Source organism: Streptomyces sp. SAS_270, from assembly GCF_052543295.1.
Genome location: NZ_JBMNDS010000030.1, coordinates 1 through 54,559, shown reverse-complemented (window position 1 = coordinate 54,559; position 54,559 = coordinate 1). Strand labels below are relative to the sequence as shown.

Here is a 54,559-nt window from a genome sequence, read left to right as displayed (position 1 = left end):
GACGGGAACTCGATCACCACCACGTAGTGGTTGGGGTTGCCGCGGTCGTGCAGGACCATGCGGTGGGTGGGGCCGCCGCTGCCACCCGCGGAGCGCTGGTCCGCCTCCTCGACGAGCTGCCGCATCTCGTCGATGCGCTCGGTCTCGAAGTCGATGATCTGTACGAACTTCATGGCTGCCTCCGCTCGGTCGGCGTTCCCCGGCCGAAGAACGCTCAAGACCAAGCAAGCACCGGGAGCGGAACCCGGCAATTCGCCGCGCACCGCTCCCGGGGATGGTTGTTCCTACGTCTGACGTGGTCAGACGTCGATGCTGTCCTTCGGGGCGCTCTTGGCCACTTCGCGCGCCGCCTCCTTCTTGGAGGCCATCAGGCTGGTGATCGTGGTGACCACCAGGACCGCGCAGATCACGCCGAGCGAGACCGGGATGGAGATCTCGGGAACGTGGACGCCGGACTCGTGCAGCGCGTGCAGCACGAGCTTGACGCCGATGAAGCCGAGGATGACCGACAGGCCGTAGCTGAGGTGGACCAGCTTCCTGAGCAGGCCGCCGATGAGGAAGTACAGCTGGCGCAGCCCCATCAGCGCGAACGCGTTGGCCGTGAAGACGATGTACGGGTCCTGGGTCAGGCCGAAGATCGCGGGGATGGAGTCGAGTGCGAACAGGACGTCCGTGGTGCCGATCGCGAGCATCACGACCAGCATGGGCGTCATGACGCGCTTGCCGTTCTGCTGGATCCACAGCTTGGTGCCGTGGTAGCGGTCGGCCACACCGAAGCGTCGCTCGGCGGCCTTGAGCAGCCGGTTCTCCTCGAACTCCTCGTCCTCCTCGTCGGCCCGGGCTTCCTGGATGAGCTTCCAGGCGGTGTAGATGAGGAACGCGCCGAAGATGTAGAAGACCCAGGCGAAGCTCGCGAGGATGGCGGCGCCCGCGGCGATGAAGATCGCGCGCAGGACGAGCGCTATGAGGACGCCGACGAGGAGCACTCGCTGCTGGTACTGCGTGGGAACCGAGAACTTCGCCATGATCAGGACGAAGACGAAGAGGTTGTCGACGCTCAGGGACTTCTCGGTGATGAAGCCGGCGAAGAACTCCCCGGCAGGCTCTCCCCCGGAGAAGATGAGCAGACCGAGCCCGAACAGTGCGGCCAGGGCGATCCAGACGACCGTCCAGATTCCGGCTTCCTTGATGGATACGTCATGGGGTTTGCGGCCGATGAAGAAGTCGACCGCGATGAGGGCGGCAAGGCCCACGATGGTCAGGACCCACAGGGTCACGGAAACATTCACTGCGCCTCCGGCAGTACGTAACGGCAGATGTCAGCGTCGTCGCTGCCGGAGGTCTCTTCCACCCGAGGCGCCGGGGCGCGTGATGCGTCCGGTGCCTGCGGGCCGACGCCCCGGGATCTGGCCTGATCCGTATTGACGGGTACGCCGCAGTAGATAGGGAGTACTCCCCTCCGTGTGGAAAAGAGTACCTGAATTACCAAGGAAAGGTAAAGTGAAGAGTAAATGAACAACCGAAGTCCCTGGTCAGGGCGCTTTACCGATCCTTGACGCAGGCTGGCTTGGCGTCAGCGGCCCCATGAACGACGGGCTGTCGACACCTGGGTGAGCACGTGCTGGAGCACCTGGCTGCCGGGCGGGACGAGGGAGGGCTCGTACGTCCACGCGTGCCCGACCCACGGGTCGGCCAGGTGATCGTCGGGCACCGGCGTGAGGCGCATCAGCGCACGCCACAGCGGGTCGAGCAGCGGCCCGTAGGCAGCGGCGTCCTCCCGGTCGGCGACCATCATCAGGTGGACGCCGACGGCCGGTCCCTCGTCCGCGAGGTAGCGCAGCTGGGTCACCGCCCGGTCGTCGAAGCCGTGCGGGAAGTCGTTGACGATCAGCAGTTGCTCGGCGGTGTCGAAGCCGGGCGGCAGCGAGTCGGCCGCGCCGCCGCGCACCGCCATCTGCACCAGGTCGACGCGCTGGGTGAGCCGGGCAAGGACGTCGGCCACACCCGCGGCACCGGCGGCCGGCGGACCGGCGAGCACACCGGAGCGCACCAGCGGCGCGAGGGAGGACGCTCCGGAACCGGCCGGGTCGATCACATGCACCGTGAAGTCGCCGGCCGGATAGACGGCGAGCAGCCGCGCGGCCTGCGCCACCGCCGTGTCCATGGCCAGGCGGCGCAACTGGTCGGAGTCGGCGAGCGAATCGTCGCGGGAGGTGCGGCCGCTGTCGATCCACAGGCCGCGCTCCAGCGGGAGCCGGACCAGCATCGGGATGCTCAGCCGCTCGCTCTCGGGCAGGCTGAGGCCGCCGAGGCGCACGGCCATGGGGACCTCCATCGGCACCCGATAGCCCTGCCAGACCGGGTTGTCCCAGCCCGCGTACGCCGCGGGCAGCGCGGGCTCGACCACCTCGGACTCGGCGGTGAGCTGGGCGAGGTCCCGGTCGAGGGCCGCCCTGGCCTGGTCGACCAGGTCGGCGTGCTTGGCCCGGGCCGCCTCGCGCGCGGCGTCCCCCTGTCCGCCGATACGGCTGCGCGGGTCGGACAGCACCCTGTCGAGCTCCTGCTCCAGGCGCGAGTCGGCGAAGTCCACGGCGCTGCGGTACGCGGCGGTGGCGCGGGCCAGGTCCTCGAACATGCCCCACACCTGGTTGTAGAGCCGCTCCTCCATGGACCAGCCGGTCGCGTCGCCCGCGACGGGCTGTGCGGGCTGCCCGGGCTGCGCCGGGGGTGCCGTCGGCGGGGGCGGAGGCGGCGCCACGTTCTGTCGGCGGGGGTGGCTGTAGTCGACGGGGCCGCCGGCGGTCGGCGCGGACGGCTGGGTGACCGCGGACGGGTCCGGTTGCGGGTGCCCGCCGGAGTGGCTCGGCTGCGCGGGCGTGCCGTTCCCGGAGGTGTTCTGGGGAGCGGCGTACGGCTGGTCCGGGCCCGCCGCGGAGGCGGCCGCCGTGCGTGAGCGGTCCCCGTCGGACGTGCGGGGCGGGGGCGCCGCGACGCTGCGCGCCAGGCCCTGGGCCACGGCTTCGTTGATGGTGCCCGCGAGCCGGCGGGCCTCGGGCAGGCCCTGGTCGGTGAGGAGTTCGGCGAGGCCGCCCGCGTATCCCTGGCCGACCGCGCGGACCTTCCAGGCGCCCTGGCGGCGGTAGAGCTCCAGGGCGACGACCGCCGACTCGGCGTCCAGCCCGGTGATGGTGTAACTGGCGACCTCGGAACCGTCGAGGCCGGTGACCGCGACGAAGGGGGCGGCGACGGCACCGAACCGGACCGGGCCGCCGACGCCGGACGGCAGTGCGAGCAGCACCGTGACACGGTGCACGCTCGCGGGCATGGCGTCCAGATCGAAGGCGAGGCGATGGTCGGCCGCCGCCTGCTTGGACACCTCCAGTCCGGGCAGCGTGGGCGCGCCCGGATGGGCGACCCATTCGACGCCGCGGACCTTGCCCTGCTCGTCGCTGAGCGTGGCCCCGGCCACGATCGGCTTCCCCGCCGACACGCGGACCTCAAGTCGGGCCTGGGAGAGCGGATGGTTCTGCCCCCGGACCAGCTCGGCCGTCATCGCCTTGTCCCCCTACGTCGCTTCGTGTGCTGCGTGCCCGCTGCCTACAGGTGCGGCAGGATCGCCGGCATCAGGTCCTGGAAGGTGCGGCCGTTGGCCGGGGTGCCGAGGGCCGTCATCTGCCAGCCCGTGCCCGCCCGGTGGACCTTCGCCATGATCTGTGCCGTGTACTGGCCGCCACCCGCCAGCGTGTAGCGGGCGAGTTCCTGGCCGTTGGTCTCGTCGACCAGGCGGCAGAACGCGTTCTGCACCTCCTGGAACGTCTGCCCCGTGAAGGAGTTCACGGTGAAGACGATCTGGTCGATGTGGACCGGGATGCGCTGCAGGTCGACGAGGATCGCCTCGTCGTCGCCGCCCTGGCCGACCCCGCCGACGAGGTTGTCACCGGTGTGCCGCACCGAGCCGTCGTCGCTGACGAGGTGGCGGAAGAACACGACGTCGATGGGCTGCTTGTCCGCGAAGAGCACGGCGGAGGCGTCGAGGTCGATCTCCCGGGTGCGCGAGCCGAACAGCCCTCGCCGGGGGGCCGCCTGCCAGCCGAGCCCCATCCGCACCGCGGTCAGGGTGCCCCCGTCGTTCTTCTGCAGACTGATGGCCTGACCCTTGGTCATGTTGACCGTCACGCGCTGTTCCCCTCTCGAACTGTCCCCTGTTGCCGCGGAATCCGCGGATGACGAGAACCCTACGCAGCGGCACTGACAGTGCCGCACCCCGGGCCGTACTTTGTGTCGGTCTTGCAACACAGCGCGCAGACGCCGGGGATTCGGCGCGTGACCGAATCCCCGGGGGCAGGTCAGGCCTGTCCCGCCTCCTTCATCTGACGAAGTTCCTTCTTCATCTCGGAGACCTCGTCGCGCAGCCGGGCGGCGATCTCGAACTGCAGGTCCGCGGCAGCGGCGCGCATCCGCTCGGTCAGCTCCTCGATCTGCTCGGCGAGTTCGGCGGCGGGACGGTCGGTCGGCACCGTCTGCTTGCCCTTGCCCTTGGCGGACTTGGCCGCCTTGCCGCCGAGCGCGGGGACCGGGGCCTTGGCACCCTTGCCGTCCTTGGTCCTGCGGTAGCCCGAGCCGAGCAGCTGCTCCGTGTCCACGTCCTCGCGGGCGATCTGCGCCACGATGTCGTTGATCTTCTTGCGGAGGGGCTGCGGATCGATGCCCCGTTCCGTGTTGTACGCGACCTGCTTCTCCCGGCGGCGGTTCGTCTCCTCGATGGCCTTCTCCATCGCCGGGGTGATCCTGTCGGCGTACATGTGGACCTGGCCGGACACGTTGCGCGCCGCGCGGCCGATGGTCTGGATCAGGGAGGTGCCCGAGCGCAGGAAGCCCTCCTTGTCGGCGTCGAGGATCGACACCAGGGAGACCTCGGGCAGGTCGAGGCCCTCCCGGAGGAGGTTGATGCCGACGAGGACGTCGAACTCGCCCGCACGCAGCTCGCGCAGCAGCTCGACTCGGCGCAGCGTGTCGACGTCGCTGTGGAGGTAGCGCACCTGGATGCCGAGTTCCAGGAAGTAGTCGGTGAGGTCCTCGGCCATCTTCTTGGTGAGCGTGGTGACAAGGACGCGCTCGTCCTTCTCGGTGCGCTTACGGATCTCGTGCACCAGGTCGTCGATCTGACCCTCGGTGGGCTTGACGACGACCTCGGGGTCGATGAGGCCGGTGGGGCGGATGATCTGCTCGACGAAGCCGTCCGCGCGGGAGAGTTCGTACTTGCCCGGGGTCGCCGACAGATAGACGGTCTGGCCGATGCGCTTTTGGAACTCCTCCCACTTCAGGGGGCGGTTGTCCAGCGCGGAGGGCAGGCGGAAGCCGTGGTCCACCAGGGTGCGCTTGCGGGAGGCGTCACCCTCGTACATGGCGCCGATCTGCGGGACCGTGTTGTGCGACTCGTCGATGACGAGCAGGAAGTCGTCCGGAAAGTAGTCGATCAGCGTGTTCGGCGGGGAGCCGGGCTCGCGGCCGTCGAAGTGCATCGAGTAGTTCTCCACGCCGGAGCAGGAGCCGATCTGGCGGAGCATCTCGATGTCGTACGTCGTGCGCATCCGCAACCGCTGGGCCTCCAGCAGTTTGCTCTGCTTCTCCAGCTCGGCGAGGCGCTCGCCGAGCTCCTTCTCGATGTCGTTGACCGCCCGCTCCATGCGCTCGGGGCCCGCCACGTAGTGGGAGGCCGGGAACACATAGACCTGCTGGTCGTCGCTGATGACCTCACCGGTGAGCGGGTGGAGCGTGGAGAGGGCCTCGATCTCGTCGCCGAACATCTCGATGCGGACGGCCAGCTCCTCGTAGACCGGGAAGATCTCGATGGTGTCGCCGCGCACCCGGAAAGTGCCACGTGCGAAGGCCACGTCGTTGCGCGTGTACTGGATGTCGACGAAGCGGCGCAGCAGATCGTCGCGGTCGATCTCGTCGCCGACCTTCAGCGCGACCATCCGGTCCACGTACTCCTGCGGAGTACCGAGGCCGTAGATGCAGGAGACCGAGGCGACCACGACGACGTCGCGGCGGGTGAGCAGCGAGTTGGTCGCGGAGTGGCGCAGCCGCTCGACCTCCTCGTTGATCGAGGAGTCCTTCTCGATGTAGGTGTCCGACTGCGGGACGTATGCCTCGGGCTGGTAGTAGTCGTAGTACGAGACGAAGTACTCGACGGCGTTGTTCGGCAGCAGCTCGCGGAACTCGTTGGCCAGCTGGGCGGCCAGGGTCTTGTTCGGTGCCATCACGAGGGTGGGGCGCTGGAGCTTCTCGATCATCCACGCCGTGGTGGCGGACTTGCCGGTGCCGGTCGCGCCCAGCAGGACGACATCCCTCTCACCTGCGCGGATGCGCTTCTCCAGGTCAGCGATGGCCGCCGGCTGGTCACCGCTCGGCTGGTAGGGGCTGACGACCTCGAAAGGCGCCACCGAACGTTCGATCTTGGATACGGGCCGCATGGAATCCACCGTACGACCCCGCACTGACAACGGGGTCGGATCACCGGCTCTGAGGAGTGCGGGAACTGCGGTGTCCGGTGCGCCGGCCGGCCCCCGGAAGGGGACGGCGGCCGGGGCGGTGGGCGGTGGAGTGGGCCGGGATACCGGGCCTGATCTCCGTGGGGGTCCAGTCGGGCTTGCCCATGACCATCAGCGGGTCGAACATCACGACGACGCCCGCCAGGCACAGGAAGGCCAGCGGGCCGATCATCATGGGCGCGAGCAGGGCGGCGGGCGAGTCGCCGGACGGGGTGGTGCCGGCGCCGTGCAGATGGACGCTGAGCGCGGCCATGCCCGTGTAGTGCATGCCGGTGACCGCGAGCCCCATGACAAGACTGGCGCCCACGCTCCACAGGAACCCGCGTACCTGACCCGCGGCCCACAGCGCGGCGGTGGCGGCGACCACGGCTATCACCACGGAGGCCGAGACGGTGAAGGTGTTGTATTCGAGCTTCCCGTTGAGACGCATGCCCGCCATGCCCAGGTAGTGCATGGAGGCAACGCCCAGACCGGTGATGGTGCCCCCGGTGAAGAGCGCTGTTCCGGTGGCGCCCCGGTAGCCGACGATGAAGATCCCGATGCCGACCATCACGATCGCCACGCCCAGACTCGCGAACGTCGTCGGTTTGTCGTAGTGGACCGGCGTCTCCTGGACCGTGAACCCCATCATCGCGATGAAGTGCATGGTCCATATGCCGGAGCCGATCGCCGCCGAGCCGAGGGCGAGCCAGCCGGCCCGCCAGGAGCGGGCCACGAGCATCGATCTGGTGGTGCAGCGCAGGCCCAGCGCTCCGCCCAGGCAGGCCATGAGGTACGCCACAAGCGGCGTGACGAGTCCGTAACTGAATCCGTCGACCGTGCCCTGCATGCGCGGCTGCCCTTCCCGCCCTGTTACTCCTGGAAATCCCTGAAATGTCCCCCACCCTCAGGGCCGCGTGAGCGCCCAGGGTTGAGGCAGAGAGTATGACCCGCACCGGAATGGTCGAACGATTTTCCGGCAAAGAATCACGGCCTCGCCGCAGTTGTGCGCTACCCGTGAGCGGACTTGGGCAAGTCCATGCAATCCGTGGCCATTCTGCACCCCTCCTTCGTCGACTCCGTGCTGTCACTCTGGTGCTGTCGGTGATCTCTCGACGTGAGGAGTACCTATGCACGCGCGCGTTGCCGCCGCTACCACCGCCGCGCTTCTTGGCGGGACTCTCCTGGTCCTCCCCGCCTCCGGCGCCCGGGCCAAAACCGAGGGCGGCACCCCGGTGATCGTCTCCCACCGGGGTGCCTCCGCGTACGCGCCCGAGAACACGCTGGCCGCCGTCGACAAGGCGGCGGCCATGGGGTTCGGCTGGGTCGAGAACGACGTCCAGCGCACCAAGGACGGCAAGCTCGTCGTCCTGCACGACGCCACGCTGGCGCGCACGACCGACGTCGAGCAGGTCTATCCCGGCCGGGCCCCCTGGAACGTCAAGGACTTCACGTCCGCGGAGATCGCACGGCTGGACGCGGGGAGCTGGTTCGCCTCCCGGTACGCGGGCACGCGCGTGCCGACACTGGAGCAGTACATGAACCGGGTGTCGCACAACCACCAGAAGCTCGTCCTGGAGATCAAGAACCCCGAGCTGTATCCGGGCATCGAGCGCCAGACCCTGAAGCTGCTGAGCAATGACGGCTGGCTCGACCCCCCGCACCTCAAGAAGAGGCTGGTCGTCCAGAGCTTCAGCGCGGACAGCGTACGGACGGTCCACAACCTGCGCCCCGGCATCAAGACGGCCTTCCTGGGCACACCCGCGATGGCACAGCTGCCTGAGTACGCACAGTTCACCGACCAGATCAACTCGTCCTACACCACCATCTCGGCCGGCTACGTCGCCGCGCTCCAGGCCTTCGACGGCCCGCACGGCAAGCCGCTGGAGATCTTCACATGGACGGTGAACGACGCGGACAGCGCGCGGCGCGTCGCCCGCTACGGCGTCGACGGTGTCATCACGAACAAGCCCGACGTGGTCCGCGAGGCGCTGCGAGGCCGGTGAAGAGGCGCCGGGCCGCACCTACGGCGTGGAGCTCGTGCAACGGCCGTGGCGCGCACGGGGTGCGGTGTGCGCGCCCCGGGCGTTGTCAGTGGCGCGCCGTACGGTGGTTCGCATGAGCAGCCATGCGCAGAACGAGCAGCAGGTCGTGTGGGCCGTCGTCGGCACGGACATCGGTCCACTCCTGCTTGCGGCGACGCACGAGGGCCTGGTGAACGTCGTGTTCCACGCCACCGACTCCGTGCGCGACAAGGCACTGGACCGGCTCGCCTCCCGCCTCGGCACCGAGCCCGTCGAGGCCCCCGGCTCTCCGCTGCTGGCCGAGGCGATACGGCAGGTCACGGCGTACTTCGCCGGCGAGCGGCGCGGCTTCGAGCTGCCGCTTGACTGGTCGCTGATCTCCGGGTTCAACCGCCAGGTGCTGCGTGAGCTGGCCGCCGGCGTCCCGTTCGGCGCGGTCGTGGGCTACGGGGAGCTGGCCGGGCGGGTGGGCCAGCCGGGTGCGGCGCAGGCGGTGGGCGTGGCCATGGGCTCGAACCCGCTGCCGGTCGTCGTGCCGTGCCACCGGGTCGTCGAGAGCGACGGTGGCATCGGCGGGTTCGGGGGCGGACTGGAGACCAAGCGGAAGCTGCTCGCTCTGGAGGGGGTGCTTCCGGAGCCGTTGTTCTGAGCTCCTGCGGCCCTTTTCCGTCTTGTTCTGGCTTGTTCCGGCTTGTTCCGGAGTCCTGCGGTCGTAGCGGGTTGATCGAGGCCCGCGGGTGATCCGATCCTGTTCCGTTCGCGTCGCCTCTGCGGGGAGCGCCTGTGCCTGACTGTTGGCTCGTGTCCGAGTGTCCAGCTCCGTACGTTCCCGGATCCTCGGCGTGACCGCCGTCGAGCGGCAGACCGGCATGCCTGTCGACGCGGAGGGGATACCCGCGCTGCGCCGCCGTATCACCGCCGTGCTGATCGCCGGCCAGATCCTCGGCGGGCTCGGTGTCGCCACCGGGATCGCGCTCGCCACCGTCCTGGCCAAGCAGGTCAGCGGCACCGAGTCGCTGTCCGGGCTCGCGCCCACGGCGACCGTCACCGGTACGGCGGTGCTCTCGGTACCGCTGGCCGCGCTGATGACGGCGCGGGGCCGTCGGCCCGGGCTCGTGCTGGCGTATCTCATCGGCGCGGCGGGGGCGGGTGTCGTCGTGCTCGCCGCGAGCATCGGGAACTTTCCGCTGATGCTGCTCGGCCTGGCCGGATTCGGCGCGGCCTCCTCGGCGAACCTGCAGTCGCGCTTCGCGGCCGCCGATCTGGCCGAGCCGGAGCGGCGGGCCCGGGCCATCTCGAACGTGGTGTGGGCCACCACCATCGGGGCGGTGCTGGGACCCAACATCGCCGCGCCCGCGGGGCGCAGCGTCTCCGGCCTCGGCATACCCGAGGCGGCGGGCCCGTTCCTGTGGGCGGCCGGGGTCTTCCTCCTCTCGGCGCTCCTGGTCGCCGTACTGCTGCGCCCCGATCCCCTGCTGACCGCCCGCGCCCTCGCGCCGGCCGAGGAGCAGTCCGCCGAGGCGCGCTCCATCCGGGCCGGTTTCGCCGCCGTCGCCGCCTCGCCGCGGGCCCGGCTGGCGCTGGTGACGGTGGCCGTCTCGCACACGGCCATGGTCTCGATCATGTCGATGACGCCGGTCGATCTCGGGCACCACGGGGCGAGCATCGACCTGATCGGACTGGTCATCAGCGTGCACATCGCGGGCATGTACGCGTTCTCGCCGCTCATGGGCCGCCTCTCGGACCGGCTCGGCCGGCTTTCCGGGATCGGCCTGGCGGTGGGGCTGCTGGCCTGCGCCGCGCTGCTCGCCGGCACGGCGCAGGGCAGCCACGGGCAGACCGCTGCGGGGCTCTTCGTCCTCGGCCTGGGCTGGTCGTCCGGGCTGGTGTCGGGCTCCGCGCTGCTCACGGACTCCGTGCCCCGGCCCGCGCGGGCCGCCGCGCAAGGGCTGTCCGACCTGACGATGAACACGGCGGCCGGTCTCGGTGGAGCGACCGCCGGTCTCGTCGTCGCGCAGGCGAGCTACGGCTGGCTGAACCTCGTCGCCGCGTGCCTGCTGGTGCCGCTGGGCGGCCTGGCGCTGTTCACTCGGCTCACGAAGGCTTGAGCAGCCGCAGAGGCCGGCAGGACCCAAGAAGCCGACAAGACCCAAGAAGGCGACGAGTCCTCAGAGGCTGATGTGGTACGCCTTGCGGAGCGTCTCGTGCACGGTCCAGGTCGTACGGTCGCCCTCACGCAGGATCGCCACGTCGCCGGGGCCCAGCTCCAGCGTGTCACCGTCCACGACGTCGACCGTGGCGCGGCCGCTGACGACCACGAAGAGCTCGTTGGCCTCCGTGTCGGTCACCACGCCCGGCGTGATCTGCCAGATGCCGCGCAGCTGCTTTCCGTCGGCGGACTCCCACAGCACCTTGCCCGTCACGACCGGGTCGCCGGAGACGATCTGGGCCGGGTCCAGCGGCTCCGGTTCCAGCTCGGCATCCGGGATGTGCACGGCGAAGGACGGGGTGGCCTGGGTGTTCGTCGTCATGGGCGGTCACCTTAGCCGGGCGTGGGCAGCCTGCCGGGGCCGGGGCGCCGGGCCTGCCCGGCAGCGGGGGGCAGCGGCGCCGGCAACGCGTCCTCGCGCGGAGGGTGGCCGGAAACCACGGGCGGCAGCAGACTCCGCCCTGCGCACAGTCACTGGCATCCGCGACACGGAGCCACGCCGAGTTCGACCAAGTCGCCGGCCGCGAGTACGTCCTCGACCCGCACGGGCGCTGAACGGCGCACGGCCGGTCTGACGGCCTGAGGAGGAGGGAAAAGGGTGTCCCGCGCGCGGGACACCCTTTTCTCATACCGAAGAGTCATTCATAGTGCCGGGCTTCGAAGACGTTCCCGTCCGGGTCTCGGAAGTAGAAGCTGCGCTTGGCCTTTCCGCGGGCGCCGAAGGAGTCGTAGGTGAGGTCCGAGACGGGGATGTCCCGTTCCTCCAGGCGGGCGCGCAGGGCGTCGAAGTCGTCTTCCCGCAGGGACAGGCACACGTGGTTGACCGGGTGGCCCGCGCTGTCGGCGGCCCCTGGAACCATGGTCATGCGCTCCGCCATCGATAGGGGCGCGAGGTCGAAGATGGTCTCCTCGTTGAGGCGCACGGAAGGGAACGACGCCTTCCCCGCGGCGAATTCGGTCACCCGCATGGGCTCCAGGCCGACCGCCTTCTCATAGAAGTCGGCTGCGGCGACCGGGTCGCGCACCCAGAGGACGACGTGGTCGAGACGTGCGCTGTTGTCCGTCATGTCCCCAGGCTGGTGTCGTACGTCGCGGGCCGCAAGGGTTTGACGGGGCGCGCCGCCCGCCAGAGATGAGGGAAGACCCGGCGACAGGAGGCAGGCGCGTGTTCGTGGTGTCCGAAGAGGTGCGGGAGGCGCTCGACGCGCGTCGACCCGTGGTGGCCCTGGAGTCGACGATCATCGCGCACGGCCTGCCGCGCCCGCGCAATCTCCAGGTCGCGCTGGAGCTGGAGGATGCCGTACGGCAGGAGGGCGCCGTACCGGCGACGATCGCCGTGCTCGACGGGCACCCCCATGTCGGGCTGGACAAGGAGCAGTTGGAGAGGGTCGCGAACGAGGACGGGATCCGCAAGCTCGGGCACCGCGATCTGCCGCTCGCGGTGGCGGCGGGCGCGAGCGGGGCGACGACCGTGTCCGCGACGGCACTGCTGGCAGCCCACGCGGGCGTACGCGTGTTCGCGACGGGCGGGCTCGGCGGGGTGCACCGGGAGTGGACGGCGACCCAGGACGAGTCGGCCGACCTGGGCCTGCTCGCACGCACCCGGATCACGGTGGTGTGCGCGGGCGTCAAGTCGATCCTGGACGTGCCCGCGACCCTGCAGCGCCTGGAGACGCTGGGCGTGGCGGTCGCCGGATACGGCACGGGGCGCTTCCCCGGCTTCTATCTGTCCGACTCGGGCCATCCCGTGGACTGGACGCTGGACTCCCCCGGGCAGGTGGCGGAGGTCATGCGCGCCCAGGACGCACTGCGCGGACCGGAGTCGGCGCTCATCGTCGCCAACCCCGTGCCCGAGGAGGAACAGCTCGACCCCGATCTCCACGCGCGCGTGCTCGCCGACGCGCTGCAGGCGTGCGAGGCGGAGGGGGTGACCGGGCAGGCCGTGACGCCGTTCCTGCTCGACTACCTGGTGCGGCACACCGACGGGGCCTCACTGAGCGCCAATCTGGCGGCCGTACGCGGCAACGTTCGGCTGGCGGGGCGGATCGCGGCGGCCTGGGCCGGGGCGTGACCGGGCCGGATCCCGGGACCGCGGTCCCTGGTGCGAGCGCGCCCGGCGGGGCACTGCTCGTCGTCGGTGACGTGGTCACGGACATCGTCGCCCGGCACCACGGCCCGCTCGCAACGGGCACCGACACGGTTGCCGCTGTCCGGACCCTGCCGGGCGGGGCGGGCGCCAACGTCGCGTGCTGGGCGGCGTACGGGGGCTGCGCGGACGTGCGGATGCTCGGGCGGGTGGGCGCGGACGCGGTCGCCTGGCACGAGGGGGAGCTGACGGACTGCGGTGTACGACCGATCCTCGTCGTCGATCCCGAGGCGCCGACGGGGACGGTGATCTGTCTGGTGGACACGGGCGCCTTTGCCGAGCGCACGTTCCTCACGGACAGCGGCGCCTCGCTTCGGCTGGACCCCGGTGACTGGTCGCCGGCGCTGCTCGACGGCGTGGCACGGCTGCATCTGTCGGGCTACCTGTTCTTCTCCGATCCGGGCAGGGCGCTGGTGACGGTGGCTCTGGAGGCGGCACGCGCGCGTGGCATCCCGGTGAGTCTGGATCCGGCGTCCGCGGGGTTCCTCGCCGAGTTGGGCGTGGACCGTTTCCTGGAGCTCGCGGAGGGCGTCGACGTCCTGCTGCCCAGCTGCGACGAGGCCATCCTGCTGACCGGGCTGCCCGACCCGGCGGACGCGGCGGCCAAGTTGAGCCGCCAGGTCCCGCTGGTCGTCACCAAGCTGGGCGGCGAGGGAGCCCTGGTGGCACGCGGCGGGTCCGTGCGGGCCCACGTGCCGGCGGCGCCCGCGACACCGCACGACACCACCGGCGCCGGCGACGCCTTCACCGGAGCGTTCCTCGCGGCCCTCCTCGCAGGCGCGGAGCCGGAACGGGCGGCCGCGGAGGGGTGCCGGGCCGGGGCGCGGGCGGTGGAGAAGGTGGGCGGGCGGCCTCCGGCGCGTGACCGGCCCGGGGCGGGCTGACCTCGGCCCCCTTCACAGACCCCACGCCTACCGCTTGCGACCCCACACCGAGATCATCGGGGCGGTTGCCAGGTCCATGGAGCCGGAGGCCACGTTGGCCAGGTGGCGGTCGATGTCCTGGTTCGTGGCGAGGCCCGCGCTGACGAGCTGGTCGCGGATCTGACGGATCGTCGCGGATTCCAGGGCGGTGCAGGCGGGCGAGGCGACGGGGAAGTACGCGTCGGCCTCCACTCCGCTCAGACCGGCCTCACGCAGCAGACGCGGGAGTTTGCGCCCGTAGGAGAGGTCGGCACCGCGCTCCGCGAGCAGGCTGCGGAAGCCCTGGCGCAGCCGGTTCGCGAGCTGTTGCTCGGGACCGTACTCGTCGGGGCAGAGCAGCGGTTGCAGGGCGGGGTCGGCGTCCTCGACGAGCAGTCGTCCGCCGGGCCGCAGGGCCTTGATCATCGACCGCAACGCCCGCTCCCGGTCCGGCACGTGCACCAGGACGAGCCGGGCATGGACGAGGTCGAAGCCCTCCCCCGGCGGTTCCTCGGCGCCCACGTCGTGGACGCGCACCTCGACCGGTGGCCGCGCCGCGGAGGCCGCCCACGAGGTGTCGATGTCGGTGGCGATGACCCGTCCGGTCGGGCCGACCTTCTTGGCGAGCCAGGACACCACGGACGTCCCGCCTGCGCCGACCTCCCAGCAGCGCCAGCCGGACCCGATACCGAAGCGCTCCAGGTGACGGAACGTCGTGGGGTCGAAGAGAGTGGCGAAGGCGTCGAAACGCCTTCCCGCCTCGGTCTGTCGGTTGTCGAGGAGATACCCGTCGCTTCGCGTCATGCCGAGATCATCCCAGTTGACCGCCTTGTCGTGAATCGTCGACGCTCCGTGGCTCCCCTCACAACCCGCCGGGTGGCCCGCTCCCGCGGACGGAAGGAAACGACAACCAAGAACCGGACCGGAACGCTCCGTTCCCACAGGCTTTTCCGGGGATCGTTTCGGACTGGCAGACTGGCTCGCCAAGGCGCAACGTGCGGCGCAAGGAGATCCACGCGAGGAGATCCAGATGTCCATGGCAGGGAATCTGCGGAAGGTCACCAGTCTCGGGAGGGTCGGTGGCCTGCGCAAGGTGGCACGGCTGACCCGGCGGCGCGACCGCGTGGACCTCAGCCACCCCGCCCGCTCCCCGCTGGGCTCCGCGGTGGTCAACTGCGTGGCGTACCAGGACGGGGCCAGAGTCCCCGGCGGCCGCGATCTCGTGGACACCGTGGAGCGGATCCGCAAGCACGACGAGGGGTTCGTCTGGCTCGGGCTGCACGAACCGACGCAGAAGGAGTTCGCCGGCATCGCCGAGCTCTTCGATCTGCATCCGCTCGCCGTCGAGGACTCCGTGGACGCCCATCAGCGCCCGAAGGTGGAGCGGTACGGCGACACGCTGTTCGCGGTGTTCAAAACGGTCTGCTACGTAGAGCACAAGGAACTGACGGCGACCAGCGAGGTGGTCAACACCGGCGAGATCATGGTCTTCGTCGGCCGCGACTTCGTCATCACGGTGCGGCACGGAATGCACGGTTCGCTGGGGCCGCTGCGCGAGGAGCTGGAAGCCGACGCCAACCAGCTCGCCAAGGGGCCGGCCGCGGTGCTGCACGCGATCGCGGACCATGTCGTCGACGACTACCTGACCGTCACGGACGCGGTGCAGGAGGACATCGACCAGGTCGAGACCGATGTGTTCGCGGAGAACGGCGCACGCGCCGACCCGGGCCGGATCTACCAGCTCAAGCGTGAACTCCTGGAACTCAAGCGGGCCGTGGTCCCGCTCGGCCGCCCGGTCCTGGATCTCGCCACCCGACCGATCCGGGTGGTCGACCCGGAGATACAGGCGTACTTCCGGGACGTCTCCGACCATCTGCTGCGGGTCACCGAGCAGATCGCCGCCTTCGACGAACTGCTCAACTCGATCCTGCAGGCGCACCTCGCGCAGGTGACGGTGTCGCAGAACGAGGACATGCGGAAGATCACGGCATGGGCCGCCGTCATCGCCGTACCGACGATGGTCTGCGGGGTGTACGGCATGAACTTCGACAACATGCCGGAACTGCACTGGCGGTTCGGCTACCCCATAGTCATCGGCGTGATCAGCATCGCCTGTCTCGTCCTGTACCGGGGGTTCCGGCGCAACGGCTGGCTGTGAGGGGTACGACGCGACCCCTCGCCCGGCACGGTCGGTGAAGCCGGCAGGGCAAGGGCCCGCGGTCTGCTGTCGGGGTCCGGATCTGGGTCAGCGTGTCGCGCTCTTCGCGTAGACGCTCTCGACCCAGGCGGCGAGCTGGTCGTCCGTCAGGTGCTGGGCGAGGTCGGCCTCGCTGATCATGCCGACCAGACGCTTGTTCTCGATCACCGGAAGCCGGCGGATCTGGTGCCCCTTCATCTCCTGGAGCACCTCGCCGACATCGGCGTTCGACTCGATCCAGCGCGGTGTGCCCTGAGCCATCTCGCCGGCGGTGATACGCGCCGGGTCATGGCCCATGGCCACGCAGCCGACGACGATGTCGCGGTCCGTGAGGATGCCGCAGAGCCGTTCGTTCTCGTCGCTGATGGGCAGGGCGCCCACGTTCAGCTCGCGCATCAGCTGCGCTGCGCGGTCCAGGGTCTCGCTGGCGGGGATCCACTGGGCGCCGCGGTGCATGATGTCTCCGGCGGTGGTCATGAAGTACCTCCCGATGCCGGACGGCCGGCGCGGTGCGGAACGCTCCGCTAGTCCCGGCGCCCTACATTCTCGGCGCGCATCCGGGGATGCGCACCCGGAAGTCGACGGTTTCGGACGATTGCCCAGCACCTTCCGAGCCCGCAGGCCGGGCGCCGCCCGGGCCCGGGCACCCGGCACCACCCGAGCCCGGACACCCCGCACCGCCGGGCTCAGACCGCGAAACCGACGATCTTCTGCGGGACCACGCGGATGATCACGCGGACCTCGTCGTCGTTCTCCGCCGGGGGGTCGATACCGAGGTACTTGTGCGAGAGCTCGTGGGGCAGACGCTTGGCGTCGTCGGGGAGGATCTCGGCGGTGCCACGGATCTCCACCGAGGTGTAGGGGTTGGCGAGGTCGAAGACGGAGACGCTGATGCGGGGGTCGCGCTGGAGGTTGCGCACTTTTTGACGGCCGGCGGTCGAGGAGAAGAGGACGGTGTCGCCCTCGCGTTTGATCCAGACCACCGAGTTCTGGGGAGAGCCGGTGGGGCCGAGAGTGGCGACGCTGGCGAAGTTCTTGGCATCGAGGAGGGAACGGACCGATTCGTCAAAGGAGATGGTCATGCCTCGCAGCATAACTATATGCGCGTGCATATAAAAGGGGTTCAGGTGGAGAGGGGCTTCCACGCGGGATGGCGGGGGTCGTCGGCCCGCACCAGGACGTCGGCCGCGGCGGCCGGGTCCGCCTCCGTCACGTAGCGCTCGAAGGCGGGGAGGGTCCAGTGCTCGGCCTCGGGGGTGCGGCGACGAAGGGCGCCCGGGGACAGGAGGAGGTGGACGCTCAGATCGAAGGGAAACCAGTGACGCAGGAGGAGGGGGCCGTGCATCAACAGGATACCGCTGGGCGGGAGTTGGGCGTAGGGACTGCGGGTGGCGCGGTCGGTCGACGGGTCCCACAGGTCGGGCAGGACGCGGCCGTCGCCACCTGGTTCGAGGGGGCCGAAGACCTCGCGCCAGAGGGCACCGGTGTCGAGCCAACCGTCGTAATACGCCTCCACGTCCCGATGCCCGTACTCGAACCGCAGCGAAGCCGGGCGCAGGAAGCCCTCCGCGCCGACGACGAGCGAGGACCGGCCGCGTATGCGCAGCGCCTCGGACACCCGGTGCGCGAGGTCGCCGGGGCGGGCGGCCGGGGCGCCGTCGAAGGCGACGCGCGGCCAGGGGCTGCCGTCGTCCGGTTTCAGGTCGAGCAGCCGGTCGGCGAGCTGGTCGCCGAGCCGTTCCCAGGTGATCGCTTCGAGTCGCACAGGACCCATGATGCCGCGATCAGTACGCGTTCCCTTGAGCCTGGCGAGGAGCGGCGAGAGCTGCGGGGCGCTCCAGGCGTCCTGAAGAAGGCGAGTGGCGTCACGCCGGGCGTCGACGTGGACCCAGGGGCGGACCGGGGAATGAACCTGTCATGGCACGACTTCCAACTCCCCCGCCCATCAGCGGGCTTCTCGTCTTCCAGCCCCTCAAGCGGCGGCACTGTCTGGAGTGCCGTGGTGGGCCGCTGGCACTGCTGGTGCTGGAGAGCGGGTCGCCGCGCTGCCTCGACTGTGCCGACCTCGGGCATCTGGTGTTCCTGCCGCGGGGCGACACCGCCCTGACGCGGAGGTCGCGGGAGGGCAGTGCGCTGTCGGCGGTGGTGGTGCGGTTCAACCGGCGGCGGAGTCGGTACGAGCGGCAGGGCGTGCTCGTCGAGGAGGCGGCGCTCGCCCGGGCCGAGGAGCGGTGCCTGGCGGACGCGGAGGCGCGGCGCCGACGTCGGGCGCGGGACGCGCGGCGGCGGGCCGATGAGGACGTGCGGTTCACGGACGCGTTCGCGCGGGAGATCCGGCGGCTGTTTCCCGGCTGTCCGGCCGACCGCGCGCAGGTGATCGCCGCTCATGCCTCGCTGCGCGGCAGCGGACGTGTCGGGCGCAGTGCCGCCGGCCGCGCCCTGTCCGCTTCGGCGGTGACCTCGGCGGTGCGGGCATCCGTACGGCACACGGACACGCCGTACGACCAGCTGCTGATGAGCGGTGTGCCGCGGTACGAGGCCCGGCGCCGGATCGCGGCCATGGTGGAGGACCGGCTGCGGGAGTGGGGAGAGGGGTACCGGTGGGGCGACGGGATCACGGCGCTCGCGTGACGGCGGCAGACGCTCGCGTATGCCCCGGCGCATCTCGGCCATGGTCACTGTCCTCGTACGGGATTTCACTTGTGGTGACGGTGTGTGCCGTGCAGGATCTTTGACTTCGGGGGATCGAAGCGGGAGTGGACATGATCGGTGGACCGTACTTCGTGCTGACGGTGTTGGGGGTGCTCGGCTGCGGGGTGGTGGCCGGGGTCTTCTGCGGGTTCTCGACGTTCGTGATGAGAGGACTCGCCGACCTGCCGCCCGCGCAGGGCGTCGCCGCCATGAACTCGATCAACACCGCCGCCGTACGTCCGGCTTTCATGCTCGTGTTCGTCGGGTCCGCCGGGCTGTGCGCGGTTCTCGGCGTGGTCACGTTCGTGCTGCTGCCGGACGAGGGAACGGTGGAACTGCTGCTGGGCAGTGTGCTGTACCTGGTCGGGTCGTTCGGGGTGACCGTCGTCGCGAACGTCCCGCGCAACGACGCGCTGCTCAAGTTGGATCCGGGCACCCCGGAAGCCGCCACGTACTGGCGCTCGTACGTGCGCGAGTGGACGATGTGGAACCACATCCGCACGATCGCGGCGGCCGCCGCGGCACTGTCCTACCTGCTCGCCCTCACCTGAGCGGCATGCCCGCCCTCACCTGAGCGGCGGGGCGCGCGGGGGCGTCGTATCGTGGCGTGAAAGGAGTGCCGCAAAAAGGCCGTGGGCCGATGCCGTCCCCCGGTGGTGCGGCCCGCACGCGCATGTTCGCAAGGGAGACGGCGATGGCCGATCCCAAGGGTTTTCTCACCACACCGCGCGAGGAGCACCCGCGTCGGCCCGTCGAGGAACGGGTGCGGGACTGGAACGAGGTGTACGTCCCCGGGGCTCTGCTGCCGATCATCAGCAAGCAGGCCGATCGCTGCATGGACTGCGGGATCCCGTTCTGCCACGATGCCTGCCCGCTGGGCAATCTGATCCCCGAGTGGAACGACCTCGTCTCGCGGGAGGACTGGCGGGCGGCGAGCGACCGGCTGCACGCAACCAACAACTTCCCCGAGTTCACGGGTCGGTTGTGTCCCGCGCCGTGCGAGGCGGGCTGTGTGCTCGCGATCAACCAGCCCGCGGTCACCATCAAGAACGTCGAGGTGGCCATCGCCGACCGCGCCTGGGCGGACGGGTTCACCCCGCCCCGCCCGCCGGACCGGCTCACCGGGCGGACCGTCGCCGTGATCGGATCGGGCCCCACCGGCCTTGCCGCGGCGCAGCAGTTGACCCGGGCCGGGCACACCGTCGCCGTGTACGAGCGGGCCGACCGGATCGGCGGGCTGCTGCGCTACGGCATCCCCGCGTTCAAGATGGAGAAACGGCACCTCGACCGGCGACTTGAGCAGATGCGGGCGGAGGGCACGAAGTTCAGGACGTCGACGGCGGTCGGCCGGGACATCGGGGCCGGCGAGCTCCGAGCACGTTACGACGCTGTCGTACTCGCCGTGGGAGCCACCGCCTGGCGTGAACTCCCCTTGGAGGGACGGGAACTGACGGGCATTCACCAGGCGATGGAGTATCTGCCGCTCGCCGACCGGGTCTGTCAGGGGGATCTTGCGGAGTCCCCGCTCTCGGCCGCAGGAAAGCACGTCGTCATCGTCGGCGGCGGCGACACCGGGGCGGACTGTCTGGGCACGGCGGTGCGCGAGGGCGCCAAGTCGGTGACACAGCTGGACATCTATCCGCTCCCGGCGGCTGAGCGCGACGAGGACACCGAGCCGTGGCCGACGTACCCGAAGGTCTACCGGCTCTCCGCCGCGCACGAGGAGGCCCGCGATCTGGAGACGGCCCCCGCGGCGGACGCGGACGCGCGGCTCTTCGCGGCGTCCACGCTCCGTTTCACCGGGGACGGGACAGGCCGTGTGAACGCACTGCACCTCGTCGAGGTGGACGACCGGCGCCGCCCGCTGCCCGGCTCGGAGCGGACGCTCCCGGCCGACCTGGTGCTGCTCGCCCTCGGCTTCTCCGGACCCGACCGCCACGACGGCCTGATCGACCAGCTCGGCCTCACCCTCGACGCTCGCGGCATGATCGCCCGCGACGCGGACTTCGCGACCAACGTCCCCGGCGTGTACGTCGCCGGGGACGCGGCCCGCGGCGCGTCCCTCGTCGTCTGGGCCATCGCCGAGGGTCGCGCGGTGGCGGCAGCGGTGGACCGCCGCCTCACGGGTGACGCCCGGCTGCCGGCGCCGATCGGACCGTACGACGGGCCGATGACGGCGTAGCCGGGCCGAAGGCCCCATGGAACTCAGCCCCTGGGCCGGCGGTCACCTGCGCTGATCCGTGCCCGCGACCTTCGCCGTGGACAGGGCGATCCGGTTCCAGGTGTTGATCGCGAACACGAGGGCCAGCACCTGGGCCAGTTCCTCGTCGTCGAAGTGGGCGGCGGCCTGCGCGTAGACGTCGTCCGGGACACCGCCGTCCGCGACCAGGGTGACCGCCTCGGTGAGGGCGAGCGCGGCGCACTCCTTCTCCGTGAAGAAGTGGCGGGCCTCGCGCCACACCGCGATCATGTGCAGTCGGTCCTCGCTCTCGCCCGCCTTGCGCGCGTCGTTGGTGTGCATGTGGAGGCAGTACGCGCAGTGGTTGAGGTGCGAGGCGCGGATCTGGATCAGTTCGACGAGGGCCGGGTCCAGGCCCTGGCGGGCCGCGGCGTCGAAGCCGATGAGGGCCCGGAAGGCCTTCGGGGCGGACTTCGCGAAGTCGAGGCGCGGTCGGCTCTCGTCGATCCTGTGCGCCGGGTGCGTTGCGTGCGCCGTGTGCGTGGTCGTTGCCTGCGCAGTAGTTGTCGTGTTCGTCGTGTTCGTCGTCATGACCATGAATCTACGGGCCGCAAAGACCACCGGTATGGTTCATTTCCATGGCTGAATCATGGGTCAATTCCGCGGAGCGGATCGGTGCCGATCTGCACCTGGAGATGGAGACGTCCGGGGCGGGCGGGCGGCGGGCCGCGCTGATCCGCGCGCTGCGCGAAGCCGTGCGCTCGGGGCGGCTCGCGCCGGGCACCCGTCTCCCGCCCTACCGCTCGCTCGCCGCCGACCTCGGCGTCGCCCGCAACACGGTCGCCGACGCGTACGCCGAGCTGGTCGCCGAGGGATGGCTGAACGCCCGGCAGGGTTCGGGTACCCGGGTCGCGGAGCGGGCGGAGCCGCCGGGCGCCGCCGCGCGCGTACGCCCCAAAGCACCTCCACGCGCGCGTGGCCCTCGGCACGACCTACGGCAGGGCACCCCGGACGCGGGGTCGTTCCCGCGTGCCGCCTGGGCGGCGTCGTACCGGCGGGCGCTTCAGCAGGCGCCCAACGAGGCCTTCGGGCCCGGCGATCCGGCCGGCCGCGCGGAGCTGCGCCATGCACTGGCCGCCTACCTGGCACGCGCGCGTGGCGTGCGCGCGAGCCCGGAGCGGATCGTGATCTGCTCGGGCTTCGCGCACGCCCTGCGCCTGCTGTTCACCAGCCCCGGCGGGGTGTTGCGCGGCCCGCTGGCCGTCGAGTCGTACGGCCTCGACTTCCACCGGGCGCTGCTGGCCGCCGCGGCCGTGACAACCGTTGCGCTACCGCTCGACGAAGACGGCGCCCAGGTGGGCGCGTTGGGCCGCGAGCGGGCCGTACTGCTCACGCCGGCACACCAGTTCCCCACCGGCGGCCCCCTGCACTCCGCACGACGCGCCGCCGTGATCGACTGGGCACGCGCGCGTGGCGGCGTGATCGTCGAGGACGACTACGACGGGGAGTTCCGCTACGACCGCAAGCCCGTCGGGGCGTTGCAAGGACTGGACCCGGAGCACGTCATCCACGTCGGGTCGGTCAGCAAGAGCCTGTCACCCGCGCTGCGGCTCGGCTGGATGGTTCTTCCGGAGCGGTACGTCGACGGGGTCCTGGCGGCCAAGGGGGAACGGGAGGCGTGGGCGAGCGCCCTCGATCAGCTGGCGTTCGCGGACTTCATCACCTCCGGGGCGTACGACCGTCATGTGCGGCGTATGCGGCAGCGGTACCGGGGCCGTCGTGACCGTCTTGTCGCCGCCCTCGCCGCGCACGCGCCGCACATCGAGGTGACAGGTATCGCGGCCGGGCTGCACGCGGTGCTGCGGCTGCCTCCGGGGACCGAGCAGTCCACGGTCAAGGCGGCGACCTGGCAGGGGATCGCGCTCGACGGGCTCGCCGAGTTCCGGCACCCGGAGGCGGTGACGTCCGCACCGGACGGGCTGGTCGTGGGCTATGCGACGCCTGCAGAGCATGCGTACGGGGCTGCGCTCGAGGCGCTGTGCGGGGTGTTGCCGCCCGGGTGAGGGCCCGGCCCGCGGCCGGCCGGGCCTGCCCGGTTCAGGGCTTGCGTCCCACCGCCCCGTACCCCGGTACGGGCCCCTCTCCCCCGTACTCGACGATCTCGCCGAGCTCCGGCTTCCAGTCGACGGCCAACACGACGCCGGGGTCGACGAGTTCAAGGCCCTTGAAGAAGCGGCCTATCCGCTCGCCGTCACGCAGCGCCAGGGTCATGCCGCGCTTGCGGTAGATCTCGGTTGCCTCCGCCCCCTTCTCGGGGTCGGTCTCGTCCGAGGCGTGCGAGAGCATCAGGTAGCTGCCGGAGGGCAGTTCGGCCAGCAGCTTCTCCACGAGTTCGTACGCGCCGTCCTCGTCCGCGATGAAGTGCAGCAGCGCGACGAGCGAGAGCGCGACGGGCTCGGTGAAGTCCAGGACCTTCTTGGCCTGTTCGATGATCGTGCCGGGTTCCCGCACGTCGGCCTGCAGGTACTCGGTGAGGCCCTCGCCCGTGCTGCGCAGCAGGGCCTCCGCGTGGGCCAGCACGATCGGGTCGTTGTCGCAGTACACGACGCGGGCGTCCGGCGCGATCTCCTGGGCGATCTGGTGGAGGTTGGGCTCGGTCGGGATGCCGGTGCCGATGTCCAGGAACTGCCGTACGCCGTTCATGGCCAGCCAGCGGGTGGCGCGGTGCATGAACGCGCGGTTGATCTGCGCCATCGCCGGGATGCGCGGTTCGAGGGCGACCAGTTGTCTGCCCATCTCCTCGTCGACGGGGTAGTTGTCCTTGCCGCCCAGGAACCAGTCGTACATCCGCGCGGGATGGGGCTTGCTCGTATCGATCTCGATGGGCGCCTGCCCGGTCATGACAGTCTCCGTAGGCTCGTGAAGTTCATGGGTTCGGGAAACCCATGAACTTCAAGAAGGCGATCAACTCACAGCAAGATTAGGCAACTTGAACAAGTTTGAACGGATCATGGAGAGAGCAGCGGCTCACAAGGGTGTGGTTCAGGACAGCAGGAAGTCCGCTTCTCCGGCCTTCGCCCCCTGGATGAACGCGGTCATCTCGCCCGGTGTGTAGATCAGTGCCGGGCCGTCGGGGTCCGCGGACTGCCGGACCGCGATGCGTCCGTCGGCGAGCTTCATCGCCTCCAGGCAGTTGCCTCCGTTGCCACCGCTCCACGGCTTGTGCCAACCCTCGCTGCCCAGCTCACGGGCAGGCATCCCGTTGTAGATCCGCACGTCGCGTCCGTTGCGTCCGTCGAGTCCGTTGACTCCGCCGGCTCCGGTGCGCCCGTTGCGTATCCGCGCCTTGATGCGTTCCATTCACAGCTCCTTGCGGAGATCCAGCAGGATCTCCTTCGTGCGATGTGCCGTGGCGGCCTGCGCCGCCATGCGGTCCATGACCTCGAGGTGGGTCGCCACCTCTGAGCGCGAGTCCAGATAGACCGCGCCGGTCAGGTACTCGCTGTAGACCATGTCCGGGAGTTCCGGCATGGCAAAGCGGAACAGCACGAAGGGCCCGTACGTACCCGGGTGCGGCCCCGCGGCGAACGGGGCGACCTGCAGGGTCACGTTGGGCAGCTTCGCGGTTTCGAGCAGTTTGTCGATCTGGGCGCGCATCACCGCCGGGCCGCCGACGGGGCGGCGCAGGGCCGTCTCGTCCATGACGACCCAGAACCGGGGTGCGCCCTCCCGAGTGAGCAGATCCTGGCGTTGCATGCGCAGCGCCACATGACGTTCGATGTCCTCGGGTCTGGTCTGGCCGATGGCACCCGACTTCAGGACACCGAGCGCGTAGTCCTCGGTCTGCAGCAGCCCGGGCACGAAGTGGGGTTCGTACGAGCGGATGAGGGCGGCCGCACCCTCCAGACTGACGTGCATCGAGAACCAGCCCGGCAGGATGTCGTGAAACCGCTGCCACCAGCCCGGCTTGTTGGCCTCCTCGGCCAGTTGGACGAAGGCCTCGGCCTCGTCGTCGGAGATGCCGTACGACCTCAGCAGGAGCTGTAGGTACGGAATTTTGAGGGAGACCTCGGCCATCTCCATGCGGCGGACCGTGGCGGGCGCGACACGCAGGATGCGGGCGGCCTCCTCCCGCTTGAGACCCGCGCGTTCCCGCAGGTCCAGCAGGCGCCGGCCGAGGACGACCTGACCGACCGTCGGCGCTGACCGCGGTTCGCTCACGTCCCACCTCCCCTGTGTCCGGACAGCCCGGGCGGCGCCGTTCGGATGCTTTTTCCTGCTTCTTCGCAGATCCCAACTGGCGCCGCTCGACGGGTTGTTGCGAGCAGTGTGCCACGCGTCCTCTCGGCGTCACATGGCACTCTGCATTTTTCATAGTGACACTTGCCAAGTGTTCACGGCGGGGCGATAGTGGCAAGCGTGACTCCGTCCGCGCCGTTAGGAACAGCCGCCGCCGAAGACCGCTCCGGTCTCCGCGCCGCCCCAGGGCCCAGCCCCGTCGCGGCCGCCGAGCGCCGGTTCCGCTTCGAGCTGGCCGCCCATCCGGGCTCCGTCGCCCGGGCCCGGCAGCTGACGCGCTCCGGACTGGCCGGGTGGGCGGTGTGCGACGACACCGTCGAAACGGCGGCCCTCGTCGTCTCCGAACTGGTCACCAACGCGATCGTGCACAGCGCCGGCGAGCATGTCGTCTGCGAGCTGCACGACGGGGACGACCTGGTACGGATCGCCGTACAGGACGAGGGATGCGCTCCGGGCGAGCCGCACCCCTCGCCGGAGCGTCCCGAGGAGGAGCACGGGAGGGGATTGCTCCTCGTCTCGGCCCTGTGCAGGGCATGGGGGGCCCAGGACACCGGGCCGGGACTGCTGGTCTGGGCGGAACTGCCGCACGCAGCGGACCGCGTTCCCTCCGGGGAACCGGTCGGCGGGGCGGTGCCGCCCGCCCGGGACCTGTCGTGTTCCGGCGACAGGTCCCGGGTGGCTTCGCAGGACGAAGCAAAACGGTCCGTTCAGGGCCGGAACCAGAACACCGACGCCCGTTCCGACCTGGGGTGGAGCGCGAAGAAGCCGCCGGCCGACGGCCGAGGCGACGGAACGGGAACGTCCTCGGGAACGGGGAGCACAGGGGTCCCCCCGATCGAGCCGAGCGAGGATTGAGGAAGGGCGTGAGGGAAACGTCGGTGCGCGCGTCAGGGTCGGGGTCCAGGTCGGGATCGGGGTCCGGATCCGTGGCCGGGTCCAGGACTGCCCAGGTCCTGTCCCTGGACACGCTGGTGCGCCTCAAGCGCGGGCAGCGGTCGTCCGGAGCGCTCAGACGACTCGTCCTGCCCGACGGTATGACGGTGCCGCTCGGCTGTGACGCGGTGGCCACGCCCGCGCACCTCGGACCGATCGTGCTGCCCCGGCTGCCGCGCGTCGGCTGTGTCTACGCCGACCGGTCGCGCTGGTGGTGGATCGTGCCCGCCGACTCCGACGTCGCCCTGGAGTGGCCGGAATCCACGCACTACGCCACGGGGGCACTCCTCCCGGACAGCCCCGGCGTTCCCGCCCTCATCCACACACCGAACGGCACCGTTCCGTACACCCCGCCGATCCCCCTCTACCTGGCACTGTGCCGGGTGACGGACACGACACCCGTCTGGTCGCGTCCGATCAGTGCGTGAGGCGCGTGCCTGTGTGTTGAGCACGCACAGGCACGCAGGGCCCCCGACCGCTCAGGCGCGTCCGCGGCTCAGCTCACCGCCTGCTTCACGAGCGCACCGATGCGCGCCTCCACCTCGGCCGTCACCTCGGTCAGGGCGAACCCGGCCGCCCACATCGTGCCCTCGTCCAGCTTCGCTAGATCGCTGAACCCGAGGGTCGCGTAGCGCGCCTTGAACTTCTCCGCGCTCTGGAAGAAGCAGACGACCTTGCCGTCCAGCGCGTAGGCGGGCATCCCGTACCAGAGCTTCGGCGCGAGGCCCGGGGCATTGGCCGTGACGACTGCATGGACGCGCTCGGCCATGATCCGGTCCGAGTCCTGCATTTCGGCGATCTTCGCGAGCACCTCCTTCTCCGCCTGTGCCGCCTTGTCCGCGGCCGAGCTGCGGCGCGCTGCCGCCTTCAGCTCCTGGGCGTGGTCCTTCATCGCGGCCCGCTCCTCGGCCGTGAACCCCTCGTGCTTGCTGCTTGCGTTGCTGCTCATGACAGTTCTCCCCTGTTCTCGCCGGTTCTCCCCGTGACGATCACTGCCACCATGCCATGAGACGTCCGTGCCGACGGGAGTGTCCGAGCAACACGGGCCCGGGGAAAACCCGTTGCCGGGACGGATGGAGAGCTCGGTACGTGGGGATGCACCGTTCGTGCACGATCGGGGGAGGCCGAGGATGGGACACAAGAGGGGACAGAAGAAGCGGGACGGGTCCCAACCCGGGCCGTCCGACTCGGAGTTACTGCTCTTCGGTGGTCCACTCCGTTACGACATGGGCTGGAACCGGCATTCGGACGCGTTCCTGGAGCTGAGCTTCCGGGCCATGGTGACAAGGCTGCCGTCCCTGCTCGCGTCCAGCTTCCGGCTCGCCTGGAAGGCGGACCGCCGCGCCGCCCGTATCGTGCTGGCCGCCGAGGTGACCCGTGGCGCGGCCCAGGCGGTGAGCCTGCTCGCGGTCAACAGCGTGCTGGGCCGGGTGATGGCGGGCGGCACGGTCGAGGACCGGCTGCGCGACGCGGTTCCGGCCCTGGTCACGGTCGCCGCCGTGATGCTGCTGGCCGCGCTGCTGCGGGCCGCGTCGACGTACGCCACCGGACGCCTGGAGCCGAAGGTGGAGCGAGTGGCGACCGAGCTGTATCTGGAGCGGGCGGCGGCCGTCGAGCTGTCCGCGATCGAGGACGACGCCTTCCACAAGCTGCTGGACTCCGCGCAGTACGGCGCCGCGTCCGCCCGGCGCATGATCTCGATCGCCACGCAGGTGGTGAACGCGATGATCTCGCTGATCGCCGCGGCGGGCGTCCTGACCGTGCTGCACCCCGCGCTGCTGCCACTCCTGGTGATGATGACGCTGCCGAGCGCGTGGAGCGCCCTGACGATCGCCCGGCGCCGCTACGAGTCCTTCCACGCCTGGGTGCAGCACGCCCGGGCCGGACGTCTCATCGGCCAGTTGCTCACGGAGCCCGCCGCCGCCCCGGAGATCCGCGTCCACGGCGTCGGGCCGTTCCTGCTGCGCCACTTCCGTTCGATGTCGGAGACCGCCGAGGTCGAACAGGCACGCCTGGCCCGGCTGGCGGCCCGTACCGGCCTGATCGCCGCAGTCTGGACGGGCCTCGCCACCGTGGCGACGTACGCGACCCTGGGCGGTCTGCTGCTCGCGGGCACGATGGCGCTCTCCGTCGCCGGCACCGCCGTGATCGCGATCCGCACGGGTTCCGCGAGCCTGGACACCCTCGTCCTGGAGGTCAACTCCCTTCACGAGGAGGCCCTGTTCGTGGGTGATCTGCAGCGCCTGTACGTCGAGGCGGCCGAGCGCGCGATCCCGTCGGGCGGTACGGCGCTGCCCGACGACCCGGACGAAATCCGCTTCGAGAACGTCACGTTCAGCTATCCGGGCGCCTCGACCCGGCCCGCGCTCGACGACGTGACGCTGAGCGTGCCGCTCGGCAGGATCGTGGCGCTCGTCGGGGAGAACGGCTCGGGCAAGACGACGCTGGTCAAGCTGCTCGCCGGGCTCTACACGCCCGACCGCGGTCAAATCCTGTGGGGCGGTGTCGACACGGCGGGCGCCGACCGGCACCAACTCGCCGAGCGCATCGCGATGGTGGCACAGGACTTCAAACGATGGCCGTTCACGGCCCGCGTCAACGTCGCCGTCGGACGCGCCTCGGCGCCGCTGACCGACGAGCGCCTCGCCTCATCGGTCGCCGAGGCGGGCGCGCAGGACGTCGTCGCGGATCTGCCGCGTGGCCTCGACACGCTGCTCGCCCGCGGTTTCAGCGGCGGGCACGAGCTGTCGGGCGGGCAGTGGCAGCGGCTGGGCATCGCGCGCGCCGCCTACCGGCGCGGCCGGATCCTCATCGTGGACGAGCCGACGGCGGCGCTCGACGCACGGGCCGAGCTTGAGGTCTTCGAGAAGATCCGCGCCCTGGCGGGCACCGGCCAGACGGTCATCCTCATCACGCACCGGCTGGCGTCCGTGCGCCATGCCGATCTCGTGCACGTCCTCGACCAGGGCCGTCTCGCGGAGTCGGGCACCCCGGAGGAGCTGCTGGCCACGGGCGGCATCTACGCGGAGCTGTACTCGCTGCAGGCGGACCAGTTCACGGCGAAGATGCCCGCAAAGGTGCACCTGCCGGAGACCGGCTGACCTCACTCGACCGCGGTCGCGCCCCGCACGATCACCAGGAAGGCATCCGTGGAGAGGTCCATGACCACCTCCGCGGCCTGGCCCTGCAGGCGGCAAGCCTGCGCGAACTCCTCCGCGGGCCACGAACCTCGCGGCCCGCCGGCGGGAAAGCGCTCCAGCACCGTTCGCCCGTTCACCCTGCACCTCCATGTCGCGCTGTACTCGTAGAGTTAAACGCCAACGATGGGGTGAACGGCTCGCGAAGTGACAGTACTGAGACGTAGTCGACACTTCGTGACCACTTCGGCGTGAGGAAACTCTCGCTGACCTCACGTTTCGTGTCAGTCGTCGTACTCGTCGTGATACCGGATGCGCCCGCTGCCCGCCGGCGCACCCAGCGTCGACGCGCGCCCCTTGGGCTCCTCCCACTCCTCCTGCCGGCCGAGGGCCGTGAGGTCCAGCAGACTGGTCGTGGAGCCGAGCCCGTCGAGACCGCGCTCGTACGTCGAGTAGGTGTGGAAGACCCGGTCGTGGTCGCGCAGGAAGCAGCTCACGCCCGGACGCTCGACGGTCTGCGCGGCGTTCGCGGCGTTCGCGGCGGGAGCTTCTCCGGGGCTTTCGAAGGTCGCGTGGAAGTCGTGGTTGAAGTCGGTGCCGTACGACGAGTACCAGGGCGCCGTCCAGCCCATCCGAGCCTTGAAGGGAAGAATCTTCGTGTACGGCGCCCTGGAGATCGCCGCGAACTCAGTACCCCTGGCCCGCAGATGGGCCAGGTGCCCGATCTGGTCGAGGAACGCCGAGCAGCTGCGACAGCCCGCGTCCCACTCCGGTGCGAACATGAAGTGGTAGACGACGAGTTGGTCGCGCCCCCGGAACAGGTCGAGCAGCGTCGCCTTGCCGTCGCCGCCCTCGAACACGTACTCCTTGCCGACCTCGACCATCGGCAGCCTGCGCCGCTCCGCGTTGAGCGCGTCCCGCGCCCGCGTGGCGGCCTTCTCCTTGGCCAGCAGTTCCTCGCGCGCGGCCTGCCACTCCTCATGCGAGACGACCTGCGGAAGCGTCATGTGCTCCTCCTCCGGAACGCTGTCGAACGACCCCTTCACCGAGGTGGACCGGCGAAAGGAGCGGAACTCATCGCCGCGGCGAGAAGAATCGAGAGAAGTCGAGAAGAATCTCGGTCAGCGCATCAGTACGTCACCGGGAGCGTGAGCAGACCGCGGGCGCGCAGGGAGGGCCGCCACCTCGGTTCGGCCTCGGCGAGCGCCAGGTCGGGCAGGCGCTCCAGCAGCGCGGCGAGCGCGATCTCCGTCTCCATGCGGGCGAGCGGCGCGCCCAGGCAGTAGTGGATGCCGTGGCCGAGCGCGAGGTGACCGGAAGTGTCGCGGCCGATGTCGAGACGGTCGGGGTCGGGGAAGCGGCTCGGGTCGCGGTTGGCGGCGGACAGCGAGAGCAGGACGGTCTCACCCGCGGGGACGGCGACCCCGCCGATGGTGACGTCCTCGACGGGAAAGCGCCGGATGGCGAGCAGCGCGGGGCCCTCGTGGCGGGCGAACTCCTCGACGGCCGAAGGGAGTTGGGCGGGGTCCTCCCGGAGTGCGGCGAGCTGCTTCGGGTGGCGCAGGAGTGTCGACACCGCGTTCCCGATGAGCTGGACCGTGTTCTCGTACCCGGCGAAGAGGATGAGGAAGGCGAGCGACATCAGCTCGTCCTCGGTGAGCCGGTCGCCCTCCTCCTGTACCGCGATCAGATCGGAGAGCAGGTCGTCCGCGGGCTCCTTGCGCTTGTCGGCGAGGAGCCCGGTGAAGAAGCCGAGCATCGCCACGACGGCCTGTTTGGTGATGTCGGGACGTGCCGGGTCCGGGGTGACGAGCGGGTTGGTCCAGGCACGGAAGTCGCGCCGGTGCTCGCCCGGAACGCCCAGCAGGTCGCAGATGACGGTGATCGGCAGAGGTGTGGCGTAGGAGGTCATGAGGTCCGTGCGGCCGTGCGTGCCGAGGGCGTCGAGGAGCCGGTCCGCGGTTTCCCTGATCGGGGTGCGCAGTTGCTCCACGCGGCGCGGCGTGAAGACCCGTCCGACCAGGCGCCTGATGCGGGTGTGGTCCGGCGGGTCCATGTTGAGGAGGTTGGCGTCCAGCGCGGGCGGGAGGGCGAGCCCCCGGTAATTGCCGGGCAGCGCATGCCTCTTGTCCAGCGAGAGCAGCGGGTCGGCGAGCGCCTCTCGTACGTCGTCGTAACGCGTCACCAGCCATGCGGGGTTGCCGTCGGTCCCGGCGATGCGGTGCACGGGAGCGGTCTCACGCAGGTGCCGGTAGGTGTTGTACGGGTCGCTGAGGAGGTCGTCGGCGGGATCCATGGGCTCCACCCTAGGTGCGCCGGGACGCCGGGCGGATCATGGGCTGCCGGACTCCGTGACGCCCTGGGCGAGTTGGCTGACGATGTCGAGGATGCCCTGACCGAAGGCTGTAGGGGCGATCAGGACACCGAACACCAGCACGATGGCCACGGTCAGCTTCTCGTCGTTCCGGCTCCGAGCCTCCGTACGACGTCTCAGCCGCACGGCGATGACGACAGCGAGCAGCACCGCCAAGTCGATCGTCAGTTCCACCCGGCCCAGCCTCCCGTCGGACGAGAAAGTCCCGGCTTCATGTGTAGCGTGAAACCACCTGACGTGACCGGCCGGTCACCCGCGGTTGGCGTCAAAGTACGCTTCCGAGGCCGGTTTTCAGGTCTTGTAATCCTGGATCCGGCGACCATGGCTCCGGTCGAGGAGTGCTGGAATCCGCTCCCCCAACTCCCTTACCACGGCGGGCACATCGAGGGTGAGCAGCTCACGGTCCCGCATCAGCACGCGCCCGTCGACGACGGTCGTCCGTACGTCGCCGGAGCGGGCGCTGTGCACGAGAGTGGCGGCGAGGTCGTGGACGGGCTGGGTGTGCGGGCCGGAGAGGTCGACGAGGACGATGTCCGCCCGGCGGCCCGGCGCGAGGGCACCGATGACATCACCGAGGCCGACCGCCCGGGCGCTCTGGAGTGTTGCGTGGTGCAGGGCTTGACGGGATGTCAGCCAACGGGGGTCGCCCGTGGTCGACTTCTGGATGAGGGCGGTGAGTGCCATCGCCTCCCACACGTCGAGGGAGTTGTTGGAGGCGGCACCGTCCGTGGCGAGTCCGACGGGGATGCCGATCCCGCGCAGCGCCCGTACGGGTGTGGTGGTGGGCCAGGCGAACTTCAGATAGCCGCGGGGTGCGGTCGCGACGGCGACAGGGCCGCCCGCGCGCTCCAGGACGGCCAGGTCGCGTTCGACGATCCCGGTGCCATGAGCGATGAGCAGGCCCGCCTCGATGTCGAGGAGCCCGGTACGCGCCAGGACCTCGATGGGCGTGACCCCGTTCCGGGCGAGGCCGGCCTCGGTCTGGTCGCGGTTCTCGGAGGCGTGGATGTGCACGGGCAGACCGTGCTCACGGGCGAGCGCGGCGGTGGCGGCGAGGTCGGCGTCGTCGACGGTGTACGGGGCGTGCGGCGCGAGAGCGGTGGTGATGCGGCCGCGCGCCCCGCCCCGGTGCCGTAGCGCGAACTCCAGGGATTTCTCGCGACCTTGAGCACCCTGCGAGGAGAAGTAGGCCTCCCCCAGGTGGGCGCGGATCCCGCACTCGGTGACGACGGCCGCGACCGCGTCCATCGAGAAGTAGTGGTCGGCGAAGCAGGTGACGCCGCCGCGGATCATCTCGGCGCAGGCGAGCCGCGCGCCCAGCTCCACGTCCTTCTCGGTGAGGTTGGACTCGATGGGCCAGACGACGTCGTTGAACCACTCCTCGGTGGGCATGTCCTCGGCGACGCCACGCAGCGCGACCATCGGGGCGTGCGTGTGGCAGTTGATCAGGCCGGGCATCGCGACCTGGCCACGCGCGTCGATACGTTCGCCGGCCGCCAGGTCCGCCGCGGCCGCGGCGCTCGTCACGGCCTCGATGCCCCCGTCCCGTACGACGATCGCGGCGTCGTCGGCGAAGCCGATCTCTTCATGATCGTCGTGCGTGAGGACGGTACATCCGGTGATGATGAGGTCAGCGGGAGACGACGTCATGCCGTCACCGTACGACGTGGTCATACCCCCGGGGGACGTGAACCGCGCATCCCGCCTCCGCTCTGTCGCGGTGGCGGCCGTGCGGGCACTCTGACGGCATCACGCCTTCGGAATCACCCTCCGGACCTCCGGGCTCCGGATTTCGGACCGTCGGAAGGGGCGCCGCATGCTCTTCGGCACCTGGAACCTGGAGAACCTGTACCGGCCGGGCGGCCCGTTCGGCCCCAAGGACAAGGCGGCGTACGAGACGAAGCTCGCCGCTCTGGCCGCCGTCATCGCGGAACTCGACCCGGCCCTGCTGGGCGTGCAGGAGGTCGGCGACCCGGAGGCCCTGGAAGACCTGGCCGGACTGCTGGACGGCGACTGGCACGTCGCGCTCTCGGAGCACCCGGACGACCGGGGCATCCGGGTCGGCTTCCTCTGCCGCGACCTCGTGCCGCGGTTGCTCGCCGACACGAACGCCTTCCCCGAGCGGCTGCGCCCGGTGCAGGGCGACGACGACGGGGACCCCGTGTCGCGGGCGGGCCGCGGCTTCCTCGCGGTGGAGATCGCGAGCGAGGACCTGACCCTGACGGTGGCCGTCTGCCATCTGAAGTCGAAGCTGCTCTCGTATCCCGGCGGCCGGTTCCAGCCGCGCGACGAGGGCGAGCGGGCCCGCTACGGCGCGTACGCCCTCTACCGGCGCGCCGCGGAGGCCACGGCCCTGCGCGCACTGGCCGACAAGCTGCTCGCGGGCGAGGGTCGCGCACGGGACGTGGCCGTCCTCGGTGACCTGAACGACGAGGTGCAGGCGGCCACCACACAGATCCTGCTCGGCCCGCCCGGCTCCGAGATCGGCACCCCCGGCTACGACCATCCGGACCAGGGCGACGCGGCCCGTCTGTGGGACACCGCCCCGCTCATCCCGGCCGAGCAGCGCTACTCCCGCATCAACTCGGGCCGCCGCGAACTGATCGACCACATCCTCGTCAGCCACCACCTCGTCCACCGCATCACCGGGGCGGGCACGGGCCTGCCCGGCGACGGAACGCTCACCCTGCCGTCGATCGGCCCGGACCCGGCGGCGCGCCGCGGGGCACCCGGGTCGGACCATGCGCCGGTGTGGGTGCGGGTGGGGGCCTAGGGGACGCGCGCGGCCGGCTCAAACGGCAACCCGCACGCCCGGCGCCTCGATCGCCCGAAGCCCCGCCCTGGCACGCCTCTCGCCCAGCTCGTCGAGGAGTTCGGCGATCCGTTCGCTGTGCCGGGCCGTGAGCCGGCCGGTGTCGTCAAGATGTACCGCGCACGCGGTCGTCGTGTCGACAAGCCGCTCAAGGGTGGCCGCCACCTCGTCCGTGCCCTCCGCGTGGCGTGCCAGGGCAGGGAGTTCGGCGGCGGTGAGGTCGATGGCGGCGCGGGCCTCGGCCAGGGCGCGGTACGCCTCGCGGCGCAGTGCCCAGCGTCCCGCGCGGTCCTCGGACCCGCTCAGGACGTGCCCGAGGTAGGCGTGCGCCGTCTCGGTCGCCCGGGTGAGCCGGGCCCGTACGCCTCCCGCACGCTGCCCCGGCATCGGCAGATGCCCGACGAGCAGCACGATCGCGCAGGCCAGCAGCGTCTCGCCGATCCGGCTCCAGGAGGCCCCCGGCTCCCCGCCGACCATCACGAGGGCGAGGACGAGGACGGTGACGACGGCGGTCTGCGCGGCGAAGTGCCGCGTGGCGACGGGGATCAGCGCGCCACTGAGTGCGACGAGGACCACCAGTCCCATGGGCCGCGGCAACAGCGCGGCGAACCCGGCGAACACGACGGCGCCGAGCACGGTCCCCGCCGCCCGGCACAGCACGCGCGAGGCGAGCGGCCCGAGGTCGGGCTTGACGAGGAAGACGGCGGTCGCGGGAAGCCAGTACCAGTGGGCGTTGTGCAGGGTGCGGTGGAGTCCCTGCGCGACGGCCACACCGGCGCCGAACGACAGCGCGACCCGCAGCCCGTACTCGCGTCCGCCCGAGCCGACCGCGGTGCGGAACAAGGACTTCGCCGTACGGCGCCGGGTGTGCAGGTCGGTCCCGGTGCCCCGGTCGAAGGCGTCGGCGGCGTGCAGCAGCGCGTCGTCGAGGGCGCGCAGCGCCGGCGCTGACCTGGCGGGCGCGGGCAGCGGCCCGGTGTGCGTACTGCTGCGCACGGCGGCGGCGAGACGCCGGGGCCCTTCGGAGGCACGGGCGGTGATGGCCTCCCCGGCCCAGGCGAGCGCGGTGGCGGCCTCGGCGAGGGGCAGCGCGGCCGCGTACTGGGTGTGCAGCCGTCGCTCGGCCGCGGAACTGGCGTACCGGCGCAGCCTGGGCCCCGACAGCGCGTCCTGCGCATGGTCGAGCGCGGCGGTGAGCGCGACCCGCCGATCACTCGCCGCGGCCCCGCCGACCGCGTCGAGCAACGCGGCGACCGCCTCGTACACGGCGGCTACGGCGTCCCGCTCCCCGTCGAACCGGTAGTCACCGGCGGTGGCCCCGGGCGTGGGCACGACGATCCGCAGCGCCAGCAGCCACCCGGCGCCGGCGAGGTAGACGAGGGCCCGCTGCCACCCGGGTTCGGGCAGCGGCATCCCGGCGCCGATGGCGGCGGTGACCAGCAGCTGCGTCCCGGCCCCGGAGGCGACGGGCCCGATGGCGCTGACCGCCCCGGCGAGCAGCCCGAGCCCGGTGAGGACAAGGGTCAGCACCACGGCGGGGACATGCTGCCCGCCGTACGACCCGACCAGCAGTCCTCCGGCCCCGGCGAGCGCGGGCACCCCGATCCGCCGGACGGAGTCGCGCCGGCTGCCGGGCCGGTCGTTGATCCCGGCGAACATGGCCCCGAGCGCGGCGACGACACCGACGGACGTACGCCCGGCGAGCACGGCGACAAGAAGCAGCGGACCTGCGGCCAGCGCCCCGCGCACCACCGCACTCCAGGGAATCGGCCCGCGCTGCGCGCGCAGCGCATGAGCGAGCCAGGGCGGTACGGCGGTACTGAGGCGGGACACGGGGCTCCTGTCGGGCGAGGGCGGAGGGGGCTGCCTTCGGGCGACGTCGGCCGGGCGAGGTACTGCCTACGGTAGATCGCGACTTTGGAGAAAATGGAACGCTGGTATTTCGGCGAGGTGACGGATCCCGCGAGGGCCGTTTTCTTTATGAACGCAACTGGCGGGAACACTGCGAGAAGACGCACATCTCCATAAACGGGAGCGGGCCCGAGGGCGTAGCCGGCCCCCGGACCCTGTGATGCCGCCCATCTTCACACGCCGGCACGCTTGAGGACTCAGGTCAGTCGTGAGGTCACCGCGTCCTGCCTTTGGACCACCCCGCATCGAGCTGCGGGGACTGGACTTGAACCAGCATTTCGGCGTACTGGGGCCTGAGCCCGGTTGATCCGGCGATCGGCGGCGAATACTGAGTCTGGAGCAAGAGTCTGAGATTGATGGCGGTCTGCCTCTACCGATTGGGCTACCGCGGCAGGTGAGTTGAGAGCCGCGGGGAGGACTCGAACCTCCACTGGAACCGCACCGTCACGACAAGCTTCAGCTTCAGCTTTGCGCTCCTCGCGCACCCCGGCCGTGGTGCGTTGTGGCCGGGGAGTTCCTGAGGCTACCCGAACAGGTAGCCGAAGACGGCGTCACCGACCCGCTGATCGACGACGTCGACGCCGTTCGCCTCTTCCCGCGCGAACTTCACGGCCTGCTGCAACTTCTCGACACGGTCGAGGAGTTCGTTCACACGGCGGGCGGGCAGGGCCCCGGAGAACTTCACGGTCGTCCAGTACCCGACCGGAATGTCCTCGTAGTACACCTCGACCTGAGCCGGGTGCTTCTCGGTGGCCTCGGCCTTCACATGGTTGCGCGGAACCTTCTTCGTACGAAGCGTCCGCACCGGCTCGGTCTTCCACGCATCGGTCGACGGATCCTGCACCCATGACTCGGACGCGTCGAGCACCGGCAGCTTCCGTACGAACGTGTTGAGATCGGTGAGCTGCTTCTCGAGAAACAGCAGGTAGGACACGGGAACCTCGGCGACGAGCACCCGCCCGTCCACCTTCACGTCCGCGCGGGCGGTGCAGTTCGCCCAGTCCTTGGTGGCGGTCACGTCGAACAGCCGCGTCAGCGTGGCCGCGGTCTCCCGCAGCACGACCTCCGTCTGCACCTGCACCCGAGTCGACTCGGGCGGCAACTGCTCACCCTCCTCGTCCTTGGGCTGATAGGTACGCGAAATACCGGCCAGCAACGCGGGCTTCTGCAGCCCGTGATGAGCGGACGTCAGGTCCTGATGGGACTTGGACTTGATGCCCTTCTCCACTGCGATGATCTGATTGAGTTTCGCCACGTCGAGGACGCTAGCAGCATCAACTGGGGCTCTTCGAATGGTTATTCAGCGCGGACTCGGTATCGCGGTCCCTGCTTGTGGACCCCAGCGCATCCGTGACGGACCCGACAGCGGCGAGGAGACCGCCGTTGCGTGACGCTGTGTCAAATTTGCTTCACTGCACGTGAGTTATGTGCAAAAAGTGCAGGGTGTGACCGAGATTTTTCACGCCAGGCTTTGAAATGGTCACAGGAAGGTCACTAAGGTCAGACCTCGAACCTCCGTTTGATCACCCACACGAGGTGAGTGACGTGGAGGGGCACCGCCCACTTGGCTTCTGTGGGCGGCCGGAGGAAGAAGGAGCTCGCCTTCGTGGCGTCCCACCGTCGACCCAAACAGCCGAGCCGCACCCGCGTGACCGTGCTCACCGCGACCGCCGCCGCTGCCGTGGCCCTTACTTCGCAGGCCGCCCAGGCGGCCCCCAAGCCCACGAAGGGCGAGGTCAAGACGAAGGTCGACAAGCTCTACGAAGAGGCGGAGCGGGCCACCAACCAGTACGACACGGCCATGGAGAAGCAGAAGAAGCTGGAGAAGGAGATCGGCGAGCTTCAGGACAAGGCCGCCCGTGAGCAGGGCGAACTCAATGAACTGCGTACAGGCATCGGTGCGATGGCCAGCGCGCAGTACCGCTCCGGCGGCGTTGACGCCTCGGTCCAGCTCTTCCTCTCCGCCGACCCGGACGACTACCTCGACAAGGCGTCCACGCTCGACTCGCTCTCCACGAGGCAGCTGGAGTCGCTGAAGAAGGTTCAGACGAAGCAGCGCAAGCTGGCCCAGAAGCGTGCGGAGGCCACGCAGAAGCTCAAGGACCTCGCCGACACGCGCACCGAGCTCGGTAAGAAGAAGAAGGAAATCCAGGGGAAGCTCAGCAAGGCGCGGAAGCTGCTGAACTCCCTGACCGCCGCCGAGCGCCAGGCAATAACCGACCAGGAAGGGCGCGCCAGCCGCTCCTCCGCGGGCCGCGTCGACCTCGGCAACGAGGCGGCCGCCTCCAAGTTCGGTGCCGCCGCCCTGAGTGCCGCCGCCTCCCAGACCGGCAAGCCCTACTTCCGCGGCGGCACGGGCCCCAACTCCTACGACTGCTCGGGCCTCACGCAGTGGGCGTACGCGCAGGCCGGGGTCCACATATCCCGGGTCACGTACACACAGGTCAACGACGGAACCCAAGTGGGCATGAGCGCACTCAAGCCTGGTGACCTGGTCTTCTTCAACAACACCGAGCACGTCGGCCTCTACGCCGGCAACGGCCAGGTGCTGCACGCGCCGCACCCGGGGGCCTCGGTGCGCTACGAGTCGATGAGCACGATCGGAAGCTTCCAGTTCGGCGTCCGCGTCACGGGCTGATCGCGCCCGCAGTGGGTAAGGGGGAGTTCTGGGCAAGGGCCGGCCTGGGCCTCGTCAACAGAAGGGAGCATCTGGGGCGTTGGCCCAGAAGGAAAGGAAGGACCAGGTTTGGGCTCCGATGATCCCGTCGTCGACAATACCGGCACACTGCTGGAAATCCTCCGTTGCGGACTTCGTGAGCCGGCCGAAGTCCCCGTCCTCGTCCAGGCCCGCACCGATCGCCTGATTCAGATAGCACTGGGCTTGCTGCACCGCGCGCCCGGACGATCCTCCGTGAAGAATCGGCCGACTCTTGGTGTAGTCGCAGATATCGTACGGACCCTGCGTCACGAGCTTTGTTGATTCTTTCAACTGGTGTACGGCCTGAACGCCGGCCACCGCGTTCGCGGAAGCCCCCGTGGATGCAGCGACAGCCGGCGCCCCCGCAAGGCCAATTGAAAGAGCCAGGGCCGCTGCGGCGGTGAACACACGTCGCATCCTCATCGCCTCCAAGGAGAGAGAGCCCTCTCTTCATCATGCACTTCGCGCACCCGAGTTGCATCTCGAAACCCCCTGAGGGCGTGGGATGTCGCGGGCAGTGTGGATGTACGGGTCAGCCTGGAAACGCACCTGCCGAACTCATCACCGGCGGGACGCCTCCACCGCTTGCCCCAGCAGCGTCTCGGCCTCGGCGACCGCGTGCACCAAGGATTGCGGAGAAGGCGTCAGATTGCTCACGACTACGTCGACTTCGCGCAGCCCGGCCCGCTCGATGAGGTGCTTCTCGTTGGTGACCCACTCCCCCCGCGCCGCCAGCACCGCATGTGCCGTCTGTGTCGCCGCGACGGCGATCGCGCCCGCTACCTGAGTGAGGGCACCCTTGGGGGCGTGGCCGGTCTTCGCGTACGCGAGGGTGGCGGCGGCCATGCCGTGCCAGCGGGCGGGGGCGGTCCTGCGCAGGGCCCCCGGATACGCGGCGGGGCGTGGCAGGTCGCCCCGCAGCACCTTGTTGATCGCGAGTTCGGCGACGATCAGGTAGGTGGGGATGCCCGCCAGGTGGAACATCAACGGCTCGATGCGGAAGCGCCCTTGTTCGGCTTCGGCGAGTTCGTGGTCGATGACGTCGAGGTCCCGGTAGTGGATGTCCACGCGACGGTTCTCGATCGTCAGCCAGGCGCCGCCGTTGAAGACGCCGCCGCCCCAGCCGCCGAGTTCGGAGACCTCGCCCTGCCAGCCGAGGGCGCGCAGGTCGGCGGGGTCGAAAGCGCCTCGGTAGTACACGGCCAGGTCCCAGTCGCTGTCGGGCGTGTGGGTGCCCTGGGCGCGGGAGCCGCCGAGGGCCACGGCCCGGACGGTGGGCAGGGCCGCGAGGCGGTCGGTGACGCGGCCGAGGAAGGCTTCGGTGTCATCGCCGGCCGTGCTGTTCATGCTCATGTCCGCGTCTCTCCAGGGCCGGGTGATCAGGTCGGCGAGCGTGCGCACCTGGATTGGATCACGACTCGGTGGCGCAGGACGCGGCAATTTTCCGTACGCCGCCGGAACGCCGCCCGCCGTGGGGCAGGGTGCCGCCGGGTCGGCGGGAAAATCGGATGCGTCCGCTGCGCATGCCTCGCATGATCGGAAAGTTGTCCTTCGACCGACTGCCGGGAGCCCCCGTGATCCAGCGCGTGACCGTCCCCTCTCTGTTCCCGCCGCCCGTCTACTCGCACGCGTCCGTCGTCAAGGCGGGAACCGATCTGGCTTTTCTCGCCGGGTCCGTCCCGCTCGACGCCGAGGGCAAGCTCGTCGGGGAGGGGGACCCGGTGCGGCAGGCAGAGCAGGTGCTCGTCAATCTCGGGGAGCAACTCCGGGCGGTCGGCAGCGACATGGCCCACGTGGTGTCGACCGATGTCTACGTCGTCGCCGGTGAGCCCGCGGTTCTGTCCGCCGTGTGGGACGTCGTCGAGGCGTCGGGGCTCAGCAGCGGCCCGCACTCCTCGACGCTGATCGGGGTGACGTGTCTCGGGTATACCGGACAGTTGGTGGAGATCACGGCCACCGCTGTCGTTCCGGATCAGGCCTGAGCGGAACGCAGAATGCTGAGCGCAGAGAGCAGGAGCCGAGGATGTTGATCGAGCATCGAGGGCGGCGGCCCGTCGTTCCCGACTCCGCCTACGTCGCCCCGTCCGCCGTCCTGTGCGGTGCCGTCACCCTCGGCGAGCGTGCCCGGGTGCTGCACGGTGCCGTGCTCACCGCGGAGGACGGGGAGGTCCGGGTCGGGGCGGACGTCGTCGTGATGGAGAACGCCCTCGTACGGGGGCGGGCCCGGCATCCCGCCGTCATCGGGGACGCCGTACTCGTCGGGCCGCACGCTCACATCAACGGCGCCACGATCGAGGACGAGGTGTTCGTCGCCACCGGTGCCTCGGTCTTCCCCGGCGCCGTCGTGGGCGCCGGTTCGGAGGTGCGGATCAACGGTGTGGTCCAGGTCAACTCCGTGCTCCCGCCCGGGACGGTCGTACCCATCGGGTGGATCGCGGCCGGGGCGCCCGCCCAGTTGTTCTCACCGGATCGGCACGACGAACTGTGGGAAGTGCAGCGGGAGTTGGACTTTCCCGGCACGGTGTACGGCGCTTCGAGGGGAACGTCGATGCGGGAGATCATGGCACGTCAGGCGGACTACTTCGGGGCCCACCTCGACGACCGGCACATCGAGGAGCCGCGAGGCGGGGAGCCCCATGCCGACGAGCCACGTGCGGCCACCCCGCCGAGCGGCAGCTGAGGAGCAACGGCGTTCAATCAGCGGCCACTAGCCGCGGGCGTTGCGCGCCAGTTCCAGGGCGTACGCCGGCCACCACTGTCCGGCGGCCGGTCCGCCCCGGCATGTTCCGTCCGACTCGCCCGGGCGTTTGATCCACAGGTAGGCGTCGAGGAGAGGGTTGTCCGTACGGGTCGTCGGCGGCGTTCCCAGTGCACGTCCCGGCGGATTGCACCATGTGTCGGTGCCGGCGTACGGGCCGTTGCCGTTGCGGCTGGTGTCGATGACGTAGTGCTTGCCTCCGAGGTCTTTCGACAGCCAGTCGCCGTAGGCCGAACTCGCCTTGTCGGTCTGGAAGTTGGAGACGTTCAGGGCGACTCCGTCGGCGCGTTCCACACCCGACGTCTTCAGGGCCTCGACCATGCGCCAGGCCTCCGGGATCCAGCCGGAGTTGCCCGCGTCGAGGTAGACGTGCGTGCCCGGCTGCCGTTTGAGTCGGTCGACGGCGTACGCGAGCAGCGCGTAGCGCTCCTTTGCCACGACCCGGGTGCAGCCGGCCACCACCTGGGCGACGGCGTCCGGTTCGACGATCACGTAGGCGCCCCGGTCGCCGAGGGCCGCCGCGAACTCGTCGACCCAGACGCGGTAGTCCGCGGCGGTCGGGGCGCCGCCGACCGAGTACTGGCCGCAGTCGCGGTTCGGGATGTAGTAGGCGGCCAGAACGGCGGTCCGGCCGGCGCGTGCGGCGGCGGCGGCGGTGCGGGCCCGGACGACGGGGCCGGGGTCCGGGCCGTTCAGCCAGTCGGCCTGGGGGCGGGCGGCGATACGGTCCATGAGTGCGGCGTCGGCTGTCCGGCCCGCCCGGCGCCACTCGGCGGCCTGTCGGGCGGCGAGGGAGTCCGGGTCGGTCCAGAACGGTTCGGGATCGCCCCCGGATGCCCCGGTGCAGCACAGTCCGGCGAGCACCGCGGCGAGCAGTGCCCGTGGCACGGGTCCGGGTGCGGCGGGCAGCGATCTGGACATGGGCGGCTCCGTTCCCGCCGCCGCGGGCTGACGACAAGCCGTGGGCTGACGAGGACGCAGTCGCCCGGGCGGCGACTCGTCCTTCGGGGAGTGTGCGACCCTGCCGCGCGCGCTGCGGCGTACCACCGGACACATCGCCCCAGGATCACCCCGACGGACGCCGCGATCCCGTCCACCCAGCCGCGTACGCCGGTCCAGGGGTTCCGGGCCGGCGTACGCAGCCGCCCGGTGTCAGCGGCACAGGTTGGCGTGCTTTGTGTCGATCACGAACCGCTCGGGCGAGTGGAGCTTGAACGTGTTGTAGACGGGCTTGGTGGAGAAGGCCGCCCCGAAGGAGACCACGCCCTCGAAGTCGCCGGTCAGGGCAAGACCCTTGAGCTTGGGCAGGTTGATCTTCGTCAGGCGGGGGCCCTGGTAGACCGACTGGCCCGACTGGTTGTGGGCGGCGGCCGGGGAGAGCTTGATTTCCAGGAAGTATTTTCCGGCGAGCGGGACTTTCTTCCCGGTGGCGTCGTAGCGCAGTTCCTTGACCCGTTTCACGGTGACCGGGGGAACGGTGCCCCGGACGTCGATGACGAGCCTGTCGTAGGTGCAGTGACCGCCCCATCTGGCGTTGACGACGAGTGCGGTCGCGGGAGTCTGCCGGAAGGCCGTGACCTGGTCAGCTCCCCGCTGCGGGGCCGCGGACGCGGGAATCGTGGCGCATACGGCGGTGGTGAGGAGGATGCCTGCGGCGACTACCGCGCGGCGTGGACGGTTTTCCATGACGCCCCCCGTTTCTCTTTCGCTAAGGGGACAGTGAATTCACTAGGGGAGACATTCGAGCGGCCCGTACGGTTGCATGGCCTATTTCATGATTCACCACTTTTTCCATTCTCTCGGCAGCGTCCCGCGAGGCGTGACGGCGTCGGTCGCCCCCACCGGCCCGCTTCACCCCGCCGGCCCCCGCCACTCCCTCCGCTTCGGCAACGGCTTCGCATAGCCCCCCGCCCGGCTCGTCGTCAGCCCCAACGCCACGAGCGACTCCGCCAGCTTCACCGCCGCGCCCACCCCGTCGACCACCGGCAGCCCCAGCTTCTCCCCCACCGCACGCTGCAGACCGGTCATCCCGGCGCAGCCAAGGACGAGGACTTCCGCCCCGGCCCGGCGGGCCCGTTCGGCGGCGGCGACGAAGGCGTTCTCGGTGCGGCGGGAGTCGGCGAGCTCCAGCACGCCGAGTCCGGTGCCGACGACGGCGGCGCAGTTGCGCCCCACCCCCGCCGCTTCCAGGCTGTCCTCGATCTGCCCGCACGAGCGTTCCAGGGTGGTGACGACGCCGTAGCGGCGGCCGAGCAGACAGGCGAGATGGGCGGCGGCCTCGGTGATGTCGACGACGGGTACGTCGACCAGCTCCCGTGCGCCCTCGCGTCCGTGCTCGCCGAAGCCGGCCATCACCACGGCGTCGTACGGCGGTCCGTCGTACGTCCGCAGGGTGTCGAGGACGGCGGCGGCCGACAGGTAGCTGTCGAGCCAGCCCTCCGCGGACTCGGGCCCCCAGGTGGGGGTCAGGCCGGTCACGGTGGTGCCCGGGCCTGCTGCGGCCCGGGCACCTCGCACGATCTCCTCGGTCATCTCCTGCGTCGTATTGCAGTTGGTGACGACGATCCGCACGCTCAGCCCTCCACGAGGTCGGGGGTCGTCTCCACGGTGGCGGCGCGTTCGGACCGGCACAGGACCGCGTACAGTCCGGCGGCCAGCGCCGTCCCGATGAACCAGGAGTACGGGGCGATGTCGCTGAAGGACTTCACCAGCGCGAGCACCGCGGCGACGGCTGCCGCCGGGAGGAAGGCCCACAGAGCCTTGGGGTTGACGCCCTTGCGGTAGTAGTAGCGGGAACCCGGCTCGGCGTTGAAGAGTTCCTCGACGTCGATGTCGCCGCGCTTGACCCAGTAGTAGTCGAGCATGATCACGCCGAAGAGCGGGCCGAGGAAGGCGCCGAGGCCGCCTAGGAAGTAGTTGACGACCGTGGGGTTGGAGAAGAGGTTCCACGGGGTCACGACCAGGGCCGCCACCGTGCTGATCAGGCCGCCGACCTTGAAGGTGATCTTCTGCGGCCAGACGTTGGCGAGGTCGTACGCGGGTGAGACGAAGTTGGCGACGATGTTGACGCCCATGGTGGCGATGGCGAAGGTCAGCGCGCCCAGCACCATCACCCAGGTGTTGCCGACCTTGGCGACCAGCTCGGCCGGGTCGGTGATGGCCTCGCCGAACGCCTCGATCGAACCGGCGGTGACGATGACCGACACGATGACGAAGGCCGTCGAGTTGATGGGCAGGCCCCAGAAGTTGCCGCGCCTGACGGTCTTGTAGTCCGGGGCGAAACGGGAGAAGTCACAGAAGTTGAGCATCAGCGTGCCGTACGTGGCGAGGATCAGCCCGATCGCGCCGAACCACTGCCGGAACTGCTCACCGGTGGAGACCGGGTGAGGGGTCGAGGTCAGCGAGATGGTCCAGCCGGCCTTGTAGAGCACCCAGACCGCCAGCGCGATCATGACCAACCAGATCGCGGGGCCGCAGAAGTCCTGGAACTTGCGGACCGACTCCATGCCCTGGGTGATGATCAACGCCTGGATCAGCCAGAGGGCGACGAAGGACGTCCAGCCGAGCGCGTCGAGGCCGAGGAAGGAGTGGTGGGTCCAGGACACCAGGCCGGGCCAGGCCGCGAGCAGCATGACGTTGACGGCGACGGAGGCCAGATAGGTCTGGATGCCGTACCACATGATGGCGATGACGGCCCTGATCAGCGCCGGGATGTTGGCGCCCCAGACGCCGAAGCTGATGCGGCTGACGACGGGGAAGGGGACGCCGGTGCGCTGCCCGACGCGGCCCATCATGTTCATTCCGGCGTAGATGAGCACGAAGCCCACGAGCAGGGCCGTGAAGATCTGCCAGACGTTCATGCCGAGGACCAACAGGCCTGCGGCGAACGTGTAGTTGCCGAGGTTGTGGACGTCGGACATCCACATGGCGAAGAGGTCGAAGACCTTCCAGTTGCGCTTCTCCGCAGGTGCGAGGTCTTCGTTGGTGAGCCGGGGGTCGGGGACGAACACTGCTGTGCCGGTGGCTTCGGCACGGTCGGCGAGGGACACGGGGCCTCCCTGGGCAAGGGGACGGAGGAGGAGGACTACTGGCCGTTGTCGTTTGGTATACCAAACTGCGGTCATGGTCCTCCCGTCAACCCTTTCGACCGATGTCCGCTCCGTTACGGCTCGGTAAAACACCCCCGGAGTCGGCGAAGATGGTCCCATGACGAAGATCGACCCCCCGGACCTGGAGCGGGAACCCCTCGGAGCGGTGCGCGAGCGCGTCCTGGCGACCCTGCGGCAGGAGATCATCGGCGGCCGTCTGCACCCCGGCGACCGGCTGGTGGAGCGCGAGTTGGCGGACCGCTTCGGGGTCTCCCGGGTCCCCGTCCGCGAGGCGATCCGCGCGCTGGTGGCCGAGGGCTTCGTCCTCTTCGAGACGCCGCGCCGCACTGTCGTGCGCCGCCTCACCCCGACCGACGTCGCCGAACTCTTCGAACTGCGTGAGGCGTTGGAGGTCTACGCCGCCGGTCTCGCCGCCTCCCGCGCGACCCCGCAGGCCCTCGCGGAGCTCGCGGAGTTGCTCGACGACGCGGCCGTCGCCACCGACGCGAAGGACGCCGAGCAGATCACCGACATCAACACCCGCTTCCACGACCGCATCCTGGCCATGGCGGGCAACAGCCTGCTGATCTCGGTCATGGAACCCGTCGACGGGCGGCTGCGCTGGCTCACCCGGCAGAACGAGGAGTGGCCCCAACTCCTCACCGAACACCGCGAGTTGTACGAGTCCATCGCCTCGGGCGACCCGGACCGGGCCCGCGCCCACGCGCTCGCCCACGTGCAGGCCAACTACCGCTCGACGGTGCAGCACCTCTTCGGCGAGGAGAGCACACCCGCCGCCCCCGCCTCCGAAGGAGACCTGTGACCCCCGCCCGTACGGCCGTCGTCGGTGCCGCCCGGACCCGCCCCTGCACCCTCGTCGTCTGCCGCGGCTGCTGCTGCGGCGACGCGCGCAAGTACCCCGGCTACGACCACGTATGGCAGCTCGACCGGCTGCGCGCCGCGGCCACCGCCTCCGCCGGACGCCTCGCCGTCCGCACGACGGACTGCCTGGGCCCCTGCGACCAGGCCAACGTCATCGTCGTACAGCCCTCCGGCGAGGGTCGCAGACGCGGTGGCAAGCCTGTCTGGATCGGCTGGTCCATGGGCGACGACTGCACCGACGAGATACTCCGCTGGGCCGAGGCCGGCGGTCCCGGCATCGCTCCGCCTCCGGCCACACTGGAGCTGCAGTTCGTGCAGACGGCGGGTGAGCGGACCCGCGCCCGGCGTTAACGGGCCGCGCGCGCCGCGTACTTGTCCGTCGCCGCCACCAGCGCGTCCACCATGTCCGGGGCTCCCATGTTGTGGCCCACCTCGTCGATGACGGTCAACTCGCTGCCCGGCCAGGCCTGGTGGAGGCGCCAGACGGTGCCGAGGAGGTTGCCGAAGTCGAGGCTGCCCTGCACGAGTGTGCCCGGAACGTCCTTGAGCACAGGGGCGTCCCGGAGCACCACGCCCTCGTCGTTGCCCTCGCCGAGGAAGTGGTCGTTGCCCCAGTAGTGCGTGACGGTGCGAGCGAAGCCCAGGCGGAACGACGGGTCGTCGAAACGCTCAACCGACCCGGGCGGTGCGGGAATCGTCGCCGTCTCCCAGTCCGTCCAGGCACGCGCCGCTCTCGCCCGCACCTCGGCATCGGGCGATTCGAGCAGGCGGTTGTACGCGGCAGCCAGGTTGCCGGACCGCTCACCGACGGGCAGCTCACCGACGAATCTTTCGAAGGCCGCCGGGAAGATCTTCCCAAGTCCCCTGGTCAGCAGGGCAACTTCAGGATTCGAGCCGGTCGCGACGCCCGTCAGCACCAGCTCCGTCACGGCGTCCGGATGCGTCTGCGCGTACCGCAGCCCCAGCGCCGACCCGAACGACACACCCCACACCAGCCAGCGATCGATCACCAAGTGCCGTCGCAGCAGCTCCAGATCGGCGATGAGATGAGCCGTCGTACTGACGCTCATGTCCGTCTCGTACGCGCTCGCGGGCGGCGTGGAACGCCCGGCGCCGCGCTGGTCGAGCAGGACGATCCGGTATGCGGCGGGGTCGAAGTAGCGCCGGAAGCCGGGCGCACAGCCCGACCCCGGTCCGCCGTGCAGCACCACAGCCGGCCTGCCCCGCGGGTTTCCGCAGGTCTCCCAGTACACACGGTTGCCGTCTCCGACGTCGAGCATGCCGTGGTCGTACGGTTCGATCTCCGGATACAGACCCATCGCGCGACCCTAACCCGCCTCGGGCACCGTCCGCAGCCCCGCCGCCTCCGCCGCCGTACGCAGCACATCCCGCAGCATCGCGGGCGTCAGCCGCCCGGTGAAGGTGTTGCGCTGGCTGACGTGGAAGCAGCCGAAGAGCTCGATCGGGCCGCCCGGGCGCTCCAGGGCGGCCCGGGCGCCGTGCGTGAACACCGGCCTCGGCCGCGGCACCTTCCACCCCGCCTCGGCGAAGGCGGGCAACGCTGCCTGCCAGCCGAACGCGCCGAGGACCACCACCGAGCGCAGCGAGGGCCGCAGCAGCTCCAACTCCCGTACGAGCCAGGGCCGGCAGGTGTCGCGCTCCCCCGGCGTCGGCTTGTTGGCGGGCGGCGCGCAGTGCACGGGCGAGGTGACACGGACGCCGTGCAGTTCCAGGCCGTCGTCGGCCGTCACGGCGGTGGGCTGCGAAGCAAGGCCGACGTCGTACAACGCCTGGTACAGCACGTCCCCGGAGCGGTCACCGGTGAACATCCGGCCGGTGCGGTTGCCGCCGTGCGCGGCCGGGGCGAGGCCGACGATCAGCAGGCGGGCGCCCGGCGGGCCGAAGCCGGGCACCGGGCGCCCCCAGTACGTCTCCTCGGCGAAGGCGGCGCGCTTGGTGCGGGCCACCTCCTCGCGCCACTCGACCAGCCGCGGGCACGCGCGGCACCCGGCGATCCGCGCGTCCAGTTCGGCGAGCCCATGGTCCATGACCTCACCGTACGACGTCCGACCCGTGCCGCCCGGCGGCCTGCGGGGGTGGCCGCGCGACGGAAAAACCCTCCCGGCCTCTTTCCCCGGGAGGACTAAGGTCGAGGCATGGCTTCTGAGGGCGACGAGAAGGACGACGAGCAGGGCGCCGGTGGTGCGAGCGGCTCGGCCGACACGGCGGGCACGGCCGGCACGGTGAGCGCTGCTGCCGCCGCCGACGCCGCCCGTCCGGCGGGCGGCGAGAGCGTGCGGGTCGACAGCTGGATCTGGTCCGTCCGTCTCGTCAAGACCCGCTCGATGGGCGCCACCGCCTGCCGGGGCGGGCATGTGCGGGTCAATGGCGAGCGCGTCAAGCCCGCGTACGCGGTGCGTGCCGGTGATGAGGTGCGCCTGCGGCAGGCGGGCGGCAGGGAACGGGTCGTCGTCGTCAAGCGCGTGATCCGCAAGCGGGTCGGTGCGCCGGTGGCGGCCGAGTGCTACGTGGACAACAGCCCGCCGCCCCCGCCGCGCGAGGCCGTCGCCCCGGCCGGTGTCCGCGACCGCGGCGCGGGCCGCCCGACCAAGCGGGACCGCCGCGAGATGGAACGCCTGCGAGGAGTCGGCGGCCCTGCCGACAGTCCCGAGGGCCCCTGAACGTACGCACGGCAGCACTCAAGGGGCTCCCCGTGGTCACGGGGAGCCCCTTGATGTCGTACGACGCTCACGCCCGCCCTCGTACCAGCCGGACCAGCTCGGCGTTGTGGCCCCGACGGGCCCAGGCGATCAGCGCGAGCGGCAGGATCAGGATGAGCGGGGTCGCCGCGTACGGGCCGTGCAGGGCGGTGACGTTCACGATGAAGGCGCCGACCATCAGCGCGCTGAGCGCCACCGCTGCCACGGACGACAGGATCGGGATCAACAGCGCGATGCCACCGGCGAGTTCGAGCACTCCGATGATGTACATCCCCGTGCTGCCCCAGCCGAGCTTGTCGAAGGACTCGACGGCAGTCGACTGGGCGACCAGCTTGGGCAGCGCGCTCGCGAGGGCGAAGAAGAGACCGAGCACGATCTGCAGGGCGCCCAGCGAGATCCGGGCGCCGCGGCCGCGGGATCCGGCGGCGGCCGAGGCGGGAGCGAGGGAAGCGGCGGAGGCGGCGTGGGCGACGGGGGCGGTGGTCTCGGACATCGGGGTCTCCTGTGTGAAGCGGTCGGTGTGCTTTCACAGAGGTAGACCGACCGCCCACGCCGAACTCATCGCCGTGGAGGACGATTTCCCCGACGATCTCGCCCTCTGCCTCCCCCAGCCCCTCATCGACCCCGGCGCGCCACCCGCCTCAGCCCCTCATCGACCTCAGCCTCTCACCGACCTCAGCCCTTCACCGCCCGCACCCACGTCCCGTCCTCCGTCAGATACCGGTCCACCTTCAACCCCGCCTCCGCCAGCGCCTCTTCGAACTGCTCCTTCGTCAAAGGGCGGGCCAGGAAGGTCTGGGTCCAGGTGGCGTCCGGGAACACGTACTCCGCGTGCACGGAGTTGACTCCGTCGCCCACAGGCTGCGCGGAAAGCATGCGGACGGTGTAGCCACCGGGATCGACCCGCTCGCGAGGAAAATTCGTGTGGTAGTCCGCGCCCTCGCGCTGGATGAGCACGCAGCCGCCGTCCGCGACATGCCGGGCGCACGTCCGCAGCAGCCCACGACGCACCTCGACGTCCCCGGCGTGCACGAGGAACGACGCGAGCAGCACCGCGTCGAAGGTCTCGCCCAGGTCGAGTTCCTCGATGGGGCTGCATATCGTGCGCGCCCCTCGGACGCGCTCCAGCATCTCCGCCGACTCGTCCACGGCCGTGACCGTGAAGCCGCGTTCGAGCAGCGGGTGGGTCATCCGCCCGACCCCGCTGCCCAGTTCCAGCAGGCGGGCGGCCTTGGGCAGCTCCGCGGCGATGATGTCCGGCTCGTCCCTGGCGGACAGCCGCGCGTAGAGCTCGACCGCGCAGCCGTCCGGCGTGATCGCACCGGGTCCGGTCCCCTCGTATCCCTGACGCATCTCAATGCCCATGACCGTCCAACGGACACCCTGCCCGACCCGTTCCCGGCCCGCACAGCCCGGACACGCCAAACACGCCGCGCAGGCCCTACAGCGGGAACCAGCCCTGCCCGATGTACCAGTGGCCCCCGGCCCGCAGATGGTCCCCGACGGCCCGCTCGACTGCGGTGCGGCGCGGCAGCGTCTCCACCGGCAGGTCCGGGTCCGCGAAGACGAACCGGACGGGTTCGGTGTCCGCCGGTTCCCTGCCCTGGTCGTCGGGGCTCGCGTGGGTGATCCGGAAGCGCTCCTGGAACCGGACGATGTTGGAGTCTGCGGGCAGGTACCGCTTCAACTGCGGGTCGAGCAGCCAGGAGTGGCAGACGGCGGTCTCGTACCGCTCCTGCGGATAGTGCCGGGGGAAGAACTCCCGTGCCAGCGCCAGGGACCGGTCGCAGGCGGCCGGGGAGAGCGGCCCCCGGAAGTCGGCGATGTGCAGGCTCAGACACGGGGTGCCCGGCGTCGCGTCGAGTCCCACCGCCGCGAGCTCCGAGACCGCGCGCTCATCGAGCCGCACCCGCTGGAACTGCAGTCGCCCCAGCTGGTACAGCTCCCCGCGGAAGTGCAGGGTGAGCCATTGCGGGGCCAGCACGCCTCCCCTTCCGTGCCGTCTGCGGTGCGCCGCCATATTGCGCCCGAGGTCGGCCAGGGTGTGCCGGGAGATGTCGCCCGGGATGCCGCGGTCGAGGTGGTGGGCGCGGATGTACGGCAGCGCCGCGACGAACACGTACGCCGGAAAATAGCGGCCCAGCGCGGCCGGCGCGGCGGTGAGCCGCTCGGCGAGCCTGGACCGCTCGTCGAACTCCCCCGGCGCCCCCATCCCCCGCACCAGCTCCTCGACGCACTCCTCCAGGAGCTTCACCGCCCCCGGGTCGCGCGCCAACACCCGTCGCACGGCGACCAGTTCGTTGATGTCCTCGTGGGGTACCGCGAGGTCGAGCAGCAGCTCGGGAAGCTCATCGGTGTCCGGAAGCACGGTCTGGTTCTCCCGTCGATCGGATGTGTGGTGAAGGTCCGCACCGAAGAGTACGTTTTCTCATAGGAGCAGTGATCCGGATGCGTACGGGCAGTGAACCCACGACAGCGCGCAGTGCCCTGCGGCTCCGCTTCTGGCTGAGCGTGTGGGGTCTGATCTGGGCGACCTTCGGAACGGTCGCGTTCACCCTGGCCGGGCGGCCCGGCTGGGCGGCCGCGTGCGGCGTGCTGTGGCTGATCGTCACCTTCGACATGGCCATGATCCTGCGGCACATCCACCAGGGGCCGCACTACCAGCCCGGCCGCGACATCCCGCCGTACCGGCCGCCGGAACACCGGCTTCCGTAGAGCCTGCCGGCCGGCCTCCCGGCGATCACGAGTCGAAGCGCGCCGCTTTCAGGTACTGCGGCTTCGGGTCGAGCGCCGCGGCGAGCCGGAAGTGCCGCTTGGCCTGGTCCGGGCGCAGCTGGCGCTCATAGGTGCGGGCGAGCGCGAAGTGCGCGAACGCGTTGTCCGGCTCGCGCTCCAGGACGATGGTGAACTCCAGCTCGGCGGGCCGCAGTTGCGCGGCGGCGAAGAAGGCACGCGCGCGCAGCAGCCGCGCGGCCGTGTTCTCGGGGTACGCGGCGATGACTGAGTCGAGCAGCTTCACCGCGCCCCGCGGATCCCGCGCGGCGAGCAGATGCTCGGCGGCACGGAAGTCGATGACATGCGTCTCCGGAGTACGTCCGGTGGAACCGCTGGTCTCGGGCACGGCTGAGTCCTTCCCTCACTGACCCGGTTCAACGCCCGGACAAGGGGCCCCTATTCCGGGCTCCGCCGGTGCTCCTGTGCGGACGTGGCCCGCACATGGGTGCCGTCGGCCGCGGGTTACGCGTCCGCCGCCCGCCGTACGAGATCCGCCCAGACCTCCCGGACCCGGCGCTCCAGCTCCTGAAGCGGTACGTCGTTGTCGATGACGATGTCCGCGATCTCCAGGCGCTTTTCGCGGGTGGCCTGGGCGGCCATGCGGGCGCGGGCGTCCTCCTCGGTCATGCCGCGCAGCCGTACGAGGCGGTCGAGCTGTGTCCCGGGGCGGACGTCGACGACGACCACGACGTCGTACAGCGCCGCCATGCCGTTCTCGGCGAGCAGCGGTACGTCGTGCACGACGACGGCGTCCGGTGCGGCGGCGTTCTCCAGTTCGCGGGAGCGGGCGCCCACCAGGGGGTGCACGATCGCGTTCAGCGTCGCGAGCCGCGCCGGGTCCGCGAAGACGATCGAGCCCAGCTTGGGCCGGTCGAGGCCGCCGTCCGGCGCGAGCACGTCCTTGCCGAAGGCCTCGACCACCGCGGCCAGCCCGGCAGTTCCGGGCGCGACGACCTCCCGCGCGATCCTGTCCGCGTCGATCAGCACCGCGCCCTGCTCGACGAGCAGCCGCGACACCTCGCTCTTGCCGGCGCCGATACCGCCGGTCAGGCCCACCTTCAGCATGACCGGAAGCTTAGGCCCTGCCTCCGACAGCGACGCTGGAGCCCCCGCGGGCCCGGGAGGTCAGGCGTCGCCCTCGCGCTCCGCCAGGAACCGCTCGAATTCGAGGCCGATCTCGTCCGCCGACGGGATGTCGACGGGCTCGGCGAGCATGTTGCCCCGGGACTCGGAGCCCGCGGCGGCGTCGTACTGGTGCTCAAGGCCCTGGACCAGGGCGACCAGTTCCTCGTCGCCCTCCTGGATCTGCCGGTCGATCTCCGTCTGCGTGCGGTGCGCCTCGGTGCGCAGGGAGTGCGCGATGCCGGGAAGCACCAGCCCCGTCGCGGCGGTGATCGACTCCAGGACGGTCAGCGCGGCGTCCGGGTACGGGGAGCGCGCGATGTAGTGCGGTACGTGCGCGGCGACGCCCAGGACGTCGAATCCACCCTCCATGAGGCGGTACTCGACGAGGGCCTCGGCGCTGCCGGGGACCTGTGCCTCGTCGAAGGGGCTGCGGTGGCCCGGGACGAGGTCGGTGCGGTTGCCGTGCGGGGTCACGCCCACCGGACGGGTGTGCGGGACGCCCATGGGGATGCCGTGGAAGTTCACGGACAGGCGCACGCCGAGCCGCTCCACGATCTGCTGGACGGCGGCTGCGAAGCGCTCCCACTCGACGTCAGGCTCGGGGCCGGACAGGAGCAGGAAGGGCGCGCCGGTGGCGTCCTGGACGAGCCGGACGTCGAGGGTGGGCTCCTCGTAGTCGGTCCAGCGGTCGCGCTTGAACGTCAGCAGCGGGCGCCGGGCTCGGTAGTCCACGAGCCGGTCGTGGTCGAAACGGGCCACGACCTGGTGGGGCAGCGAGTCGAGCAGCCGGTCCACGATCTGGTCGCCGGTCTCGCCCGCGTCGATGTATCCGTCGAAGTGGTAGAGCATGACAAGACCGGCCGACTCCTGGGCCAGCGCCATGTCGACGACTGCCAGGCCCTTCGGCTCCCATGCGTACAAACCCTGCGGATCAAGCACAGTGACCGCTCCTCCTCGTGTTCGTACTGCACAACGTGCTGCGCGGCGCGGGCATTCCCGCCCCGCGCCGCGTGGGCGTCACCTCTTATCGACTTCTCAGCCGCTGGAGTCCCGCCGGACCCTGCCTGGAACGCCTTCACGCGCGCGTGGGGAGCGGTCACCGCCTCGGGCGCGCACGGCAACGCTCCGTGCTGCCACCACACGCACTGCGGGGCCGCACCCAAAGG

59 protein-coding genes (1 of these 59 cut by a window edge) are annotated in these 54,559 nt (G+C 70.5%); 21 read left to right on the top strand and 38 right to left on the bottom strand.

Annotated features, from left to right (window positions below; genetic code table 11):
* The 6 genes from ACN6LB_RS21405 to ACN6LB_RS21380 form a co-directional block, all read right to left on the bottom strand.
* A protein-coding gene (locus ACN6LB_RS21405) for a DUF1330 domain-containing protein (RefSeq protein ID WP_356137973.1) crosses the window boundary here: on the bottom strand, positions 1-173 show its 5' portion. The gene continues 130 nt to the left of window position 1, outside the view; 173 of the gene's 303 nt are visible here — the first part of the coding sequence; the start codon lies at positions 171-173; the stop codon falls past the left edge of the window.
* A gap of 126 nt (positions 174-299) precedes the next feature.
* On the bottom strand, positions 300-1,289 hold the full coding sequence (locus tag ACN6LB_RS21400) for a TerC/Alx family metal homeostasis membrane protein (RefSeq protein WP_445027314.1): 990 nt from the start codon (positions 1,287-1,289) through the stop codon (positions 300-302).
* Between the two features lie 284 nt (positions 1,290-1,573).
* Positions 1,574-3,553 carry a TerD family protein gene (locus ACN6LB_RS21395; protein ID WP_445027313.1) on the bottom strand — a complete coding sequence of 660 codons (1,980 nt, stop codon included), beginning with the start codon at positions 3,551-3,553 and terminating at the stop codon, positions 1,574-1,576.
* A gap of 44 nt (positions 3,554-3,597) precedes the next feature.
* Positions 3,598-4,176, bottom strand: coding sequence for a TerD family protein (locus tag ACN6LB_RS21390; protein WP_356137979.1), 579 nt, complete (start codon positions 4,174-4,176; stop codon positions 3,598-3,600).
* A 170-nt stretch (positions 4,177-4,346) separates the two neighbouring features.
* Complete coding sequence (gene uvrB / locus ACN6LB_RS21385; RefSeq protein ID WP_356137981.1) at positions 4,347-6,476, bottom strand: excinuclease ABC subunit UvrB; 2,130 nt, start codon at positions 6,474-6,476, stop codon at positions 4,347-4,349.
* A 40-nt stretch (positions 6,477-6,516) separates the two neighbouring features.
* Entirely contained in the window at positions 6,517-7,383 is an 867-nt protein-coding gene (locus ACN6LB_RS21380) for an MHYT domain-containing protein (RefSeq protein WP_445027312.1), read from the bottom strand.
* Between the two features lie 280 nt (positions 7,384-7,663).
* Between ACN6LB_RS21380 and ACN6LB_RS21375 the strand changes: the two genes are divergently transcribed.
* From ACN6LB_RS21375 to ACN6LB_RS21365, 3 genes are all read left to right on the top strand, one after another.
* Positions 7,664-8,539 carry a glycerophosphodiester phosphodiesterase gene (locus ACN6LB_RS21375; protein WP_445027311.1) on the top strand — a complete coding sequence of 292 codons (876 nt, stop codon included), beginning with the start codon at positions 7,664-7,666 and terminating at the stop codon, positions 8,537-8,539.
* Between the two features lie 112 nt (positions 8,540-8,651).
* Positions 8,652-9,206 carry a methylated-DNA--[protein]-cysteine S-methyltransferase gene (locus tag ACN6LB_RS21370; protein WP_356137987.1) on the top strand — a complete coding sequence of 185 codons (555 nt, stop codon included), beginning with the start codon at positions 8,652-8,654 and terminating at the stop codon, positions 9,204-9,206.
* Positions 9,207-9,426: 220 nt separating this feature from the next.
* Positions 9,427-10,665 (top strand): MFS transporter, encoded by a 1,239-nt coding sequence (locus tag ACN6LB_RS21365; RefSeq protein ID WP_445027337.1) that lies wholly within the window; start codon positions 9,427-9,429, stop codon positions 10,663-10,665.
* Positions 10,666-10,725: 60 nt separating this feature from the next.
* Here ACN6LB_RS21365 and ACN6LB_RS21360 read toward each other — a convergent pair whose 3' ends face one another.
* Both ACN6LB_RS21360 and ACN6LB_RS21355 read right to left on the bottom strand, forming a co-directional pair.
* Complete coding sequence (locus ACN6LB_RS21360) at positions 10,726-11,088, bottom strand: cupin domain-containing protein (protein WP_445027310.1); 363 nt, start codon at positions 11,086-11,088, stop codon at positions 10,726-10,728.
* Positions 11,089-11,404: 316 nt separating this feature from the next.
* The gene (locus ACN6LB_RS21355) at positions 11,405-11,833 is read right to left on the bottom strand and encodes a VOC family protein (RefSeq protein WP_445027309.1); all 429 of its coding nucleotides are present in this window, start codon (positions 11,831-11,833) and stop codon (positions 11,405-11,407) included.
* Positions 11,834-11,931: 98 nt separating this feature from the next.
* Here ACN6LB_RS21355 and ACN6LB_RS21350 point away from each other — a divergent pair, with 98 nt between their 5' ends.
* Both ACN6LB_RS21350 and ACN6LB_RS21345 read left to right on the top strand, forming a co-directional pair.
* Positions 11,932-12,837 (top strand): pseudouridine-5'-phosphate glycosidase, encoded by a 906-nt coding sequence (locus ACN6LB_RS21350; protein WP_445027308.1) that lies wholly within the window; start codon positions 11,932-11,934, stop codon positions 12,835-12,837.
* Positions 12,834-13,796, top strand: a complete 963-nt coding sequence (locus ACN6LB_RS21345) for a carbohydrate kinase family protein (RefSeq protein WP_445027307.1) — start codon at positions 12,834-12,836, stop codon at positions 13,794-13,796. The genes ACN6LB_RS21350 and ACN6LB_RS21345 overlap by 4 nt, the downstream gene beginning before the upstream one ends.
* Positions 13,797-13,823: 27 nt before the next feature.
* On the opposite strand, the gene ACN6LB_RS21340 is transcribed toward ACN6LB_RS21345, so the two are convergent.
* The gene (locus ACN6LB_RS21340; protein ID WP_445027306.1) at positions 13,824-14,618 is read right to left on the bottom strand and encodes a methyltransferase domain-containing protein; all 795 of its coding nucleotides are present in this window, start codon (positions 14,616-14,618) and stop codon (positions 13,824-13,826) included.
* A gap of 226 nt (positions 14,619-14,844) precedes the next feature.
* Here ACN6LB_RS21340 and corA point away from each other — a divergent pair, with 226 nt between their 5' ends.
* Positions 14,845-15,972, top strand: a complete 1,128-nt coding sequence (gene corA, locus ACN6LB_RS21335; RefSeq protein ID WP_445027305.1) for a magnesium/cobalt transporter CorA — start codon at positions 14,845-14,847, stop codon at positions 15,970-15,972.
* 87 nt (positions 15,973-16,059) lie between these two features.
* On the opposite strand, the gene ACN6LB_RS21330 is transcribed toward corA, so the two are convergent.
* The 3 genes from ACN6LB_RS21330 to ACN6LB_RS21320 all read right to left on the bottom strand — a co-directional run bounded on the left by ACN6LB_RS21330 (position 16,060) and on the right by ACN6LB_RS21320 (position 17,785).
* Complete coding sequence (locus ACN6LB_RS21330) at positions 16,060-16,488, bottom strand: CBS domain-containing protein (protein ID WP_356138002.1); 429 nt, start codon at positions 16,486-16,488, stop codon at positions 16,060-16,062.
* A gap of 209 nt (positions 16,489-16,697) precedes the next feature.
* Positions 16,698-17,093: a PPOX class F420-dependent oxidoreductase gene (locus ACN6LB_RS21325; protein ID WP_356138004.1), complete on the bottom strand. Its 396-nt coding sequence runs from the start codon at positions 17,091-17,093 to the stop codon at positions 16,698-16,700.
* Positions 17,094-17,134: 41 nt separating this feature from the next.
* A complete protein-coding gene (locus ACN6LB_RS21320; protein ID WP_445027304.1) occupies positions 17,135-17,785 on the bottom strand; it encodes a uridine kinase in 651 nt (216 codons plus the stop codon).
* Between the two features lie 143 nt (positions 17,786-17,928).
* Between ACN6LB_RS21320 and ACN6LB_RS21315 the strand changes: the two genes are divergently transcribed.
* From ACN6LB_RS21315 to ACN6LB_RS21305, 3 genes are all read left to right on the top strand, one after another.
* Positions 17,929-18,642 carry a DUF2293 domain-containing protein gene (locus tag ACN6LB_RS21315; protein ID WP_445027303.1) on the top strand — a complete coding sequence of 238 codons (714 nt, stop codon included), beginning with the start codon at positions 17,929-17,931 and terminating at the stop codon, positions 18,640-18,642.
* A 131-nt stretch (positions 18,643-18,773) separates the two neighbouring features.
* Positions 18,774-19,253: an anthrone oxygenase family protein gene (locus ACN6LB_RS21310; RefSeq protein WP_356138010.1), complete on the top strand. Its 480-nt coding sequence runs from the start codon at positions 18,774-18,776 to the stop codon at positions 19,251-19,253.
* Between the two features lie 143 nt (positions 19,254-19,396).
* Complete coding sequence (locus tag ACN6LB_RS21305) at positions 19,397-20,884, top strand: glutamate synthase subunit beta (protein WP_445027302.1); 1,488 nt, start codon at positions 19,397-19,399, stop codon at positions 20,882-20,884.
* A 42-nt stretch (positions 20,885-20,926) separates the two neighbouring features.
* Here the strand turns inward: ACN6LB_RS21305 and ACN6LB_RS21300 are convergent, their stop codons facing one another.
* Positions 20,927-21,478 (bottom strand): carboxymuconolactone decarboxylase family protein, encoded by a 552-nt coding sequence (locus tag ACN6LB_RS21300; protein ID WP_445027301.1) that lies wholly within the window; start codon positions 21,476-21,478, stop codon positions 20,927-20,929.
* Positions 21,479-21,519: 41 nt separating this feature from the next.
* Here ACN6LB_RS21300 and pdxR point away from each other — a divergent pair, with 41 nt between their 5' ends.
* Positions 21,520-22,944 (top strand): MocR-like pyridoxine biosynthesis transcription factor PdxR, encoded by a 1,425-nt coding sequence (gene pdxR, locus ACN6LB_RS21295; RefSeq protein WP_445027300.1) that lies wholly within the window; start codon positions 21,520-21,522, stop codon positions 22,942-22,944.
* A 34-nt stretch (positions 22,945-22,978) separates the two neighbouring features.
* On the opposite strand, the gene ACN6LB_RS21290 is transcribed toward pdxR, so the two are convergent.
* From ACN6LB_RS21290 to ACN6LB_RS21280, 3 genes are all read right to left on the bottom strand, one after another.
* Positions 22,979-23,782: an SAM-dependent methyltransferase gene (locus ACN6LB_RS21290; RefSeq protein WP_356138018.1), complete on the bottom strand. Its 804-nt coding sequence runs from the start codon at positions 23,780-23,782 to the stop codon at positions 22,979-22,981.
* A gap of 141 nt (positions 23,783-23,923) precedes the next feature.
* Positions 23,924-24,139 (bottom strand): DUF397 domain-containing protein, encoded by a 216-nt coding sequence (locus tag ACN6LB_RS21285; RefSeq protein WP_356138050.1) that lies wholly within the window; start codon positions 24,137-24,139, stop codon positions 23,924-23,926.
* 102 nt (positions 24,140-24,241) lie between these two features.
* Positions 24,242-25,102: a helix-turn-helix domain-containing protein gene (locus tag ACN6LB_RS21280; protein WP_445027299.1), complete on the bottom strand. Its 861-nt coding sequence runs from the start codon at positions 25,100-25,102 to the stop codon at positions 24,242-24,244.
* Between the two features lie 189 nt (positions 25,103-25,291).
* On the opposite strand from ACN6LB_RS21280, the gene ACN6LB_RS21275 reads away from it, so the two are divergent.
* Both ACN6LB_RS21275 and ACN6LB_RS21270 read left to right on the top strand, forming a co-directional pair.
* Positions 25,292-26,035 carry an ATP-binding protein gene (locus ACN6LB_RS21275; RefSeq protein WP_445027298.1) on the top strand — a complete coding sequence of 248 codons (744 nt, stop codon included), beginning with the start codon at positions 25,292-25,294 and terminating at the stop codon, positions 26,033-26,035.
* Positions 26,036-26,106: 71 nt separating this feature from the next.
* Positions 26,107-26,541: a hypothetical protein gene (locus ACN6LB_RS21270; protein ID WP_445027297.1), complete on the top strand. Its 435-nt coding sequence runs from the start codon at positions 26,107-26,109 to the stop codon at positions 26,539-26,541.
* Between the two features lie 68 nt (positions 26,542-26,609).
* Here the strand turns inward: ACN6LB_RS21270 and ACN6LB_RS21265 are convergent, their stop codons facing one another.
* Positions 26,610-27,062 (bottom strand): iron chaperone, encoded by a 453-nt coding sequence (locus ACN6LB_RS21265; RefSeq protein ID WP_445027296.1) that lies wholly within the window; start codon positions 27,060-27,062, stop codon positions 26,610-26,612.
* A gap of 181 nt (positions 27,063-27,243) precedes the next feature.
* On the opposite strand from ACN6LB_RS21265, the gene ACN6LB_RS21260 reads away from it, so the two are divergent.
* Positions 27,244-29,214, top strand: coding sequence for an ABC transporter ATP-binding protein (locus ACN6LB_RS21260; protein WP_445027295.1), 1,971 nt, complete (start codon positions 27,244-27,246; stop codon positions 29,212-29,214).
* Positions 29,215-29,216: 2 nt separating this feature from the next.
* Here the strand turns inward: ACN6LB_RS21260 and ACN6LB_RS21255 are convergent, their stop codons facing one another.
* The 5 genes from ACN6LB_RS21255 to ACN6LB_RS21235 all read right to left on the bottom strand — a co-directional run bounded on the left by ACN6LB_RS21255 (position 29,217) and on the right by ACN6LB_RS21235 (position 33,274).
* Entirely contained in the window at positions 29,217-29,390 is a 174-nt protein-coding gene (locus tag ACN6LB_RS21255; protein WP_356138034.1) for a hypothetical protein, read from the bottom strand.
* A 144-nt stretch (positions 29,391-29,534) separates the two neighbouring features.
* The gene (locus tag ACN6LB_RS21250; protein ID WP_445027294.1) at positions 29,535-30,257 is read right to left on the bottom strand and encodes a DUF899 domain-containing protein; all 723 of its coding nucleotides are present in this window, start codon (positions 30,255-30,257) and stop codon (positions 29,535-29,537) included.
* Between the two features lie 122 nt (positions 30,258-30,379).
* A complete protein-coding gene (locus ACN6LB_RS21245; protein WP_445027293.1) occupies positions 30,380-31,546 on the bottom strand; it encodes a cytochrome P450 family protein in 1,167 nt (388 codons plus the stop codon).
* Positions 31,547-31,582: 36 nt separating this feature from the next.
* On the bottom strand, positions 31,583-31,798 hold the full coding sequence (locus ACN6LB_RS21240) for a hypothetical protein (protein WP_445027292.1): 216 nt from the start codon (positions 31,796-31,798) through the stop codon (positions 31,583-31,585).
* A 117-nt stretch (positions 31,799-31,915) separates the two neighbouring features.
* Entirely contained in the window at positions 31,916-33,274 is a 1,359-nt protein-coding gene (locus ACN6LB_RS21235; RefSeq protein ID WP_445027291.1) for an amidohydrolase, read from the bottom strand.
* A gap of 166 nt (positions 33,275-33,440) precedes the next feature.
* On the opposite strand from ACN6LB_RS21235, the gene ACN6LB_RS21230 reads away from it, so the two are divergent.
* Positions 33,441-34,397, top strand: coding sequence for an endonuclease/exonuclease/phosphatase family protein (locus ACN6LB_RS21230; protein ID WP_445027290.1), 957 nt, complete (start codon positions 33,441-33,443; stop codon positions 34,395-34,397).
* 18 nt (positions 34,398-34,415) lie between these two features.
* On the opposite strand, the gene ACN6LB_RS21225 is transcribed toward ACN6LB_RS21230, so the two are convergent.
* Together ACN6LB_RS21225 and ACN6LB_RS21220 are read right to left on the bottom strand one after the other, a co-directional pair.
* Positions 34,416-36,269, bottom strand: coding sequence for an FUSC family protein (locus ACN6LB_RS21225; protein WP_445027289.1), 1,854 nt, complete (start codon positions 36,267-36,269; stop codon positions 34,416-34,418).
* Between the two features lie 601 nt (positions 36,270-36,870).
* Positions 36,871-37,602, bottom strand: coding sequence for a DUF7873 family protein (locus ACN6LB_RS21220; RefSeq protein WP_445027288.1), 732 nt, complete (start codon positions 37,600-37,602; stop codon positions 36,871-36,873).
* Positions 37,603-37,953: 351 nt separating this feature from the next.
* On the opposite strand from ACN6LB_RS21220, the gene ACN6LB_RS21215 reads away from it, so the two are divergent.
* The gene (locus ACN6LB_RS21215; protein ID WP_445027287.1) at positions 37,954-38,985 is read left to right on the top strand and encodes an NlpC/P60 family protein; all 1,032 of its coding nucleotides are present in this window, start codon (positions 37,954-37,956) and stop codon (positions 38,983-38,985) included.
* A gap of 54 nt (positions 38,986-39,039) precedes the next feature.
* Here the strand turns inward: ACN6LB_RS21215 and ACN6LB_RS21210 are convergent, their stop codons facing one another.
* Both ACN6LB_RS21210 and ACN6LB_RS21205 read right to left on the bottom strand, forming a co-directional pair.
* Positions 39,040-39,453: a peptidoglycan-binding domain-containing protein gene (locus tag ACN6LB_RS21210; RefSeq protein WP_445027286.1), complete on the bottom strand. Its 414-nt coding sequence runs from the start codon at positions 39,451-39,453 to the stop codon at positions 39,040-39,042.
* Between the two features lie 153 nt (positions 39,454-39,606).
* Complete coding sequence (locus ACN6LB_RS21205; RefSeq protein WP_445027336.1) at positions 39,607-40,392, bottom strand: nucleotidyltransferase domain-containing protein; 786 nt, start codon at positions 40,390-40,392, stop codon at positions 39,607-39,609.
* A gap of 227 nt (positions 40,393-40,619) precedes the next feature.
* Here ACN6LB_RS21205 and ACN6LB_RS21200 point away from each other — a divergent pair, with 227 nt between their 5' ends.
* Positions 40,620-41,027 carry a RidA family protein gene (locus tag ACN6LB_RS21200; RefSeq protein WP_445027335.1) on the top strand — a complete coding sequence of 136 codons (408 nt, stop codon included), beginning with the start codon at positions 40,620-40,622 and terminating at the stop codon, positions 41,025-41,027.
* A gap of 41 nt (positions 41,028-41,068) precedes the next feature.
* The gene (locus tag ACN6LB_RS21195) at positions 41,069-41,725 is read left to right on the top strand and encodes a gamma carbonic anhydrase family protein (protein ID WP_445027285.1); all 657 of its coding nucleotides are present in this window, start codon (positions 41,069-41,071) and stop codon (positions 41,723-41,725) included.
* Positions 41,726-41,752: 27 nt separating this feature from the next.
* Here ACN6LB_RS21195 and ACN6LB_RS21190 read toward each other — a convergent pair whose 3' ends face one another.
* The 4 genes from ACN6LB_RS21190 to ACN6LB_RS21175 form a co-directional block, all read right to left on the bottom strand.
* Positions 41,753-42,724, bottom strand: a complete 972-nt coding sequence (locus ACN6LB_RS21190; RefSeq protein ID WP_445027284.1) for a glycoside hydrolase family 6 protein — start codon at positions 42,722-42,724, stop codon at positions 41,753-41,755.
* Positions 42,725-42,955: 231 nt separating this feature from the next.
* Complete coding sequence (locus ACN6LB_RS21185; protein WP_445027283.1) at positions 42,956-43,489, bottom strand: AMIN-like domain-containing (lipo)protein; 534 nt, start codon at positions 43,487-43,489, stop codon at positions 42,956-42,958.
* A gap of 165 nt (positions 43,490-43,654) precedes the next feature.
* Positions 43,655-44,374 (bottom strand): aspartate/glutamate racemase family protein, encoded by a 720-nt coding sequence (locus tag ACN6LB_RS21180; RefSeq protein ID WP_356144491.1) that lies wholly within the window; start codon positions 44,372-44,374, stop codon positions 43,655-43,657.
* A 2-nt stretch (positions 44,375-44,376) separates the two neighbouring features.
* Complete coding sequence (locus tag ACN6LB_RS21175; protein ID WP_356144489.1) at positions 44,377-45,852, bottom strand: NCS1 family nucleobase:cation symporter-1; 1,476 nt, start codon at positions 45,850-45,852, stop codon at positions 44,377-44,379.
* A 157-nt stretch (positions 45,853-46,009) separates the two neighbouring features.
* Between ACN6LB_RS21175 and ACN6LB_RS21170 the strand changes: the two genes are divergently transcribed.
* Positions 46,010-46,714, top strand: a complete 705-nt coding sequence (locus ACN6LB_RS21170) for a GntR family transcriptional regulator (protein ID WP_445027282.1) — start codon at positions 46,010-46,012, stop codon at positions 46,712-46,714.
* Complete coding sequence (locus ACN6LB_RS21165) at positions 46,711-47,124, top strand: (2Fe-2S) ferredoxin domain-containing protein (protein WP_445027281.1); 414 nt, start codon at positions 46,711-46,713, stop codon at positions 47,122-47,124. Before ACN6LB_RS21170 ends, ACN6LB_RS21165 begins: the two co-directional genes overlap by 4 nt.
* Here the strand turns inward: ACN6LB_RS21165 and pip are convergent.
* Together pip and ACN6LB_RS21155 are read right to left on the bottom strand one after the other, a co-directional pair.
* Complete coding sequence (gene pip, locus ACN6LB_RS21160) at positions 47,121-48,092, bottom strand: prolyl aminopeptidase (protein ID WP_445027280.1); 972 nt, start codon at positions 48,090-48,092, stop codon at positions 47,121-47,123. The genes ACN6LB_RS21165 and pip overlap by 4 nt on opposite strands.
* Positions 48,093-48,101: 9 nt before the next feature.
* Positions 48,102-48,821, bottom strand: a complete 720-nt coding sequence (locus ACN6LB_RS21155; protein WP_445027279.1) for a uracil-DNA glycosylase — start codon at positions 48,819-48,821, stop codon at positions 48,102-48,104.
* Positions 48,822-48,929: 108 nt separating this feature from the next.
* Between ACN6LB_RS21155 and ACN6LB_RS21150 the strand changes: the two genes are divergently transcribed.
* Positions 48,930-49,454, top strand: coding sequence for an RNA-binding S4 domain-containing protein (locus tag ACN6LB_RS21150; RefSeq protein ID WP_445027278.1), 525 nt, complete (start codon positions 48,930-48,932; stop codon positions 49,452-49,454).
* Positions 49,455-49,521: 67 nt separating this feature from the next.
* Here ACN6LB_RS21150 and ACN6LB_RS21145 read toward each other — a convergent pair whose 3' ends face one another.
* The 3 genes from ACN6LB_RS21145 to ACN6LB_RS21135 form a co-directional block, all read right to left on the bottom strand.
* Positions 49,522-49,986, bottom strand: coding sequence for a DoxX family protein (locus tag ACN6LB_RS21145; RefSeq protein WP_445027277.1), 465 nt, complete (start codon positions 49,984-49,986; stop codon positions 49,522-49,524).
* A 182-nt stretch (positions 49,987-50,168) separates the two neighbouring features.
* Complete coding sequence (locus tag ACN6LB_RS21140; protein WP_445027276.1) at positions 50,169-50,858, bottom strand: class I SAM-dependent methyltransferase; 690 nt, start codon at positions 50,856-50,858, stop codon at positions 50,169-50,171.
* 76 nt (positions 50,859-50,934) lie between these two features.
* Positions 50,935-51,861, bottom strand: coding sequence for an acyltransferase domain-containing protein (locus tag ACN6LB_RS21135; RefSeq protein WP_445027275.1), 927 nt, complete (start codon positions 51,859-51,861; stop codon positions 50,935-50,937).
* An 80-nt stretch (positions 51,862-51,941) separates the two neighbouring features.
* On the opposite strand from ACN6LB_RS21135, the gene ACN6LB_RS21130 reads away from it, so the two are divergent.
* Positions 51,942-52,208, top strand: coding sequence for a DUF6343 family protein (locus ACN6LB_RS21130; RefSeq protein WP_356144472.1), 267 nt, complete (start codon positions 51,942-51,944; stop codon positions 52,206-52,208).
* 25 nt (positions 52,209-52,233) lie between these two features.
* Here ACN6LB_RS21130 and ACN6LB_RS21125 read toward each other — a convergent pair whose 3' ends face one another.
* The 3 genes from ACN6LB_RS21125 to ACN6LB_RS21115 all read right to left on the bottom strand — a co-directional run bounded on the left by ACN6LB_RS21125 (position 52,234) and on the right by ACN6LB_RS21115 (position 54,332).
* The gene (locus tag ACN6LB_RS21125) at positions 52,234-52,614 is read right to left on the bottom strand and encodes a tetratricopeptide repeat protein (RefSeq protein WP_356144470.1); all 381 of its coding nucleotides are present in this window, start codon (positions 52,612-52,614) and stop codon (positions 52,234-52,236) included.
* 116 nt (positions 52,615-52,730) lie between these two features.
* On the bottom strand, positions 52,731-53,333 hold the full coding sequence (gene coaE, locus ACN6LB_RS21120) for a dephospho-CoA kinase (RefSeq protein WP_445027274.1): 603 nt from the start codon (positions 53,331-53,333) through the stop codon (positions 52,731-52,733).
* 60 nt (positions 53,334-53,393) lie between these two features.
* Positions 53,394-54,332, bottom strand: a complete 939-nt coding sequence (locus tag ACN6LB_RS21115; RefSeq protein ID WP_356144466.1) for a PAC2 family protein — start codon at positions 54,330-54,332, stop codon at positions 53,394-53,396.
* Positions 54,333-54,559: the final 227 nt, after the last annotated feature.

Bases quoted from the DNA above. Each gene is read 5' to 3' on its own strand.
- ACN6LB_RS21395 (WP_445027313.1), bottom strand. From the start codon at position 3,553: ATGACGGCCGAGCTGGTCCGGGGGCAGAACCATCCGCTCTCCCAGGCC.
- uvrB (WP_356137981.1), bottom strand. From the start codon at position 6,476: ATGCGGCCCGTATCCAAGATCGAACGTTCGGTGGCGCCTTTCGAGGTC.
- ACN6LB_RS21380 (WP_445027312.1), bottom strand. From the start codon at position 7,383: ATGCAGGGCACGGTCGACGGATTCAGTTACGGACTCGTCACGCCGCTT.
- ACN6LB_RS21375 (WP_445027311.1), top strand. From the start codon at position 7,664: ATGCACGCGCGCGTTGCCGCCGCTACCACCGCCGCGCTTCTTGGCGGG.
- ACN6LB_RS21370 (WP_356137987.1), top strand. From the start codon at position 8,652: ATGAGCAGCCATGCGCAGAACGAGCAGCAGGTCGTGTGGGCCGTCGTC.
- ACN6LB_RS21365 (WP_445027337.1), top strand. From the start codon at position 9,427: ATGCCTGTCGACGCGGAGGGGATACCCGCGCTGCGCCGCCGTATCACC.
- ACN6LB_RS21360 (WP_445027310.1), bottom strand. From the start codon at position 11,088: ATGACGACGAACACCCAGGCCACCCCGTCCTTCGCCGTGCACATCCCG.
- ACN6LB_RS21355 (WP_445027309.1), bottom strand. From the start codon at position 11,833: ATGACGGACAACAGCGCACGTCTCGACCACGTCGTCCTCTGGGTGCGC.
- ACN6LB_RS21340 (WP_445027306.1), bottom strand. From the start codon at position 14,618: ATGACGCGAAGCGACGGGTATCTCCTCGACAACCGACAGACCGAGGCG.
- corA (WP_445027305.1), top strand. From the start codon at position 14,845: ATGTCCATGGCAGGGAATCTGCGGAAGGTCACCAGTCTCGGGAGGGTC.
- ACN6LB_RS21330 (WP_356138002.1), bottom strand. From the start codon at position 16,488: ATGACCACCGCCGGAGACATCATGCACCGCGGCGCCCAGTGGATCCCC.
- ACN6LB_RS21325 (WP_356138004.1), bottom strand. From the start codon at position 17,093: ATGACCATCTCCTTTGACGAATCGGTCCGTTCCCTCCTCGATGCCAAG.
- ACN6LB_RS21320 (WP_445027304.1), bottom strand. From the start codon at position 17,785: ATGGGTCCTGTGCGACTCGAAGCGATCACCTGGGAACGGCTCGGCGAC.
- ACN6LB_RS21315 (WP_445027303.1), top strand. From the start codon at position 17,929: ATGGCACGACTTCCAACTCCCCCGCCCATCAGCGGGCTTCTCGTCTTC.
- ACN6LB_RS21310 (WP_356138010.1), top strand. From the start codon at position 18,774: ATGATCGGTGGACCGTACTTCGTGCTGACGGTGTTGGGGGTGCTCGGC.
- ACN6LB_RS21305 (WP_445027302.1), top strand. From the start codon at position 19,397: ATGGCCGATCCCAAGGGTTTTCTCACCACACCGCGCGAGGAGCACCCG.
- ACN6LB_RS21300 (WP_445027301.1), bottom strand. From the start codon at position 21,478: ATGGTCATGACGACGAACACGACGAACACGACAACTACTGCGCAGGCA.
- pdxR (WP_445027300.1), top strand. From the start codon at position 21,520: ATGGCTGAATCATGGGTCAATTCCGCGGAGCGGATCGGTGCCGATCTG.
- ACN6LB_RS21290 (WP_356138018.1), bottom strand. From the start codon at position 23,782: ATGACCGGGCAGGCGCCCATCGAGATCGATACGAGCAAGCCCCATCCC.
- ACN6LB_RS21285 (WP_356138050.1), bottom strand. From the start codon at position 24,139: ATGCCTGCCCGTGAGCTGGGCAGCGAGGGTTGGCACAAGCCGTGGAGC.
- ACN6LB_RS21265 (WP_445027296.1), bottom strand. From the start codon at position 27,062: ATGAGCAGCAACGCAAGCAGCAAGCACGAGGGGTTCACGGCCGAGGAG.
- ACN6LB_RS21260 (WP_445027295.1), top strand. From the start codon at position 27,244: ATGGGACACAAGAGGGGACAGAAGAAGCGGGACGGGTCCCAACCCGGG.
- ACN6LB_RS21250 (WP_445027294.1), bottom strand. From the start codon at position 30,257: ATGACGCTTCCGCAGGTCGTCTCGCATGAGGAGTGGCAGGCCGCGCGC.
- ACN6LB_RS21245 (WP_445027293.1), bottom strand. From the start codon at position 31,546: ATGGATCCCGCCGACGACCTCCTCAGCGACCCGTACAACACCTACCGG.
- ACN6LB_RS21235 (WP_445027291.1), bottom strand. From the start codon at position 33,274: ATGACGTCGTCTCCCGCTGACCTCATCATCACCGGATGTACCGTCCTC.
- ACN6LB_RS21230 (WP_445027290.1), top strand. From the start codon at position 33,441: ATGCTCTTCGGCACCTGGAACCTGGAGAACCTGTACCGGCCGGGCGGC.
- ACN6LB_RS21205 (WP_445027336.1), bottom strand. From the start codon at position 40,392: ATGAACAGCACGGCCGGCGATGACACCGAAGCCTTCCTCGGCCGCGTC.
- ACN6LB_RS21195 (WP_445027285.1), top strand. From the start codon at position 41,069: ATGTTGATCGAGCATCGAGGGCGGCGGCCCGTCGTTCCCGACTCCGCC.
- ACN6LB_RS21190 (WP_445027284.1), bottom strand. From the start codon at position 42,724: ATGTCCAGATCGCTGCCCGCCGCACCCGGACCCGTGCCACGGGCACTG.
- ACN6LB_RS21185 (WP_445027283.1), bottom strand. From the start codon at position 43,489: ATGGAAAACCGTCCACGCCGCGCGGTAGTCGCCGCAGGCATCCTCCTC.
- ACN6LB_RS21170 (WP_445027282.1), top strand. From the start codon at position 46,010: ATGACGAAGATCGACCCCCCGGACCTGGAGCGGGAACCCCTCGGAGCG.
- pip (WP_445027280.1), bottom strand. From the start codon at position 48,092: ATGGGTCTGTATCCGGAGATCGAACCGTACGACCACGGCATGCTCGAC.
- ACN6LB_RS21155 (WP_445027279.1), bottom strand. From the start codon at position 48,821: ATGGACCATGGGCTCGCCGAACTGGACGCGCGGATCGCCGGGTGCCGC.
- ACN6LB_RS21150 (WP_445027278.1), top strand. From the start codon at position 48,930: ATGGCTTCTGAGGGCGACGAGAAGGACGACGAGCAGGGCGCCGGTGGT.
- ACN6LB_RS21145 (WP_445027277.1), bottom strand. From the start codon at position 49,986: ATGTCCGAGACCACCGCCCCCGTCGCCCACGCCGCCTCCGCCGCTTCC.
- ACN6LB_RS21140 (WP_445027276.1), bottom strand. From the start codon at position 50,858: ATGGGCATTGAGATGCGTCAGGGATACGAGGGGACCGGACCCGGTGCG.
- ACN6LB_RS21130 (WP_356144472.1), top strand. From the start codon at position 51,942: ATGCGTACGGGCAGTGAACCCACGACAGCGCGCAGTGCCCTGCGGCTC.
- coaE (WP_445027274.1), bottom strand. From the start codon at position 53,333: ATGCTGAAGGTGGGCCTGACCGGCGGTATCGGCGCCGGCAAGAGCGAG.